The 57,671-nt window shown below is 63.8% G+C and carries 39 protein-coding genes (2 of these 39 cut by a window edge); 20 read left to right on the top strand and 19 right to left on the bottom strand.

The genetic code is table 11. The annotated features are described in order from the left end of the window. From J2Y68_RS06300 to J2Y68_RS06265, 8 genes are all read right to left on the bottom strand, one after another. A protein-coding gene (locus J2Y68_RS06300) for a transglutaminase-like domain-containing protein (RefSeq protein ID WP_309991126.1) crosses the window boundary here: on the bottom strand, nt 1-606 show its beginning. It extends 1,884 nt beyond the left edge of the window; the window shows 606 of its 2,490 coding nt (coding positions 1-606); its start codon is at nt 604-606; its stop codon lies off the left edge, out of view. Beyond that, a complete protein-coding gene (locus J2Y68_RS06295; RefSeq protein ID WP_309991123.1) occupies nt 603-1,997 on the bottom strand; it encodes a DUF58 domain-containing protein in 1,395 nt (464 codons plus the stop codon). Before J2Y68_RS06295 ends, J2Y68_RS06300 begins: the two co-directional genes overlap by 4 nt. A gap of 88 nt (nt 1,998-2,085) precedes the next feature. Further along, nucleotides 2,086-3,057 (bottom strand): AAA family ATPase, encoded by a 972-nt coding sequence (locus tag J2Y68_RS06290; protein WP_309991120.1) that lies wholly within the window; start codon nt 3,055-3,057, stop codon nt 2,086-2,088. A 55-nt stretch (nt 3,058-3,112) separates the two neighbouring features. Continuing rightward, a complete protein-coding gene (locus tag J2Y68_RS06285) occupies nt 3,113-9,202 on the bottom strand; it encodes an Ig-like domain-containing protein (protein WP_309991117.1) in 6,090 nt (2,029 codons plus the stop codon). 489 nt (nt 9,203-9,691) lie between these two features. Beyond that, nucleotides 9,692-10,864: an adenylate/guanylate cyclase domain-containing protein gene (locus J2Y68_RS06280; protein ID WP_211711152.1), complete on the bottom strand. Its 1,173-nt coding sequence runs from the start codon at nt 10,862-10,864 to the stop codon at nt 9,692-9,694. Continuing rightward, complete coding sequence (locus J2Y68_RS06275) at nt 10,854-11,447, bottom strand: PH domain-containing protein (protein ID WP_309991115.1); 594 nt, start codon at nt 11,445-11,447, stop codon at nt 10,854-10,856. Before J2Y68_RS06275 ends, J2Y68_RS06280 begins: the two co-directional genes overlap by 11 nt. Beyond that, complete coding sequence (locus tag J2Y68_RS06270; RefSeq protein WP_309991113.1) at nt 11,440-12,363, bottom strand: biotin--[acetyl-CoA-carboxylase] ligase; 924 nt, start codon at nt 12,361-12,363, stop codon at nt 11,440-11,442. Before J2Y68_RS06270 ends, J2Y68_RS06275 begins: the two co-directional genes overlap by 8 nt. 67 nt (nt 12,364-12,430) lie before the next feature. Further along, nucleotides 12,431-13,309 (bottom strand): SDR family oxidoreductase, encoded by an 879-nt coding sequence (locus J2Y68_RS06265; RefSeq protein WP_309991111.1) that lies wholly within the window; start codon nt 13,307-13,309, stop codon nt 12,431-12,433. 211 nt (nt 13,310-13,520) lie between these two features. Between J2Y68_RS06265 and J2Y68_RS06260 the strand changes: the two genes are divergently transcribed. The 3 genes from J2Y68_RS06260 (at nt 13,521) to J2Y68_RS06250 (ending at nt 17,095) form a co-directional block, all read left to right on the top strand. Next, on the top strand, nt 13,521-15,104 hold the full coding sequence (locus J2Y68_RS06260; RefSeq protein ID WP_309991109.1) for an acyl-CoA carboxylase subunit beta: 1,584 nt from the start codon (nt 13,521-13,523) through the stop codon (nt 15,102-15,104). Then, the gene (locus J2Y68_RS06255) at nt 15,101-15,346 is read left to right on the top strand and encodes an acyl-CoA carboxylase subunit epsilon (RefSeq protein WP_257368562.1); all 246 of its coding nucleotides are present in this window, start codon (nt 15,101-15,103) and stop codon (nt 15,344-15,346) included. The genes J2Y68_RS06260 and J2Y68_RS06255 overlap by 4 nt, the downstream gene beginning before the upstream one ends. A 66-nt stretch (nt 15,347-15,412) precedes the next feature. Continuing rightward, entirely contained in the window at nt 15,413-17,095 is a 1,683-nt protein-coding gene (locus J2Y68_RS06250) for a DUF885 domain-containing protein (protein ID WP_309991108.1), read from the top strand. Between the two features lie 396 nt (nt 17,096-17,491). Here J2Y68_RS06250 and J2Y68_RS06245 read toward each other — a convergent pair whose 3' ends face one another. The 5 genes from J2Y68_RS06245 to J2Y68_RS06230 all read right to left on the bottom strand — a co-directional run bounded on the left by J2Y68_RS06245 (nt 17,492) and on the right by J2Y68_RS06230 (nt 26,397). Beyond that, nucleotides 17,492-17,800 carry a DUF6966 domain-containing protein gene (locus J2Y68_RS06245; RefSeq protein WP_309991106.1) on the bottom strand — a complete coding sequence of 103 codons (309 nt, stop codon included), beginning with the start codon at nt 17,798-17,800 and terminating at the stop codon, nt 17,492-17,494. A 1,353-nt stretch (nt 17,801-19,153) separates the two neighbouring features. Then, entirely contained in the window at nt 19,154-19,744 is a 591-nt protein-coding gene (locus J2Y68_RS22025) for an RNA 2'-phosphotransferase (protein ID WP_397334652.1), read from the bottom strand. Nucleotides 19,745-19,872: 128 nt separating this feature from the next. Further along, nucleotides 19,873-20,208 carry a hypothetical protein gene (locus tag J2Y68_RS06240; protein ID WP_309991104.1) on the bottom strand — a complete coding sequence of 112 codons (336 nt, stop codon included), beginning with the start codon at nt 20,206-20,208 and terminating at the stop codon, nt 19,873-19,875. A 21-nt stretch (nt 20,209-20,229) separates the two neighbouring features. After that, on the bottom strand, nt 20,230-25,947 hold the full coding sequence (locus J2Y68_RS06235) for a DUF6531 domain-containing protein (protein WP_309991101.1): 5,718 nt from the start codon (nt 25,945-25,947) through the stop codon (nt 20,230-20,232). A 168-nt stretch (nt 25,948-26,115) separates the two neighbouring features. Continuing rightward, a complete protein-coding gene (locus tag J2Y68_RS06230) occupies nt 26,116-26,397 on the bottom strand; it encodes a hypothetical protein (protein ID WP_026547649.1) in 282 nt (93 codons plus the stop codon). A gap of 255 nt (nt 26,398-26,652) precedes the next feature. Here J2Y68_RS06230 and J2Y68_RS06225 point away from each other — a divergent pair, with 255 nt between their 5' ends. From J2Y68_RS06225 to J2Y68_RS06200, 6 genes are all read left to right on the top strand, one after another. Beyond that, the gene (locus J2Y68_RS06225) at nt 26,653-28,086 is read left to right on the top strand and encodes a dicarboxylate/amino acid:cation symporter (protein ID WP_257368564.1); all 1,434 of its coding nucleotides are present in this window, start codon (nt 26,653-26,655) and stop codon (nt 28,084-28,086) included. Between the two features lie 93 nt (nt 28,087-28,179). Then, complete coding sequence (locus J2Y68_RS06220; protein WP_309991095.1) at nt 28,180-28,659, top strand: YbjQ family protein; 480 nt, start codon at nt 28,180-28,182, stop codon at nt 28,657-28,659. Nucleotides 28,660-28,812: 153 nt separating this feature from the next. Next, complete coding sequence (locus tag J2Y68_RS06215) at nt 28,813-29,541, top strand: TetR family transcriptional regulator (RefSeq protein ID WP_309991092.1); 729 nt, start codon at nt 28,813-28,815, stop codon at nt 29,539-29,541. A 1-nt stretch (nt 29,542) separates the two neighbouring features. Beyond that, the gene (locus J2Y68_RS06210; RefSeq protein ID WP_309991089.1) at nt 29,543-32,068 is read left to right on the top strand and encodes an MMPL family transporter; all 2,526 of its coding nucleotides are present in this window, start codon (nt 29,543-29,545) and stop codon (nt 32,066-32,068) included. Between the two features lie 151 nt (nt 32,069-32,219). Beyond that, a complete protein-coding gene (locus J2Y68_RS06205; protein ID WP_309991086.1) occupies nt 32,220-32,891 on the top strand; it encodes a Maf family protein in 672 nt (223 codons plus the stop codon). A 118-nt stretch (nt 32,892-33,009) separates the two neighbouring features. Beyond that, a complete protein-coding gene (locus tag J2Y68_RS06200; RefSeq protein WP_309991083.1) occupies nt 33,010-34,824 on the top strand; it encodes an acetyl/propionyl/methylcrotonyl-CoA carboxylase subunit alpha in 1,815 nt (604 codons plus the stop codon). Between the two features lie 67 nt (nt 34,825-34,891). Here J2Y68_RS06200 and J2Y68_RS06195 read toward each other — a convergent pair whose 3' ends face one another. Then, nucleotides 34,892-36,301 carry an MFS transporter gene (locus J2Y68_RS06195; RefSeq protein ID WP_309991081.1) on the bottom strand — a complete coding sequence of 470 codons (1,410 nt, stop codon included), beginning with the start codon at nt 36,299-36,301 and terminating at the stop codon, nt 34,892-34,894. Between the two features lie 296 nt (nt 36,302-36,597). Between J2Y68_RS06195 and J2Y68_RS06190 the strand changes: the two genes are divergently transcribed. Genes J2Y68_RS06190 through J2Y68_RS06175 form a run of 4 tightly spaced genes read left to right on the top strand, consistent with a single transcriptional unit; the run spans nt 36,598 to nt 42,518 of the window. Next, nucleotides 36,598-38,010 (top strand): MFS transporter, encoded by a 1,413-nt coding sequence (locus J2Y68_RS06190; RefSeq protein ID WP_284986173.1) that lies wholly within the window; start codon nt 36,598-36,600, stop codon nt 38,008-38,010. Further along, the gene (locus J2Y68_RS06185; protein ID WP_309991077.1) at nt 38,011-40,218 is read left to right on the top strand and encodes a molybdopterin oxidoreductase family protein; all 2,208 of its coding nucleotides are present in this window, start codon (nt 38,011-38,013) and stop codon (nt 40,216-40,218) included. Then, nucleotides 40,215-41,777 (top strand): FAD-dependent oxidoreductase, encoded by a 1,563-nt coding sequence (locus J2Y68_RS06180; protein WP_309991075.1) that lies wholly within the window; start codon nt 40,215-40,217, stop codon nt 41,775-41,777. The genes J2Y68_RS06185 and J2Y68_RS06180 overlap by 4 nt, the downstream gene beginning before the upstream one ends. A 9-nt stretch (nt 41,778-41,786) precedes the next feature. Continuing rightward, nucleotides 41,787-42,518, top strand: a complete 732-nt coding sequence (locus tag J2Y68_RS06175; protein ID WP_309991071.1) for an MBL fold metallo-hydrolase — start codon at nt 41,787-41,789, stop codon at nt 42,516-42,518. 9 nt (nt 42,519-42,527) lie between these two features. Here J2Y68_RS06175 and J2Y68_RS06170 read toward each other — a convergent pair whose 3' ends face one another. Next, the gene (locus tag J2Y68_RS06170; RefSeq protein ID WP_142939798.1) at nt 42,528-43,937 is read right to left on the bottom strand and encodes an NAD(P)H-quinone dehydrogenase; all 1,410 of its coding nucleotides are present in this window, start codon (nt 43,935-43,937) and stop codon (nt 42,528-42,530) included. A 122-nt stretch (nt 43,938-44,059) separates the two neighbouring features. On the opposite strand from J2Y68_RS06170, the gene J2Y68_RS06165 reads away from it, so the two are divergent. The 4 genes from J2Y68_RS06165 to J2Y68_RS06150 all read left to right on the top strand — a co-directional run bounded on the left by J2Y68_RS06165 (nt 44,060) and on the right by J2Y68_RS06150 (nt 50,497). Then, nucleotides 44,060-44,860 (top strand): purine-nucleoside phosphorylase, encoded by an 801-nt coding sequence (locus J2Y68_RS06165; protein WP_261609007.1) that lies wholly within the window; start codon nt 44,060-44,062, stop codon nt 44,858-44,860. 475 nt (nt 44,861-45,335) lie between these two features. Beyond that, nucleotides 45,336-46,937: a glycoside hydrolase family 68 protein gene (locus J2Y68_RS06160; RefSeq protein WP_309991066.1), complete on the top strand. Its 1,602-nt coding sequence runs from the start codon at nt 45,336-45,338 to the stop codon at nt 46,935-46,937. A gap of 85 nt (nt 46,938-47,022) precedes the next feature. Further along, nucleotides 47,023-48,651 carry a glycoside hydrolase family 32 protein gene (locus tag J2Y68_RS06155; protein WP_309991064.1) on the top strand — a complete coding sequence of 543 codons (1,629 nt, stop codon included), beginning with the start codon at nt 47,023-47,025 and terminating at the stop codon, nt 48,649-48,651. A 100-nt stretch (nt 48,652-48,751) separates the two neighbouring features. Next, nucleotides 48,752-50,497, top strand: coding sequence for a phospho-sugar mutase (locus tag J2Y68_RS06150; RefSeq protein ID WP_309991062.1), 1,746 nt, complete (start codon nt 48,752-48,754; stop codon nt 50,495-50,497). 5 nt (nt 50,498-50,502) lie between these two features. On the opposite strand, the gene nirD is transcribed toward J2Y68_RS06150, so the two are convergent. Beyond that, nucleotides 50,503-50,877, bottom strand: coding sequence for a nitrite reductase small subunit NirD (nirD, locus tag J2Y68_RS06145; RefSeq protein WP_309991060.1), 375 nt, complete (start codon nt 50,875-50,877; stop codon nt 50,503-50,505). Nucleotides 50,878-51,159: 282 nt separating this feature from the next. On the opposite strand from nirD, the gene nirB reads away from it, so the two are divergent. From nirB to J2Y68_RS06130, 3 genes are read left to right on the top strand one after another with little or no spacing between them, the layout of a single operon-like run. Beyond that, entirely contained in the window at nt 51,160-53,790 is a 2,631-nt protein-coding gene (gene nirB / locus J2Y68_RS06140; RefSeq protein ID WP_309991058.1) for a nitrite reductase large subunit NirB, read from the top strand. Between the two features lie 9 nt (nt 53,791-53,799). Next, on the top strand, nt 53,800-54,834 hold the full coding sequence (cobA, locus tag J2Y68_RS06135) for a uroporphyrinogen-III C-methyltransferase (protein WP_309991055.1): 1,035 nt from the start codon (nt 53,800-53,802) through the stop codon (nt 54,832-54,834). A 12-nt stretch (nt 54,835-54,846) separates the two neighbouring features. Then, nucleotides 54,847-56,004 carry a uroporphyrinogen-III synthase gene (locus J2Y68_RS06130; protein ID WP_309991052.1) on the top strand — a complete coding sequence of 386 codons (1,158 nt, stop codon included), beginning with the start codon at nt 54,847-54,849 and terminating at the stop codon, nt 56,002-56,004. Nucleotides 56,005-56,177: 173 nt separating this feature from the next. Here the strand turns inward: J2Y68_RS06130 and J2Y68_RS06125 are convergent, their stop codons facing one another. The 3 genes from J2Y68_RS06125 to J2Y68_RS06115 form a co-directional block, all read right to left on the bottom strand. Continuing rightward, nucleotides 56,178-57,026 (bottom strand): cation diffusion facilitator family transporter, encoded by an 849-nt coding sequence (locus tag J2Y68_RS06125; RefSeq protein ID WP_309991049.1) that lies wholly within the window; start codon nt 57,024-57,026, stop codon nt 56,178-56,180. Beyond that, nucleotides 57,023-57,349, bottom strand: a complete 327-nt coding sequence (locus tag J2Y68_RS06120) for an ArsR/SmtB family transcription factor (RefSeq protein ID WP_309991046.1) — start codon at nt 57,347-57,349, stop codon at nt 57,023-57,025. Before J2Y68_RS06120 ends, J2Y68_RS06125 begins: the two co-directional genes overlap by 4 nt. Before the next feature lie 207 nt (nt 57,350-57,556). Further along, nucleotides 57,557-57,671, bottom strand: the end of a protein-coding gene (locus tag J2Y68_RS06115) for a dihydrofolate reductase family protein (RefSeq protein ID WP_309991043.1). It continues 491 nt past the right edge of the window; the window shows 115 of its 606 coding nt (coding positions 492-606); its start codon lies beyond the right edge, outside the window; the stop codon is at nt 57,557-57,559.

Below are 57,671 nucleotides of genomic sequence, written 5' to 3'. Positions count from 1 at the left end.
GAACCCGGCGTTGGTGCTGAACGCGATACCGGTGACGAACAGCACCAGCACCGGAAGCAGCGGCCAGTACGGGCTTTTCAGCCGCCATGTCAGAAGCCCCGCGGCCAGCGCAGTGAGCAGCGAGCTCAGGAATGGCACAATAAGCATGCCGTTCGCCGTCCCCACAGGAACTCCGACCGTCAACATGTCCTTCCACGCAAAGACAACACCCAGGAGCAATGTCCGAAGCGAGTCGAGGCTTGGCAGGAAACCCAGCACGGCAGAATCTGGAACTGCCAGCGCGGTGCCGAACAGCAGATACGTGCCAAGGGCCATGGCGGTAGTGATGAGCATCCCCAGGCGCAGGTGCGCGTTCAGCACAGCAATACCCAGCCCCAGAAGCACGCCACCCAGGCCCGCGAGGAGATAGCTGGGGTCTCCCCCAAAGCTCAGGCTGAAGCCGAGAACGCCAAGCAGCAGCAATACGGTCAACGCGCCGAAGTCGACGGCGAAGTGCCACAGTGGGCGGCCGTCACCAAACAACAGCGACCCTCCACCGATGTTCCTGGTCCGTCCGGCGGATCTGGCCGCCCGGGGCCGGATGCGAACGTTGGGCGCGGAGCTCATGCTGCCGCCTTTCGAAGGACAATGGCCAGATCGTCCAAGTCGCCAACCGTAAGGACAGTCAAGTCCGCAATGTTGGCCCTCGACGGCGCAGCCCCGGGCTGAACCCGCACGGCCAGGCTGCGGACCCCGGGCGGAACAGACGCCGCTGAGGTACGGAGCTGGGTCGCTGTGACGTGGCTGCCCACCACAAAGAACACCACCGAGGCATTCGGGACAGTATCTGCGAGGTTCCGGGCGAGGTCGACGGCGGTCTTTCGCATGGGTGCCCCAACAATCCTGGTGGTGTCGTCCAACAGGTTACGGCCGGTTTCACAGCGGAGCGGCCCCTTCTGGGTCAGGACGTCCAGGTCCCGCTGTTCGCGGATGGCCTGACGGCCGATGGACGCTGCAACAGAAATGGCCATCTCGAACTCGGCTTCAGAATCGTATTCGTCGGTGTTGATCGACAACGCAATAGCGAGGTGGGCGCGGCGGGTTTCTTCGAACTGGCGCACCATGAGCTTGTTGGTACGGGCGGTGGTCTTCCAGTGGATGTGCCGTCGATCGTCCCCGGGGACGTAATCCCGGAGGGCATGGAAGGAAACATCGGCGCTGGAGAGCTCCGTGGTGGGCATCCCTTCAAGGTCGCGAATGAACCCGGCAGCAGAACTACCCAGCGACACTGTCCGCGGGTGCACGAACAAGTCCACGGGCTCGGTCCAAAGCACCCTGCGGCGCAGGAGGTGAAGCGGATCGGCCCGAACCGATCGGACCGGCCCCACCACGATCACAGCGCGACGAGCGGTGGGGATGGTGAAGAGGTCCTCATGAACCTGGGCCGGCTTCATGCGTGGCAAGTGGAAGACGGCAGTATTGGCGCCAACGGGCAACTCCAGCGCTGCGGGCAGGAGGGGCCGGGTGGAAACGTTGGAAACCGCGATGCTCCCTACGGCGTCGTCCCCAACTGCTACGCGGGTGCGGGCAAGGTCCAGGACCACGCCGTATGCGGAGCGGCCAACAATGAACGCAATCGCGAGGACAAACAGGAGGAAAGCGACCAACGCCGCGGACTTGGCCTCCTGCCACCCCCACGCCGCTCCGGCCCACCACAGGCCAATGGCAGCAGCCAGGACAACCCAGCCCAGGAGGCTGACCACGGAAAGGACAGGCCACGCATAGGACAGCCAGGCTTTGCGGACTGTCCGCCACGCCGGCTGCAGGACCTCGACGGCTGTCCCGGCTGCCTCTGCCCACAACGAGGCGGGATGGAGTTTACTGGCCTTGCCGGTATTTCCTCCCCGGCCGGGAGTTTTATCGGCAGGTCTGCGGAGGCCGCGGATGGTGCCGCCAAGCGACGAGGCAGCGCGCTTGAGCGAATCAGCAGCCCTGCCAAGGGGTGTGCTGGAGGACATGTGTGGACCTTTGTTCGTGCCGGAGTTGTTCGTGCCGCAGTTGTTCGTGCCGCAGTGCAGGTGCTGGTGTGCAGGTGCTGGAGTACGGCTAGGCCGTGGCGCGCTGCTGTGGGGCAGCGACATCGGCGAGGACGCGGTTGAGCACGACTTCAGGTGTGGCGCCGGAGAACTCTGCTTCCGGATCCATCACCAACCGGTGCGTCCACACCACCGGCGCGAGTTCCTTAATGTCATCCGGCAACACGAAGTTTCGGCCCTGCCCGGCTGCCCACACTTTCGCGGCCCGGACCATGGCCAAGGCGCCTCGGACGGAAACGCCAAGGCGGGTCTCGGAGGCGTTGCGGGTTTCCTCGCAAAGGCGGGAAATGTACTCGAGCACAGCCGTGTCCACGTGGGTGGTGGCCCCGAGGTCCGCCATGTCAGCCACAGCCTGGGTGGTGATAAGCGGGGTGAGCTCCTTTGAACGGTCCTTCAGGTTGGCCCCGCCCAACAGCCGGACCGTGGACGCGTGGTCCGGGTAGCCGATGGACGTCTTGATCAGGAAGCGGTCAAGCTGGGCCTCGGGCAGCCGGTAGGTGCCTGCCTGCTCGATCGGGTTCTGGGTTGCCAGGACCATGAACGGGCGGCCGGCGTCGTAGGTGGTGCCGTCCACGGTCACCCGTGACTCCTCCATGACTTCGAGCAACGCGGACTGCGTCTTCGGCGAGGCACGGTTAATCTCATCAGCCAGGACGATGTTGTTGAACACCGGGCCCTTGTGAAACTCGAATTTCTGGGTCTTCTGGTCATAGATGGTCACACCAGTCACGTCCGACGGCAGGAGGTCCGGGGTGAACTGAATGCGGTTGTGCGAACCCTGGACCGTCGCGGCAAGTGCCCGGGCCAGCGACGTTTTACCGGTGCCTGGAGCGTCCTCGAACAGGACGTGCCCTTCGGCCAGCATCGCCGTGAAGGTCAGCCGGATGACGTGTTCCTTGCCCAGTACGGCCTGGCCCACGTTGGCAACGAGCTTCTCGAACGTCTCTGCAAACCACGCGGCTTGCTCGTTTGTCATGGTCATCGGTTGATCCTGTTCGTTGTGAAGGGTGATGTTGTTGCTCAGGGCTGACGGTTCGTCAGCAGGGTGGGGGTACGCCGTTGCGGACGTCCACCGTGGTCGACTTGACGAACCAGCCGTCCTTCGGTGAGCCCTTGAGCTTGTACCAAGGAGTGCCGTTGTTGTAGATGTTCTGCCTGCAGGTGACTTCGATCCAACCCCACGAGCGTTCCACCCAGCCAACTCCACACGTGGGACCGCTCGGGTTGTAGGTGTCGGGCAGGCCAGGCTTCCCGGGACATGTGCTGTTGTGGGCCAGGATCTCGGACGGCGCGGGAGGCGGCGGCGGTGGGGTCGGGTCTGCGCCACTGGTGGCGCTCACGTTACCGCTCGCTGGGCCTGCCAAGACAGTGACAGCCCTGACCTTCAGCTGCCGGGTCTTGTCCCAACCGCCACCGGGTGCGTCATAGCTGTTTGCTTTCCCCACTCCGGTCCACCCACCGTTGTCGAGGCTGATCTCATAGTGGTCCAGTGGTCGGCCGTTCATGTTCGGGTTGTTCCACGTCCAGTGGACCTGACCGTCGCCCTTGGCGGACTTGCCGCCGCTGACGTTCGGGGCGTTGGGCGGACCGTACGGGTTGCCGGAGCCGATATTCTTGGCGTCGCCGGCCATGCCGTTCTTGACCGACGTTGCGATGATGTTGACCGCAACGTTGGTCCCGTTGGGTTGGCCTCCGATGTCACCGCCACCGCGTCCGATGGGACCGGAACCGTTGGCTGTCTGCCATCGGTAGGTGATTTCGTTGTCCTGCGAACCGTTCCGCTCGGCGGCGGTAAGCGGCGTGAACGCCACCCGAAGCTGACCACTGGTTCCTGTCGCAGTGACCGAGCCGCTTCCAACGGTTCCCGGCTTGCCTGCGGCCCGGATGCCGGCCGACTGCTGGCTAACCCCACTGACACCCGCCTTGTTCGTGGCCGAAACAGTGAAGGTGTAGTCAGCCTCGGCATTGGCTACGGTGACGTTTTGCGACGTCGCGGCCACAGACTGGGTGCCGACGACGGCGCCACCACGGTAAGTGGTCAACGTATAGGCAGAGATGGCGTCACCGTTGTTGTTGGGTGCCTTCCAGCTGACCTGCAACTGGCTCTGAGTTCCAACGGACCCGGCACCGGAAACGGTCGGCGCCGCAGGTGTGGCCGGAATGCCCGCAGGAGTTTCCGCGGCGGAATAGGGGCTCCACTCCGAAGGCTCCTTGGCATCATTCCGGGCAAGCACCCGCACCTTGTACGCCACGCCGTTGGTCAGGCCCGACCATACATGGCTCGAACCGGTGAGGTTTTGGATCTGCGGGTTCTGACCGGCCGGAGCCGGTGAGATTTCCAGATCGTAGGACTTCACGGGTGAACCCTTGCTGGCCGGCGGAACCCACGCCACGGAGAGCTGCTTGTCGCCGAACTTCAGGGTGGGCGCAACAGGTGTGTCCGGCTTGACGTCGGGGCGGACCTCAGCCGATACCGGTGAACGTTCGGACTCTTTGATGGCATTGGTGGCTGTCACGGCAAAGTGGTACTTCACGTTGTTGGTCAGGCCCGTCAGGGTGCACGTGTTGGCCGGGCAGTCCTGCTTGAACCCGCCCTCGCCGTACACGGTGTACTTGGTAATGGGCGATCCCCGATCGGCGGGTGCGTTCCAGGTGAGCAGGGCCGTTTGATCCCCGATGCTTTGGGCCAGCGGAGTGGTGGGGGCCTCGGGCTTGTCCTTAACCGTGAGGCGCACACGTGCCGTGGCGTAGCGGGACAACTCACCCGTCTTGTCTGAAACGGTGTAGGCAACAACCATGGTGCCGGTGAATCCACCACCGGGCGTCACCGTGACGCTGTCTCCCGCAGGCTCAGCCGAACCTTGGCCGGTCTCCACCACGGCCGAAACGATCTTCAGTGCCGTGTCCGGGAACGGATTCGAATCGTTCGCAAGGACGTTGACGGTCACCGGTTTCCCGGACTGTGCATCCGGTTCCACGTCATCATTGGCTACCGGTTTGGGCCTGTTGGACGCGCTCAACGACAACTTGTAGGTAGCCAGCGCTTCCAGACCGCGGGGATCCTTTGCCTTGACCTGGACAGTGCCGCCCTGTCCGATCTGCACCGAATCGTCGGCAGAAACCTTCAGCGAGTTGCCGTCCACGTTGACCCTGAAGCCATTCGGGGCCGCGCCCACCAGCTCATATTTCATGTTTTGGACGTCGTCAGCATCCGGGTCGGAGGTGAGCTTGCCCAAGTCCAGGCTCGCGGAGTCGCCCTTCGGTACCTCCAGGTCACTTCCCAAAAGCACCGGCGGGTTGTTCTTGTTGGGATCCGGCAGCACCTTGGTGCGGATGCTCAGCGTCGACTTCAGTCCGTTGGGGTCGTCGGGACCAGTACCATCGGTGACTTCGAAGCTGATCGAACCGGGACCAACGTACTCCGCGCCGGCGGTGTATTTGATGGACGTTCCGTTGTTCGCCACAGGATCGCTGCCGTCGGCGCCGATCAGCTTGATGCGGTCCACCTGGGTGAGGCGTGGCGAACGTCCCTCGCGGACCTTCACCCAATCGGCAAGGTCCACAGTCACGGACTGGCCCGAGACGAGTTCTACCACATCGTCCTTGGCCAACGTGGGAACCTGCTGGCCGATGCCAGGTACCCATATGATGGCGGTGGACTTTTGGCCGTCGACGTCTTCCACGGTGTACGGAACCAATTGCGGCTGTTCGGTGAGGTCAACCACTACGTTGCCATCGGATCCTGGCCGGGCCGTTTCCAGGCCGGTAGAGATCTTCAGGTTCTCGCCTACGCCGTCGGGGTCCTCGTCGTTCTTCAGGACCGGTACGTCCACGGCCGTCTTTCCGAGGGTCTGCGCAGACGTTACACGATCATCCCGTGCGATCGGTGCCTGCAGCGGGATGTCGTTCTTGACGATCACACGGATGGTGGCGTTACCCACGGCATCTCGATCATCAGCCACCGAGTAGCGCACGTTGATGGTGCCCTCGACGGCCGGGGCTGTCACCAGGACACGGCCACTGGTCTTGCTGACTTGGGCATCCACGCCCTGGTCAGCTTCAATACTGTCCGTCAGGATACGGATGATGTCGCCATCGGGGTCGGTGTCATTGGCGGTGGCGTCCACGGCGATCTGCCGGCCTGGACGGACCTTGACCTCGTCATCCACCGGTGCCGGTTTCTGGTTGTTTTCCCCACGGGGTGCAACGCCTACCGTCACCGTTCCGGTGTTGACTGCGCCTTGCCGGTCGATCACTTTGTATCGGAACGTATCGGTGCCGGCGCCGTCACCGGCGGCAACGAAGTCGATAAAGCTGCTGCCCGCCGTAGCCGTTCCCATAGTGGGCGTGCTGTCGATACCGGTGAGCTGGACTGAATCGCCGTCGGGGTCTATGCCGTCCAATGGCACCGGAATCCGGACACTGCCACCAGCCACCACCCGGGCCGTCAGGTTTTGCGGCTGTGGGCGCGAGTTCTGTGTGTCCTCCAACGGCAGGATGTGGATGGTGACGGCGGCGGCGCTCTTTTGCCCTTGCGGGTCCACCGCGTTGTAGATTGTCCGCACCGTCTTGGGGGTTGGTCCTGCGATGAAACGGAGGGTCTTCTCGGAAATGAACGCCTTGCCGTCTTCCTCCGGTATCCCCTGGGCCAACACGGGGTCCACGGACAGCTCTTCACCCTGTGGGTGGGTGTCGTTGTCCAGGACAGGAATGGTCACGACGTCGTTGACGCGGACGTTGACCTCGTCAGGTTTCGGTTGCGGAGCCTCGACGACGGCGGGAGCCGGCACCGGGACGACGCCCACCGTACCTGTGGCTGAGGCGCGACCGTTGGACATGGTGTAGCTGAAAACGAAGGGTTCCTTTGCGCCCAGGACGTCCGTGACACGCAGGACGCTGTGGTCAATGACGCTCACAGAAGCGGACGACCCATCCGGGACGGTCACAGACTGCAGGACCAGCACGCCTCCGGAAGGATCGGAGTCGTTGGCCAAGGGGTCCACCAGAACGCTTCCTCCGACGGGCAACAGCGCGACGTCGTGGACGGCCACCGGGGCGCCGGCGTCCTTGCCGGACTCCACGTCCACACGGATCAGGCCTTGGCTGCTCTGGGGGCCATTGCTGGCAATGTACGTCAAGTAGACCGGGCCCGGGGTGTTGCTCCGGAAGGTGAACGTCCCGCCGTCGGTCACTGGCCCAAGTTCAGCCTGTCCAGCGGCCTCGACATGCGCCACCCGCAAGGCACCACCGTTGGGATCAACATCGTTTTTCAAGGGAGCGATCACCAGGTCCTGGCCCACCACCGCAGTGACGTGGTCAGCGTTGACCACCGGGGCGAGGGCACCTGGGGGCTGCACGTTGACCACCACGCGGCCGGTGGTGGTGGCACGCCCGTCCCAGACGGTGATGGATACGTTTTTCTTACCCGGAGCGGCCCCGGAATCCTGGTAGGTGAGGAGGCCGTCGCGGCGCACCTTTACCTGGTCCTGGTCGTTATCCGACTTTGCGTCCAGGAGGACCAGGTCGTCCCCGTCCGGGTCCATCCAGTCAGTCAGGATGTTCTGGCTCACCGATTTGCCTTGTTCCACCAGCATGGTGGTGGGCTCTCCACGTTTGAAGAAGGGCGGCTTGTTCTCGTCCGGCCCCACCACATGAAGTGTCACCTGGCCGCCGGCTGACAGGCCCCTGCCATCGGAGGCGTTGTAGTCGAAGACTTCCGTTCCCGGTTTCGCTTCGGCCGGGACCTTGATTTGGAAGGCCGAGCCACCGTAGATGTTCTCCAGCGCGCCCGCCTTCGGGCCGTTGGCCCCCACAGCAGCGGTGAGGACATCGCCGTCGGGGTCTGAATCGTTGTCCAGGACGCTCAAGATAGATGTCCTGCCCGGGCGGACACCGAACTCATCGGGCTTGGTCTCCGGCGGGCGGTTCGGCTTGGTGCGGTCCGGGAGGACGTTGATGGTGTTGTTGTCCGCCGACTCCTGGTCCTGGTCATCAGACTGGTTCTTGGGAGGGACAACGTCATCCCAGTTGTTGACGAGCTGCATGTTCTGGTTGACCAGCCACACGCTGCCCGAATTCACGTCGTTGAGGACCACGAGATCGCGGTTGACGCGGAACACGTAGCTCGGCGAGGCACTTGCCTTGGGAACATTGTTTTTCTTGTCATCGGCGTCATTATCGCAATCGCGTACGTACTTGTTGGCTCCCGCCCAAGCTGCGTGAACGCACTTACTGACCTGAACCGGCGCTGCCGGAACGCCTTCGCCGTCGGCGTTGACGGTAGCAGCAGTCCCTCCGTCCAGCGGTTGCTTCAAAAGGGCCTTGCGCGTAGCGATGGCCACGTAACTGCTGCCTTCGCTGCTCTGCTGCAGCTTCGCCTCGCGGGCGTCCTGCAGTTGGAGCTTGCGGCCGCCCGGGAGGAAGAGATTCCCCGAATTGGCGTCCAGGAGCACAGGCTTGTCCCCCACAACGGCGATCTGCAGGTCACCGGCACCCTTGAGCCCGTCCACGCTGGTGACCTCGGAGTTGATGCGCTCCCCGTTGGCGTCAACCGTAGTCACGGTGACCTCGCCCTTGCCTGGATCTGCGGTGTAGATGCGGTTGTCAGCCCCGACGGCGGATACCAGGCCCTGGTTTCCGGTCAGGACCGGCTCAGTGCCCTCTTCATCGAAGCCGTTTACTGTGGACGGCGACAACGCCCACACCTTGCCGCGGGCGGGGTCCGTCACAGAGAGAACCGTTGAGCCGTAGCTGACTTGGGAGGATGACGGCAGTTGTTTGTCGCCGCCAAGCTTGAGGTTTGCGGCCGACACCTGGTTGATGGTGGAACCGGATTCGTCGTCCACAAAGACGTTTCCGTCGTGCTGCAGGACATCGAACGTCGTGGTGGCCGGAGTGACGGCACCGTCGAGGACGCGGGAAGGATAGTTCAGCCGACCCACGGCATTCTTGGTCTTGCTCACCACCCAGACGCCGCCGTCGTTCAAGTCCACTTCAGTGGTTTTGAACCCCGGATACAACACAGCGCCGGCCACCAGGACTGCGCCCGCAGCAGTGCCCGCAATGCCCGAAATAAGCTTCCTGTTTTGACGCTTTTTCAGCCCCAGCTTGGCGAAGAAAGTTGTCACAGCCCCAAAATTCCCTTTGTGTACAGCCGCCCACACACAGCGACTTCCAGGCCAACCGGCATGTGCCGGCAGCCGTGCATTCCGCAGTACCCCCATACGGCGGCGGAATTTTCAGTCCCTAAGACTATCCCACGCACCCCACGGCCAACGGAGGAGACCCGAGACCCGGCTATCCATTGGCTTTGACAGCCTACGGCCTCGGCATGCCGTTGCGCGATGGGGACAACTGCCCGGTCTTCCGCCATCATCACGGTCAGCAGAATCAACGCACAGCCTACCGGGTTAATCCATCGAATAGCCAAGCTGTGACTTGAAACGCACCTTCCGAACCGCTAGACACCCACCCCTCTCTCACATTCCACCCCCTTAACCCCGAACGCTCTCTCACTTTCGTCAAGGAAGTGAGAGAGCGTCCGGCGGAATGTGGCGGGATGTGAGAGAGCGTTCGGGTCTGCAGGTCGGAAGGCCGCGGGGGCTTACCGTCAGGCCCTAGTCCAGGACCAGGCCCTTACCCCGGCCGCGGGCCAGCATCACGGGATGGATTTCGCCGAAGCCGCGGACATTCTCTGACTTTTGGGGAACAAGGACAAAGCGGTCGTCCTGTCCCAGGGCCGCGGCCGTCATGGCGTCCACCAAAACCGTTCCGGGCTGGGCCAGGGTGGTGAGCCGGGCTGCAAGGTTCACGGTGGGGCCGTAGATATCGCCGAGCCTGGACAAGATGCGGCCCCACACCATGGAGACGCGGCACTGCGGAAGGATTTCGTCTTCCGTGAACGCCTGCGCCAACGCAAGGGAAATTTCGGCACCGGCTGCGGGTGTTTCAGCGATGTACAGGACTTCGTCGCCGACGGTTTTGACCAGCCGACCGCCGCCCACGGAAATGATTTCGGCGCACTTGTTCTCGAAACGCTGCACCAACTGAGCCAAGGTCTTCTCGTTCATGCGGCGCGAAAGGCTGGTGTAGGAGACGAGGTCCGCGAACCCTACCGCGCGGGCCAGGGGCAACGGTGAATCGTCTTCATCGCCCTCACGGCCTTCCTCGCTGGCCTGCAGGCCAGCTTCCGCGCGAACGGCCAGCCGCTGAACCCCGGCGTTAAGCTGACGGCGGTAGGAGTAGACGAGGATTTCTTCCAGCGAATCAACAAGGGCGGGAAGCTGGGCCACCAGTTGCTTTCGGGCGACGGCGTCGGGAATCCCCTGCTCCGACACCATGTCCTCCACCAGGGCTTCGATTTGCCAGACCACCATACGGTCAGTCATCTGCCCGATGGACCGGGTTACGGAAATCGCGGCCTCTTCAGTCAGGAGGCCCGCCCGCACCAGGTCCAGGATGCTCGACAACGCAGCTTGGTCCCGCTCAGTGAAGGCGACGTCCTCATCGCCAAAGTTCGGGAAGCCGAGCGCGCGCCAAATCTTGCGTGCGGACAGGATGGACACGCCGGCACCGGCGGCAACTTCACGACGTCGGAGCTTGCGTTCGCCGCCCAGCAGCTTTGACTCGAGTGCCTTAATGGCGAGGCGCTCGGCGGACATCACGCCAGTGGGCGGACCGGTGGTCACCGGGGCGGGTCGCGCCTCCGTATCCTCGTCCACGGAAGGCTCGGGTACGGCGTCGAACTCCTGGTCCAGGTCCTCGCCGGACTGCTGATCCTCAACGCTCATCTCTTCCACCTTCTCTCAGCTCCCACGGCAACTCGTCAAAATCCCTCAGCACTTCACCCTCAAAAACCTCACCCTTCGGGAGCTCATCCATCGCGTCAAGAATGAAGCCCCTGAATTTCCCAACCAGGGGGACGTCGTTCAGCACGGCCACTCCTGAGTGCCCGGTATCCAAGGATATATTCCCGGAGTGCAGTGCCCGTTGGACCAATGTCTGGTGAACCCCCACGTTGCGTACGGCCATGAGGGAAACCTGCCAGTCATTGCGTCGAAACATGCCGTACTTGGCAAGTATCCTGCGGCTCGTCAGGATGTATCTGACAGAACGCCAGTGGAGCACACGTTTGAAGCTGTAGGCAAGCAGCAACCACGCGGCAAGAACCATCGCGGCGCCCATGAGCCACGGCGTCCATTCCACTGTAATGAAGGGCGCCAGGCGCTGCGCATTGCCTTTAACCACCCACGCGCAGGCGTAAGCGGCAACAGCGGGGACGACAATGAAAGCCAGCACAGGAAGGAACAGAGAGCGGCCCTGCTGCCGAGTCACGGCAATGACCTGCTCCCCCGGAAGTAACTCTTTACGCATAACCGCTTTCTGTGGCGCGCAAATGCACCACATCCCCGGCTGTAATAACGTGCTCCCTGCCGCCGTGGTCCACCACCAGCAACGAACCGTGCTCATCGAGGCGGGACGCATGCCCTACCAGTTCATTGTCACCCGGCAAGTGGGCCCGGACTTCGCGGCCCAATGTCACCATGGCGGATTCAACGCGCTTATGCAGGGACTGTCCCCCGGCCAGGCCGGCAGCGGGATCACCTTCGGCGTTGCAGAAGCTGCGGTACAACCGCGCAAAACGCGATAGGTAGCTCTTCAGCAGCGCGGTGCGGTCCGTCGTCGTGGCCCCTTCCAGGGCGAGTGACGTGGCCGTGGGCACCGGCAGCTCGTCTTCGGCCAAGGACACATTGAGTCCAACACCCAGGATCACCGCGGGGACTGTCCCGTCCCCCAAGGGCGTCATCTGGGCCAATATCCCTGCGATCTTGCGTCCGTTTACCAGGACATCATTGGGCCATTTGATGTCCGCGGTCACACCGGCCGTTTCCTGCAGGGCTTCGCGCAACGCAACGGCAGCCAGAAGCGAAATCCACGAATAGCTTTGCGTAGGAACCGGCATGCCGTCGGCGGTGACGGGACGCAGCACCATGGACACCGACACCGCGGAGCGTTCCGGCGATTCCCAATGTCTGTCCAGTCGTCCACGGGCAGCAGTCTGGTGTTCTGCCGTCAGGACGGCGAGGTCGGCCCACTTCTTTGGCTCAACAGTGACGGCCCGCAACAGGTCCTGGTTGGTGGAGCCGGTGGACTCCACAATGTTCAGTTGGGAGATGCCCGTTGCCGACAAGAAGTCCGGCTCAAGCAGCGCCTGGCGATCCAACCCGGGCCGGTCACTGGCGGCGGGGGCGACGCGCGGTTCGCTGCTGTCTGGCTGTTCGACATCCATAGCTGAATCCTATCCAGTTGCAGCGGCCCGGGATGCTGCCTGGCACCAAAAGCGTCTGGGAATCCGCCTAGAGAAATATGTCCGGCACCAGTCGGTCTTCGGGCGCGCCGAGGCTGTACGGCGTAAAGTCCGACACGCCGGCGGCACGCAGCACCTGTTCGTCCGTGAAGAAATTACCCGTGGCGCCCGAACCTGTGAGTACGGCGTGAGCGGCGTCGGCCATGATCTCCGGACCCCGCGCCGCCTGCACGATTTGCTGGCCGCCGGGCATGTTCCGGATCGCGGCTGTGTCAATGAGGGTGCAAGGCCAGAGCGAGTTGACCGAAACGCCGTCGTTCTTCAACTCTTCGGCGAGACCGAGGGTGGTGAGGCTCATCCCGTACTTCGCCATCGTGTAGGCCAAGTGCATCCCTGCCCACTTGGGGTCCAGGTTGAGGGGCGGGGACAACGTGAGGATGTGGCCGTGCGCGGACTCCCTCAATGCCGGCAACGCCAGTTTGGAGAGCAGGAATGTGCCACGGACGTTGATGTCCTGCATGAGGTCGTAGCGCTTCATGTCTACGGCGTCGGTTTTGGACAGGTCGATTGCCGAGGCGTTGTTAACAACGACGTCGATCCCTCCGAAACGCTCGACGGCGGCGGCGACCGCTGCGGCAACATCGTCATCGTTGCGGACGTCCCCGACCAGCGGCAGCGCCTGCCCACCCGCGGCGACCAGTTGTTCCGCGGCGGTGAATACTGTCCCTTCAAGTTTGGGGTGCGGGTCGCCCGTCTTTGCCATGAGCACAATGTTGGCGCCATCGCGGGCTGCACGGGTGGCAATGGCCAGTCCGATGCCGCGGCTTCCACCGGACATCAGGATGGTCTTGCCCTTAAGCGATCCGGTAGCCACGTAGGGAGTCTCTGCCTGCGGGAGGGCGCGGGAAGCGTCATTGCTTGAAGTCATGGGGACACTCTAACCCAAGTATGTTACTCGCGGGTAACATAGTGTTGCCTTTGGCTTGGACGCGGAAAATTGTAGGGTTTCTACAGCGGTTCGCGGCAAAGGCGTCACTAGACTGGCCTGCGGGGCCTGTTCTTTGTACGGAAGCTACTTAAGCTTTGCGCCAACACCGAACTGCGCCAGCGAAAATCAGCTACAGAGCCGGAGACACTTGATGAGCCACGATCTGACAACGACAGCGGGAAAGATTGCCGACTTCCGCGACCGCCAGGCACGTGCCGAGCAACCCTCCGGCCCGGAAGCGGTTGAGAAGCAGCACGCACGCGGCAAGAACACCGCCCGCGAACGCATCGACCTCCTGCTTGACCCTGAATCGTTCGTCGAGTTCGACGCCCTCGCAGTGCACCGCTCCACCGCGTTTGGCATGGAAAAGAAGAAGCCCCTGGGTGACGGCGTTGTCTCCGGCTACGGCACCGTGGACGGCCGCCTCGTCGCCATTTACAGCCAGGACTTCAGTGTTTACGGCGGCTCGCTGAGCCAGGTCAACGGCGAGAAGATCGTCAAGGTCCAGGAATTTGCCCTCCGCAACGGCTGCCCGGTTGTGGGCATCAACGACGGCGGCGGCGCGCGTATCCAGGAAGGCGTCGCCTCGCTGGCCATGTTTGCGGACATCTTCCGCAACAACGTCCACGCTTCCGGCGTGGTCCCCCAGATTTCCCTCATCATGGGCCCGTGCGCCGGCGGCGCCGCGTACTCCCCCGCGCTGACCGACTATGTGGTCATGGTGGACAAAACATCCCACATGTTCATCACCGGACCCGACGTCATCAAGACCGTCACGGGTGAGGACGTAGACATGGAAACCCTCGGCGGCGCGCGGCAGCACAACGCCACCACCGGCACCTCCACTTATCTTGCTTCCGACGAAGCAGACGCCATTGAGTTCGTCCGCGAACTCCTTGACTTCCTGCCGTCCAACAACCTGTCCGAGGCCCCCGTTGTGGAGCACGACCAGGAACTGGAAGTCGACGACGACGACCTCGCCCTGGATGGGTTGATCCCCGACTCCGCCAACCAGCCTTATGACATGCGCAAGGTCATCGAGCAGATCGTGGATGACGCCCACTTCCTGGAGATGCAGTCCCTCTACGCCCCCAACGTGATGATCGGTTACGGCCGCGTTGAGGGACACACCGTGGGCATCGTGGCCAACCAGCCCATGCAGTTCGCGGGAACCCTGGACATATCCGCCTCGGAAAAGGCTGCCCGCTTTGTCCGCCACTGCGATGCATTCAACATCCCCATCATCACCCTGGTGGACGTCCCCGGCTTCCTGCCCGGCAAGGACCAGGAGTTCCAGGGCATCATCCGCCGCGGCGCCAAGCTCCTTTACGCCTACGCCGAGGCAACTGTCCCCAAGCTCACCGTCATCACCCGCAAGGCTTACGGGGGCGCGTACATCGTGATGGGCTCCAAGAAGCTCGGCGCAGACCTGAATCTCGCCTGGCCCACCGCCCAGATCGGCGTCATGGGAGCCCAGGGTGCGGTGAACATCCTGTACCGCCGCGATCTCGCTGCGGTGGCCGAAGCCGGCGGTGATGTCGAGGCCAAGCGGGCCGAGATCATCCAGGGCTACGAGGAAGAACTCCTCAACCCCTACCAGGCCGCTGAACTGGGTTACGTTGATGCCGTGATCGCTCCCTCGGATACCCGCGTGCAGATCATTCGCGGCCTGCGCGCCCTTCGCGACAAGCGTGCCAGCCTGCCCACCAAGAAGCACGGAAACATCCCGCTGTGAGCACGCCGAAGCACCGCGCCGATACGGCTCCCGATCAAGAACCGGCCACCCCGCTGTTCTCGGTGGTCAAGGGCGAACCGACGGCCGAAGAGCTCGCGGCGATTGCCGCCGTCGTGGTTTCCCTTGGGACACCGCAGGAAGCGGCCCCAACCAAGCCGAACGTCCGTCACTGGGTCCGTCGCCAACAACTGCGCCTGGATCCCAGCCCGGGTCCGGGTGCATGGAAGCGCAGCCGCGGCTAATTTTCCCGCTCGTAGAAAAGTTCAACAACCCTTTCACGTAAGCGGCGTCGCGGATAGGCTCTGTGGGTGACTACTGCAAACACCCCCGTACGCCCGAAGTCCGCCATCGATGCCGTCGCTGACGCGTACACAGAAAAGCTGATCGAACTCAATCCCAGCTTCGCCACCACACTTGGACTGCCGGGACACGAAACCGAATACCAGGACTATTCGCCCGCCGGTGCCGAGGCTCATGCGGAGGCCACACGGTTGGCATTGGACGCCCTGGCCGGCCTTGAGCCTTCGGATGACGTGGACGCCGTCACCCTGGATGCCATGCGCGAGCGGCTCGGACTGGAGCTGGAGATCCACGAGTCGGGTTGGGACGCCGCCGACCTCAACAACATCGCCTCACCGGCCCAGGACATTCGTGCGATCTTCGACCTCATGCCCACGGACACGGTGGAACAGTGGGAGCACATCGCCGGCCGTGCAGCGAATGTTCCCGGGGCGATTGAGGGGTACATCGTTTCCCTCCGGACCGCCGCTGACGCCGGAAAAGTAGCCGCCGCCCGCCAAGTCCGGATTGTCATCGAGCAGACCGGCCGATACGCAGCCGAGGACGGATTCTTCGCCAAGATGGCTTCATCGGCCGCCCTTAATGGCCAGCCGCTGCCCGCCGATGTTCAGGACAGGCTCGACGCGGGGACTGCAGCCGCGCGTTCTGCGTACAGCGCCCTGGGCGATTTTCTTCGGGACGAGCTCCTCCCCCTTGCACCGGAGAAGGACGCGGTCGGGCGCGAACGCTACGCGCTGGCCTCGCGTTCATTCGTTGGCGCACAAATCGATCTGGAAGAGACGTACTCCTGGGGCGTTCAGGAGCTCGAGAGGCTTATCGGCGAGCAGGAAAAGGTCGCGGCGCAGATCAAGCCCGGCGCATCCATTGAAGAAGCCAAGGCCATCCTCAACAGCGACCCCGCGCGCCAGATCAAGGGCACCGACGCACTCAAAGCGTGGATGCAGGAACTCTCCGACCGTGCCGTGTCCGAGCTCGCCGACGTCCACTTCGATATTCCCGACGTCATGAAAACCCTCGAGTGCATGATCGCCCCTACCGACGAGGGTGGCATCTACTACACCGGCCCCTCCGACGACTTCTCCCGGCCCGGACGTATGTGGTGGTCAGTGCCGGCAGGCGAAGACACCTTCACCACGTGGTCCGAAACCACCACCGTTTTCCACGAAGGGGTGCCCGGCCACCACCTCCAGGTCGCCACGGCAACTTACCGCCGTGAGCTCCTGAACAACTGGCGGCGGAACGTCTGCTGGGTCTCCGGCCACGGCGAAGGCTGGGCGCTCTACGCCGAGCAGCTCATGCTGGAACTTGGCTACCTCAAAGACCCGGGTGACCACATGGGCATGCTCGATGGCCAGCGGATGCGGGCAGCCCGCGTGGTGTTCGATATCGGTGTGCACTTGGAACTGCCCGTCCCTGAACGCTGGGGCACCGGCACCTGGACACCCGAAAAAGGCTTCGACTTCCTCAAAGCCAACCTCGATATCAGCGAAGGCCAGCTTCAGTTCGAATTTACCCGCTACCTGGGCTGGCCGGGACAAGCTCCGTCGTACAAGGTGGGGCAGCGCCTGTGGGAACAGATCCGTGCCGAGCTGGAGGGGCGCGACGGCTTTGACCTGAAGTCCTTCCACAGCAAGGCACTGAACATCGGCTCAGTTGGTTTGGACGTGCTGCGGCGGGCGTTGCTGGGCTGATCTGCTTGAGACCCCCCGGCCAGAGGCCGGGGGGTCTGGGTGTGCCGCAACGGTGGTTCAGTCAAACTCTATGGATCAGGTTTGAGCCAGGGAAACCCTCATCGAGGTGTTTCATTCGCTGCGCCTTGCTCAAACTCAATCAAGTCTTCGCACCATAGCCCGCATCAATGTCCCAGCAAGCAATATCGTCGGAATCCACCCGCCGTACGAACGGAACGAGTATACGAGAGGGATACCGCTCTCTTAATCCCACCGCTCGCTGTGTCAGTAAATGATCATGAAGTATTCGCCAAGGTTCGAGATTGGTGAGATTTAGCTCAACAAGATTTCTGTAGAAGCTGGGATTTTCAAAATTACTCGATAAATAGTGATGCGAAAGAATAGCGTCCACTAAAGTCACCCAGAACGACCAGTAGCGACGACATCAATCGCCACCGCACGGAGTCCACGCAGCAACTTCGTAAGTTGGTTGTTGACTTCGCCCTCGGCTTTGCCATCAACCATGATCACGAGGTCGTTCAAACTGCCCATGCCGCGGAAAGTGCTCAGAATGTCCCTCGCAATATCTTTCCGGACGTCGGGAGAATTCTCCGCTGCACGGAGTTCCCACAGCATCCCCTCGAAGAATCGGGCTTCGGGCTCATAGGAGAATTGGCGCATAAGTGCTGCCAGTTCTTCGGTGACCGGCTCCAATCGTGACGTCATTTGAGGCTCCAAGAATCAGGAACAGTCACGTCCTCGAGAGTCCACGGCTGCTCAATCATTATCCGACGCCCTCAGACAAGTCGGTCGTTCCGCAGGTCTTTGCAGTTACCGACTTGGGCACCCGCCGTCAAAACCATCTGTCCCGTAAGCCGCTGCCCTTAGACGAAGCCCAAGTTTACGGGAACCCAGCCGCGACGATTAGCGCGGTCGGATACTCAACCCAATCTCCGTGTCTGCCCTCTCGATACAGTCGGTCCGCAGTTCGCTGGCACTCCTGCAAGTCGTTCCATGGCCCGCGCGGATCCACTCCAACAACCCCTGCCAATTCCTTTGCTGACACAACGCTTGGGCGTCCGAGGTCTTTCATCACCTCATACATATGATCCCCCCGGACGAATAGCCCCTTGCGATCTGGGACAGCTACCAAACGCAGATATGTGTTTCCATCGATGTTCATCATCGTCCCTACCGCAGATCCCACAGTGGTTGCAGATCCTGACTATAGCCAGGGTATCCAGCTACCTGTGCCTGCTCCATGTCGTAGTAATTGCTGGCGGGCAAAGCGCCCGGACATTTCAGGGCAGGGCTCGACGCCCCAAAGCACAACTTGCGCTACACCGCGTATCCGCCCCTGCCCGTGGGGTCCGTGATAACCACCCTGCGGCCGGGAAGGTCGCGTTCGACGTCGCCGATCAGGGCACCGTCCACCGACGTGGACGCTTCCCGCCCCGCAGCGTCCTAGCTCCAGTAGTCGTGTGCCCGCCAGTGTCCGTCTGGGAGAGCTGCCACCCGCCGGGTCATACGTGGCGGTAGTGACACGCCTAAAACACCGCAGAGGTGTACAAGCCGCGACAACCCCGTCAGAAAGTGCAGATCGCTAAACCGTAAACTGCCCACCGGGATGAAACCGCTCACCTCATTCGGCCCTTTGGACTGAATAGACACTGGGAGTTATGCGGAAGAACTGATACAGGTCCCACATCGCGTGCTCTGTCGCTCCGACCTGTAACAAGAACCGTCGACCCGGCGTAATTTCTGCCGCCACGGCATCCCGGTTCGACTCCGAGATACCCTTGGTCATCGTCAGGGTCCCGCAATCAGAGGTAAGGATCTGCACCCGCGACCACGTCCCGCCCCCTGAAGCGAGGCCACCTTTCGCGCCCGTGACCGTACATTCAATCGCAACATGGTGAGTCTCGTCATACGCAAGAGTAACTATAGGAACAACCAAGAGCCCTACAGTTACCAACAGGAGTCCGCATCCAAGGGCCAACAGAAACAAGCGATCCTTCCGCAATTGCTTCCCCGACTTCCCAGACGCATGTCTGGAAATGTCCCACTCAGGCGTTGCGGTCATGTCCCCTTCTTTAGGTACATATCGTATTCATTGGCGATTAGCCCTACTGCGGCAGCTGGTATCGGGTCAGCCAACCAAATTGCTGAATCGGCCCTATAGAAGACGACCCCAAGCGATTGGGCAACGTCTGTGGCAATCGTGAGGACAACGGGATGCTTGTCCTTCCTCTTACCAACGGCTGTGGCCTGTTCGACTGTTTCTGCCAGATGAACATATTGCCGTTGCATAGGTAAGATTCCTGACGCTTCTATCAGAGGAACACTGGCGGGAGCCGTCCCATGGAAAAGCACCGGCGGCGGCTGACTCGGCTTGTGCGATGCGGCCACGGGAACAGAGTGGCCATGCAGTGCTCTTATCCGGCCATCTACCATCTGGTGACGCTTCTTCTCTGCGGTTTCCAGCACCTCATTAAGTGTCTTCTCGTCTACAGATTCCCATCTATGTCCTAGCCCACGCATAGCACCAAGTAGCTCGCTTACCGACACCCACCCTTCCCTATCCAGCACCAAGGAATACTCCCCCGGTGCATGACGGAGCGCATGGGACAATACTCGGCTGATTTCTGAAGGGCTTGGTCGACAGTTCATCTTTCCTCACGGGTCCACAATTGCAGTAACTATGTCCGCCGGCCCTCGGTTGGATCCTACCGATCATAGGGTCGGGTTTGGTTGGCTCACCTGTTACACGGGCAGGCTATCTATTGTGAATTGGCAGTTCAATCGAATTCAATAAAGTCCCGTATTGCCGCGATCAACCATTCCTCCATTGAAGCGTATTCCGTTGCCGAGTGACGTACAGCCGCCCCAGTAGCGTCCCTCAACACGTCGTAGTCATCGACAACTACGACGTGTTGGCCCGTCCAGCAGGCCACATCATCATTGTCGGTCCTCCGTGCTATGGGAACCAGGCTCCATCCCGGAAAAACCCTCTCAAGGTGCTGCATACGCTGCACCTGCTCTGCCCCGCGTAAAAGTTCCCACGGTTCCAGATCGACCATCCCACACTCAATCATCCGATCATAGAGAGCAGGCAGCACAACATTCTTCGTCAATGGTTTTCCTCCCAATTGTCATCAATCCCCGGCCCACCCTATGAACGGTGACCCGTGCGGGTAGGTTCTACGGAAAGCCGCGCCTTGTTTTCCAATCCTGTTTTCAATGGCTTCACCCCAGGTCTCTGCGAGTTGACCTTTGTTCGGCCCCCGCGCGGCCGTGAAACGTTCCCTTACAGCCGGGTCCTCGATGATGTCCGTATAGTGATGCACATTAGCTAGCACCGGATTGTCCGTGTAGCCGGCGGCAAGTACCCGCCTGTTGTCAAGGGTTGTATAGAGACCATCATTCATCACTACAACGTCTGCAGGGTCAAAGCCAGACCAGCCGCGGGCAGCCATGGTGTCGATGCGCGACTGCAGGTCGGTGACACTTCGTTGACTGAAACGTACTTCGGACGCATTGAGCACCGTAGGGCTAGGCAAAAGATCGCCGAGCCGGGTCGTTGCCGAAGCCGGTAGGTCGACTCTGCTGGCGGCTCCGCCGATGGGGAGTGCACCTGTTCCACCGCCGAGGGCCGTTGCGCCCAGGAGGCCCGTTGGGGTGTGGGGTCCTGGTCCGGTGAGGTAGCCCCCAGCTCCGCTGATCGCCCCTTCGACGCCGTTCTCGACGGCCATCCGGGCCACGGGGTTGTTAACGAGTTTGCCCGCCATCATCCCGACTCCGCCGCCGATCATGCCGAGGCCGCCGGAGATAGCTGCTTGGCCCCAGTTGACTTCGCCGGTGGTTGCTTTTTGGATGACGACGTCGGCGCCGAAGCTCATCAATCCCATGCCCGCGACTTGGCCGCCGGGGACGAACATCAACACGGCCCCGCCCACCACAGCAGCGCCGCCGACGACGTATTCCCAGTTGTTGCCGAGCCAGTCTCCTGCTGCGGCGAGGGCGCCGCGGGAGGAGCCGTCGTAGGCTTTCAGGTCGGCGTCGGTCAGGGGTCGCAGGCCGGTGGGGTCGGTGGTGTTGAGGGGGTTGTTCCCGGCGTAGGAGTAGGGGTTGCCGTCCCAGCCCGCGCCGAGGACAGGGGCGAGAGGGTCGGTGGAAAGGAAGCCCCGGGTAGCCGGGTCGTAGGCCCTGGCACCAAGCCATTCCAGTCCCGCGATGTCGACACCGCCGCCTGCGGTCAGGGCGATCCCGGCGGGCAACACACCACCCACACCCACCCCGGCACCAGCTCCTGCACCGTTTGTTGTGGTGGCGCCCGGGGCGGGGGTGGTGGGGGTGCCGAGGACGGCCCAGGGGTCGTGTTGGTCGGTGGGGCGGGCGGCACGCCAGCCCGGCGCGGTCCACGCGTCGCCGGTGCCGGAGACTCCGCCGGGCAGGGACAGCACCTGGGTCGTCTCTATACCGGCGAGGGTCGGGACGGGTGCGGCGGTGTCCCACCACAACAACGTCCCGTCCACGGTGGCGAGTTCACCGAGCGCGTCCACGTGGAGCCGGTGCCGGGACACCTCTGCCCCGTCCCGATCCTTCTCGATGGTCCCGGTGAGGTACCCGGTGGGGCCCCAGGCGTATTCGGTCCAGGACCCGTCCGCCCCGATCACCCGGACCCGGCGTCCCAACCCGTCATACACATACTCGGTCCGGGCACCATCAGGTTCCGTGAGAGTAAGAAGCTGCCCTGCGGCGTCATAGGCGAAGGTGCGCGCCCCGGCCGGGGTGGTTTCGCGGAGCAGCCGCCCACCGGCGTCGTACTCCCACCCCAACACCGAAGGCGAGGCCTCCGAGTCAGTCACGGTGCTGGTGGTGGTGGCGGAGGTCAGTTGCCCGGCGGTGTCGTACCCGTACCGGGTCACTGCCCCGTTCCGGGTCAGGGCGGTGATCCGCCCGCTCCCGGGCTCGCGGCCGATCAGGGTCACATCCGCTGTGCCCGGGTCATCGGTGTGGGTGCGGGTGTGCTCTGCAAGGGCCCCGTCCCGGTACGACCATTCCTGGGTGTATTGGCCGGCGGTCGCGGAGGTGATCCGTCCGGAGGGGTCGTGGGTGAAGGCGGCGTCCCCGAGCGACGGGTTGGAGACCTTCACAACCCGGCCTGCGGGGTCGCGGGTGTAACGGGTGGTGCCGGCCGCGGTGGTGAATCCGGTGCGGTTCCCGTCGGCGTCGTACTCCCACAACAGTGTCCGGTTCCCGTTGGACTTTCGGGTGAGGAGGCCGCGCCGGTCAAAGCACAACTCGTGCTCCACCGCGTACCCGGCCCCGGCTGTGTGGTCGGTGATGACCGCCCTGCGGCCGGGAAGGTCACGTTCGATAGCGGCGATCAGTGCACCGTCCACCGACGTCGACGCTTCCCGGCCGGCGGTGTCGTAGGTCCAGGTGGTGGTGTGCCCGTCCGGGTCCGTCTGGGACAACTGCCGGCCCGCCGGATCATACGTCGCGGTCGTAACCCGCCCGAGCGGGTCCGTGACACTATCGACCTGGTCCGTGGCCGTATACGTCCGGGTGGTCACCCCACCCACAGGGTCGGTGATGCGGGTGAGGCGGCCGCGGGTGTCGTACTCGAACCGGGTCCGACCCCCCACCCCGTTGATGGTCCCGGTCAGTTCCCCGGCAAGGTTGTATTCAAAGCGGCGGGTCCCGTACCAGGAATCCTGGGCGAAGCTCAGCCGCCCGACCTTGTCGTACCCGTACCGGGCCGTCCCCTCCCCCGGAGAGTGCTTCGCGGTCAACCTGCCGCACGCGTCGTAGGCGAACGTTTCGACCTCCCCGCCCGGCAGTCTCCTCGCGATGAGGCGCTGATCGGGGTCGTAGGACAGTTCCGTGACCGCCCCGACCGGGTCAATGGACTTCCATGGGCGGCCGCAGTGGTCGTACTCGAACCGGGTCACCGCCCCCGTGGGTGAGGTGATCGAGGTGATCCTCCCCGCCGGGTCACGGCCCAGGACCGTCAACCCGCCCTCACCATCGACCAACTCGACCGGGTTCCCCGCCGCGTCATACGAGACCAGCTCCGCGGAACCGTCCACGGACTCCCTCTTCGTGGGGCGGCCGTACTCATCAAAACTGTACGTGTTCGTAGCGAAGGCGTCGGTCAGGGTCGCGGTGCCGTTGGTCCGGTCGGTGACCGCCCCTGTCCGGACACCGGTCGGATCCACGACGGCGGTGAGGTCCCCGACCGTGTCGTACTCCCGCACCCAATCATGCCCGCCCGGGTCCGTGATCCCGGTGAGCCGGGAGAGGTTGTCGTGGGTGAAGCCCCACTTCGCCCCGTCCGGCAGCACCGCGGCGGTGAGGTTCCCGAGCTCATCAACCACCCGCTCGATACTGCGCCCGAGCGGGTCCGTGGTGCGGGCCAGTTCCCCGTTGGGGGCGTACTCGAACACCGTCCTTCCCCCATCAGGGGCAACCATCGCGGTGATCCGGCCCGCGGTGTCGTGCTCAAAAGCCCACACCGCCCCGTCCGGATCCACCCGGCGCACCAACACCCCGGCAGCGTCATAGGCGAACCGGGTCACGGCCCCCGACGGGGTGAACGCCGTGACCGGCCTGCCCGCCTGGTCCCGCACGATCCTCGCGGTCTCCCCGGCAGCGTTGCGGGTTCCGATGAGGTCCCCGAACGTGTCGTACTCAAAACCAATGCTGACCCCGACCGGGTCCGTCACCTGAGTCAGGAGCCCGTCCCGCCACTGCAGCTCGGTCCGGCCGCCCAGCGGGTCCACCACCACCGACGGGTCCCGGGACAGCTCATCAGCATACTCATACGTCACGGTCGCACCGGTAGCGGCCACCAAAGTGGTGATCCGGTCCCGCTCGTCCCACCCATAGCTCAGGTCCGCGCCTTCCGGGGTCACCGTGCGGATCTTCCGGCCCCGCGCGTCATAGCCATGGACCGTGACCGCACCATCACGCTCGGTCAACGACACCAGATTCCCATGCCCGTCATAAGACATCGACTGGCGCCGGTCCTCAGCATCCAACACCCCCACAAGGCGGCCCTTGGAATCCGCAACCCACGAATTCGACCGGGACCCGTCCTCATCGGAGACCACCGTGACCCGGCCCGGTAAATACGCGAACCTCGTCCGCCGCCCATGCGCCGTGACCTGCAAAACCACACGTCCGTGCTCGTCATACGTGTTTTCGGCCTCGACCACCCCCGCAGCCGAGACCACCGAACCGATGAGGCCCTGCTCGTTCCACCGATACGTGCGGGTGCCGGTCTCCGTACCCACCGTGACCAGGCGGCCCTCGGCGTCGTACCCGTACTGCACCCGGCGCCCGTCCGAGGAACGCACCACACCAACCACACCGTCGACGTAGTCGATCTCCACGAACCGGCCCCGCGCATGCACCAACCGGACAACCACACCCGCCCCACCGTCAACCGCTTCACTGCCTGCAGCCGCACGGGCCTCCGTGCTTTCAGACGCCACAGCCTCTGACGGAATCTGCGCTCCAGGCACCCCGTCACTGCGGTGGGCGGAGATGGTCCGGCCGGGCCCGTTCCCGGTCCCGAGCCACACCCCGCCGGTCGTGTAAGCCCACCAGGTGCCCTGGTTATCGGTCACGACCAACACCTCGGACACACCCGCAGGGATGGAGGTCAGCTCCGCCAGGCGCGGCGCGCCGGCCGGTTCCCGGGTGAGCCAGTAGTTCTCCCCGACCGCGCGGGCCCAGCCGGTCCCCTCGCGGGGGAAGTCCACCGCCCGGCCGTCGGCCATCACCCACCGGCACCGTTCATCGGAGAAGGCCAGTTGCTGGTCCAGGACCGAGGCCCAACCCGGGCCAAACACCCCAACATCCTCCAGGCCGGAGCCGAGGGAGTTATACATCCGGGTCACCGCCAGGTCAGCTCCCGCCCCAGCGAACCCCAAATCGGTTTCGGGTTCAATGAAGTTGCCCGTGGCCGTGTTCACCGGATCGTTCGCATACCCGCTCGTGGGCATCGCCCCCGCCGCGGTGGGCGGGTCAATGACCAACCCGGTCCGGGTCCCGGACACCCCCGCCGCGGCCAACGCCTCACCCACCGCCGCGTCCGACAGGGTCGACACCGCACCCTCACTACCGGCGGCAGCGAACGCGTCCGCGACCACCACCGCCCACGCCGCGTCCGCCTCATTCAACCGCAAATACTCCCGGAACGCCGTCACCACACCAGCGGCGTCGATCCGGCCCCAGGAACACTGCCCCGCGAACGAAGACAACTCCCCCTCCAACGAACCCGGCACCGACACGATCCCCTCATCCAGGCCACGGGACCCTGCCGCGAAGCTCCGCAACGACTCCGGACGGGCCGAAGACGTCCCGCCCCCGTACCCGCCACCCGGGCCCGGGGTTTCCCGCGACCCCGACGACGCAGACGCCGACGGGAACGACGGCGCGTTCCCCGGCTCCATATTCGGCCGGGCCTCCTCACCCCAAATGTTGTCCCAGCCCTCTTCGAACCAGTTCCGGTTGTTATGCCGCCGCACCCACTCGTTGTTCTCCCGACGCCGGGCATCCTCCTCCCGCGCCGCCTCGATCATGGTCCCCACATACCCGGCCACCGTCCGCAACGCCGACGCCAGGGACTCCGCATCCCGGGCCGCCGTGGCCGCGTTCGCGGCGAACACCTCCGAAAAATGCCCCCGGAAATCCTCCCCCGCCGCGGACACCAACGGCGTCCGCGACCCCGAATGCTCCAGAACCCGCGACGCTGCGGACTCAAAAGCACCCTTCACCGACTCCGCAACCCCATACACAAACCGGCCACCATGACCAACACCGGAATCCGGCAACAACGGCATCTCAACGAACTCGGTCACAACCACAGCCCCCCCCACAGAACAAGAACGCGAACAAAACCAACAACCCACACAAACCCGGCACCACACGAGCAGACACCAACAGACAGCGCAACGGCCGGGCAACCACACCACGCATCAACGTGGCACGATCACCCGGCCCTCACACCCGAATCAAGAAACGGGGAATCAGGCCCCGCCACCAGCAGAGAAAATATCCTGCGAAATCTTCTGCAATTGACCCCGCAACTGCTCCAACTCCTCCTTGGCCTTGTCCAACGCAGCCTTCGTCTCCGGCCACGTCGAACCACGGAACTCAGCAGCCAACGGCCCATCCCACACATTCGGATCCGACAAAACACGACCCTGCGCATCCAACGCAGAAATCTGATCCGTAAACCCACCAGTAATAATCGACTGCACCTGACCAATAGCAGCCTTGGCCTGCTCAGTAGACAACACACGCGACATAGAACTTCCCTCCCAATAAGAACAATCGCTTCACAACCAAACCCAAGGCCCGGTAACAGACGCCACCAAACTACCAACCCCAACCAATAAATCCAACAAACTGATAAAAACTTGTGGATAGGTTGGCGTCCCTATCCGCAGTGAGGACTGCCAGCTGAGGCCAACGTCACAGGAGCGGTAGGAATAACTTTTACGCACGTAACATTTCTCAACGTCCGTTCGCTATGTTATTGGCCAGACACCTAACGTGTTCCGGTGAGCACCTCAACCAACACTTCCCCAGCAGCTGGCAAGCCCGGCTTCCGGCTCCCCAAGTGGGCCGGTTCCTTCGGCGTCCAGATCATCGCAGCCCTCATTGTGGGCCTCGTCCTTGGCCTCATCGCCAAGTACACAGGCAGCACCAAGACAGCCCCCAACGGCCTTGGCGCAACCCTCCAGACGATCGGGTCCAGCTACGTCTCGTTGCTGCAGACCGCCGTCGTTCCTTTGATCTTCACCGCTGTGGTGAGCTCGATCGCCAACCTGCGGCAGGTCTCCAACGCTGCCCGTCTGGCCTGGAACACTCTGCTCTGGTTCGCCATCACGTCGCTGGTTTCGGTATTGATCGGCATCGGCCTGGGCGTGCTCCTGCAGCCCGGGGCAGCCACTGGCATTACCCAGAAAGCTGAATACGCTGGCAAGACCGGCGACTGGTGGGCCTTCCTGATCGGCCTTTTCCCCAAGAACTTCCTCGGCCTCGGCGCCAGCTCTACCGTGACCGAAAGCGCCAACGCTGCCACAACGGTCAGCACTTCCGTCAGCTTCAACGTGCTCCAGATCCTTGTGGTCGCCATCGCCGTCGGCATCGCCGCACTCAAGGTAGGCAAGCAGGCTGAGGCATTCCTGACCTTCAACGCTTCCGCACTGGCCGTTATCCAGAAGGTCCTCTGGTGGATCATCCGGATCGCCCCGCTGGGCACCGTGGGCCTGATCGGCAACGCTGTGGCCATCTACGGCTGGGACACCATCGGTTCGCTGGGCAAGTTCACGGCCGCCATCTACATCGGCCTGGCACTGGTGCTCTTTGTGCTGTACCCGATCCTGGTCCGCGTCCACGGATTGTCAGTCAAGCAGTACTTCTCCGGTGTTTGGCCCGCGGTCCAACTGGCGTTCGTCTCCCGCTCCTCGATCGGCACGCTGCCGCTCACGCAGCGCGTCACTGAACGGAACCTGGGCGTCCCCTCCGGCTACGCTTCCTTCGCCGTGCCGCTGGGCGCCACCACCAAGATGGACGGCTGCGCAGCAATTTACCCGGCTATCGCAGCGATCTTTGTGGCGCAGTTCTTCGGCATCAACCTGGACTTCAGCCAGTACCTGTTGATCGTGCTGGTCTCCGTCCTCGGTTCCGCTGCAACGGCCGGCACCACCGGCGCAGTGGTCATGCTCACCCTGACCCTGTCCACGCTGGGACTGCCGCTTGCCGGCGTCGGCCTCCTGCTGGCGATCGATCCCATCCTGGACATGGGCCGTACCGCCGTCAACGTTGCGGGCCAGGCTTTGATCCCCGCCATCGTGGCAAAGCGCCAGGGCATCCTGGACGAGTCGCTCTACAACGCACCCCGCAACGGTGCAGCGTTTGCGGACGAGTACGCTGCCGACAAAGCCGCTGCTGAAGCGGATGAACGGGAACTCGCGGGAACGAAAGCCTAATTCCAGCCCGTGTTAGAACGGCGTAGATCCCCTGGGGAGTTCTCCCCGGGGGATCTCCCTGTTAAAGGGCCCAAAGCTGGATAGGCTCTGAGCATGCTGATCGTCACATCAAATGAAATTCCGGGCCACCGGATCGACGCCGTGTTCGGCGAAGTCATGGGCCTCACTGTCCGTTCACGGGACATCGGTTCGCAGATGCTTGCCGGATTCCGCTCCCTCGGCGGCGGAGAGCTGCCCGAAATGACCAAGGCACTCTACGAAAGCCGCCAGGAAGTCATGGCCCGAATGGTCAACGAAGCGCAGCAACGTGGCGCCAATGCCATCGTCGCCATGCGGTTCGACACCTCCGAAATGGGCACCAACTGGACCGAAGTCTGCGCTTACGGCACCGCCGTCTACGTGCTGCCCCTCGGCGAAGGCGAGCCCGGGGCCACGGGGCAGTCGATCTACCTGACCAATACCGCCGCCCAGCAGCAGTCCGCTCCCCCCGCGCACCCCCAGCAACCTGCGCAGCCCCAGCAACCCGCCCAACCCACGCAACCCGCCCAGCCCACGCCTCCGCAGCAGTTCTGATTCGGAGACTATCCAAAGCCCTTACTGAGTCCCGCTCTCGTTCGTCCAACCCGCCCTCTATGGGCGGGCGAGGCGAACAAGAGCGGGACTCTTCCGTTCCGCTCCAAGAGAGTCAAATTGCGCAGAGTGCAAAGTTGCACTTAGTGTAATTACGTGACCACAACGAGTACCCAGGAGCCGTCCCCGGAGCCGCTCCTTTCCGAGCCGAGCGCGCCCTCCCGGCGCGAGCTCAACAAGGCGGCCACCCGCAGCTCCATCGCGTCCGCCGCCCTGGACCTGTTGCGCAGCAACGGCTCCGGCAATTTCACCGTCGAGGACATCGCCGCCAGCGCAGGGGTTTCCCGGCGAACCTTCTTCAACTATTTCCCCAGCCTCGAAGCGGCCCTGGCATCAGTAGCCGACGGCTTCATGGACCATGCCCTGGAACAGTTCCGCCTGCGTCCCGCAGAGGAATCCATCCTCGAATCCGCGCAGGCCGCCCTCATGGCCCTCGCAGACCCGATGTCCGTGGCACCCATGGCCGAGCTGTTCAGCCTCACCCAAGACAACCGCTCGTTGGCCCGCTCCGAGCTTGAAGCCTGGGAACACTGCACCGGGCAAATCATTGACGCTGCCCGCAGTCGTTTAGGAGAAGGCATCAGCGAGCTGTATTTGCATGCGTTGGCCGGGTCGGTGATCTCCTGCGGCAAGGCGGCCATGACCGTGTGGTTCGTCGAGCGCGGACCCGACCTCTCCGCGGAATCCCTCGCCGTCCTACGGCAGCACCTCATCGATGCGATGGGCCTCCTCGGCGCCGGCTTCGCGCCGCCGTCGGACGCTTCAGCGCCGCAATCGCCGGCATCAGCCGCACCCTCTGTTCCAACCACCAAAGATCGGTTCTGACATGGCTTCGTTTCTCTACCGGCTCGGCAAATTCTCGTACCGGCGCCGCTGGCTGGTGATCTCCATCTGGCTGGCCGTCATGGTGGCAGTGGGCGGTTCAGCCGCAGCTTTCCACGGCACCATGTCCAACAACTTCACCATCCCCGGCACCGAAACCCAGCGGATGGCGGACAAGCTCAAGGAAGCCCTTCCGGATTCGTCGGGCGGCTCCGCCAGCGTAGTTTTCGACGCCGGCGACGCCGGTTTCGACCAGGCCAAGAAGGATGCCGTCGCGGCCGCCCTCGACAAACTGCAGGACATGCCCGACATCCAAGGGACGGTGAACCCGTTCACCACGCAAGAACAGCTGGATTCCGCGGCCAGCCAGATCGCCGACGGTGAAGCCAAGGCGGCGGCAGGCCAGGCCCAGCTGGATGCCTCCCGCGCGCAGCTGGAAGCCGGCGAGGCGCAGCTCGCCGGGGTGGAACAGCAGCTCGCTGCTTCAGGCCTGACACCCGCCCAGATTGAGGCGCAGTTGGCGCCGCAGCGCGCCGAATTTGCTGCGAACAGGGAAAAACTCGACGCCGGAGCCAAGGAAGCTGCCGACGGCGCCACCACCTTGGCCCTCTCGAAGCGGCAGGCTGCTGCCTCGGAGGGGCTCCGGTTCGTCTCCAGCGACAACAAAGCAGCAATCGCCCAGGTCCAGTTCAAGACCTCCATCAACGCAGTGGATCCAGCCGTCCGCAAACAAGTACAGGACATCGTTCACGAGGTCTCCTCCGCAGGCGTCACGGCTTACGCCAGCAAGGAAATCACTGAGGACGTCTCCCAGATCTTTGGCATTGCCGAAATCGTGGGCGTGGCCGTTGCCGCGTTGGTTCTGATCCTTATGCTCGGCACCCTGGTCGCGGCCGGCCTTCCGCTGGTGATGGCTTTGATCGGTGTCGCGGTAGGCGTCGGTGGCACGTTCGCGCTCACCAGCGTGATCGACATGAGCTCCATCTCCCCGATGCTCGCCCTGATGCTGGGCCTTGCGGTGGGTATCGACTACTCACTGTTCATCGTCAACCGCCACCGCGGCCAACTGTTGGCAGGCATGGACGGCGAAGAGTCCGCGGCCCTCGCCACGGGCACCTCCGGCAACGCTGTGTTGTTCGCGGGCCTCACCGTCATCATCGCGCTGGCTGCACTGGTGGTCCCCGGACTTCCCTTCCTCGCAGTCATGGGTGTCGCCGCCGCGGCGACAGTGGCGGTCGCCGTCGTCGTCGCTTTGACCCTGACGCCCGCCATCCTGGCGCTGATCGGCCGCCGGCTCATCTCCAAGCGCGCCTGGGCCAAGGCCGCCAAGCACAATGCCGAACCGGGCCACGAAGCGGCCGACCGCGCCCTCGAAGAGAAGCGCAGCAGCGGTGGCTGGGGCGGCCTTGTTACCCGGCACCCGTGGTTCGCGCTCGTGGCCAGCGTCGTGCTTCTTGGCGCCCTGGCACTACCGGCTTCCCAGTTGCGGCTTGCACTGCCCGACGGCGGGTCCGAACCTGTCGATTCACAGGCGTTCAAGGCCTATGACCTCACCCGCAGCAGCTTCGGCGAAGGCATGACGGGCCCGATCATCGTGGTCGCCGAGTTCCCTGAAGGGCTGAGCGAAAACGACGCCAAGAACAAGCAGTACGATGTCGCCGATAAGCTGCGGGGCGTGGACAACGTGATCGCCGCAGTGCCCGTGGCCCTGAGCGATGACCTCCGAACGGCCGTTTACCAGGTCATCCCGAAGGAAGGCCCCGCCAGCGCCAGCACCGTCCAGGTGGTTTCCGATGTCCGCGCCAAGGGCACGGACATCCGTGAACAGAACGATGTGACCATCGGACTGACCGGCCAGACTGCAGGCAACATCGATGTGTCCGCCAAGCTTGGTGCCGCTTTGCCGCCTTATCTGGCGATCGTTGTGGGCCTCTCGCTGATCCTGCTCCTGCTGGTGTTCCGCTCCATCGTTGTTCCACTGTTGGCTACCGGTGGCTTCCTGCTCTCGCTGGCTGCTGCCTTCGGTGCCGTAGTGGCCGTGTACCAGTGGGGCTGGTTGGGTGGGATCTTCGACGTCGCCAACCCCGGCGCCGTCCTGAGCTTCCTCCCCATCATTTTGATCGGTGTGCTGTTCGGTTTGGCCATGGACTACCAGGTGTTCATCACGTCCGGCATGCGCGAATCGTTCATGCACGGCGAGTCCGCCAAGCACGCAGTACGCTCCGGGTTCAGCCACGCAGCGGCAGTGGTCACCGCCGCAGCCATCATCATGGTCAGCGTGTTCTCCGGCTTCATCTTCAGCCACCTCACCATGGTCCGGCCGCTGGGCTTCGCAATGGCGTTCGGTGTGCTCATCGATGCGTTCGTGGTCCGCATGACCATCGTTCCCGCTGTGATGTATCTTTTGGGCGAGAAGGCCTGGTGGCTGCCCAAGTGGCTCCAGCGGATCCTCCCGGACGTGGACGTCGAAGGCGCCAAGCTCACCCGCAGCGACCGCCCCAAGGCCGGATCCGAGGAACTGGTCCACTAACGCTCTCTCACATCACCGTATAAATACCCCGACGCTCTCTCACTTGCTTCACGCAAGTGAGAGAGCGTCGGGGGTTAAGGGGTGGGACGTGAAGGAGGGTCGGCGGGAAGCAGGCGGAAGGTGAGAGAGCGTTGGTACTAGGCTGGGGACCGTGACCCGATTGATCCTCGCCTCCCAGTCCCCCGCCCGCACCAAGCTGCTCACTGAGGCGGGCATCCAGCATGACGTCCTCGTGTCGGACGTCGATGAGGACGCGGTCCAGGCGAAGTACGGTGTGACAGACGCGCATGACACCGCACTCTTGTTGGCCCGCGCGAAAGCGGAAGCCGTTGCAGCCCTCCCCGAAGCTGAAGGCGCGCTGGTGATCGGGTGCGACTCTGTCTTCGAATTCGACGGCGAGTCCCACGGCAAGCCCTACACCCCGGAGGTTGCCCGGGAGCGGATGCTGCGGATGAGCGGTTCACAGGGAGTACTTCACACAGGGCACTGGCTGGTTGACTGCCGGGATACCGCAGCGGACGCGGACCAGGATGAAGCCGTCGACGAGGCTCCGGACGGCACGGGCGCCACCGTGGGCGCGGTCTCCAGCGCGGAAGTGCACTTCGCGCGGATGTCCGAAAACGAGATCGACGCCTACATCGCCACCGGCGAGCCTCTGCACTGCGCCGGCTCGTTCACCATCGACGGCTTGGGCGGGGCCTTCATCCGCAAGGTCGACGGCGACCCGCACGCCGTCGTCGGGCTTTCCATCTCCACCCTCCGCGACCTGCTGGTCCACGCAAGCGTGGGCATCACGGAGCTTTGGAACCCGACCAACCAGTAGAAGCAGTTTGTAGCAACCCTACAAAGGAACACCGCCTCACACACGGAATCCCCCATCAATATGGGCGGAACCCTCACAATCACGCTAGGCTCCCTGAAGGACAGAAGGAGTCAACAACTTGTCAGCTAACCCGGCGCAGCCCATTTCCAGCCCTCTTACCAAGGTCTTGATTGCCAACCGCGGCGAAATCGCGGTCCGCATCATCCGAGCCGCCCGGGACGAAGGCATTGCCTCCGTGGCGGTCTACGCCGACCCTGACCGGGACGCCCTCCACGTCCGCCTTGCGGACGAAGCCTATGCCTTGGGCGGCAACACCGCCGCTGAGTCGTACCTGGTGATGGACAAGATCATTGAGGTTGCCAAGCAGGCTGGCGCCGACGGCATCCACCCGGGTTACGGCTTCCTGGCCGAGAACGCCGAGTTTGCCGCGAAGGTCATCGACGCCGGCATCACCTGGATCGGCCCCTCCCCCGAGGCAATCTCGGCTTTGGGCGACAAAGTCCAAGCCCGCCACATCGCCGAAAAGGTGGGGGCTCCGTTGGTCCCCGGTACGGCTGACCCCGTGGAGTCCGCAGAGGAAATCCTGAAGTTTGCCGAGGAGTTCGGGCTTCCCGTTGCCATCAAGGCTGCCTTTGGCGGTGGCGGACGTGGCATCAAGGTGGCCCGCACCATGGACGAAATCCCTGAACTGTATGAGTCTGCCGTCCGCGAAGCCACCGCTGCTTTCGGCCGTGGCGAATGCTTCATCGAGCGCTTCCTCGATGCACCGCGCCACGTTGAGACGCAGTGCCTGGCCGACGCTTTCGGCAACGTAGTTGTTGTCTCCACCCGCGACTGCTCCCTTCAGCGCCGCAACCAGAAGCTCGTCGAGGAAGCCCCGGCACCCTACCTGAGCGAAGAGCAGGTCAAGCGCCTCTACGAATCCTCCAAGGCCATCCTCAAGGAAGCCAACTACCTTGGCGCCGGCACCTGCGAGTTCCTGGTGGGCCAGGACGGCACCATCTCCTTCCTCGAGGTGAACACCCGGCTCCAGGTGGAGCACTGCGTCTCCGAAGAAGTCACGGGCATCGACCTGGTCCGCGAGCAGTTCCGCATCGCCCGCGGTGAAGCCCTCGGCTACGAGGACCCCGAGGTCCGTGGCCACTCCTTCGAGTTCCGCATCACCGGCGAAGACCCGGGCCGCAACTTCATGCCCGCCCCGGGCACCATCACCACCCTGAAGAACCCGACCGGACCCGGCGTCCGGATCGATTCCGGCGTGGATCAGGGCGACGTCATCAGTGGCAATTTCGACTCCATGCTCTCCAAGCTGATCGTCACCGGCGCTACCCGCGAGCAGGCCCTGCAGCGTTCACGCCGCGCTTTGGAAGAGATGGTTGTGGAGGGTATCCCCACAGTTATTCCTTTCGACCTGGCAGTGGTCACCGACCCCGATTTCGCCCCGGCTGAGGGTCCGTTCAAGGTTCACACCCGCTGGATTGAAACTGAGTTCGTCAACAGCATCCCAGCATGGTCGGCCAGCTCTGCCGGCGTAGAAAACGACGACGCCGGTGAGCGCCAGCGCGTCATTGTCGAGGTTGGAGGCAAGCGCCTTGAAGTCGTCCTGCCATCCGGTCTGGGCGGCGGAGTGGCTGCTGTTTCCAGCGGCTCCGGCTCCAAGTCCGGGAAGTCCAAGAAGCGCTCCCGTTCCGCTGGTGCGACGGCCGCTGCGGCTGGCGGCGACGCCCTGACGTCGCCCATGCAGGGCACCATCGTCAAGGTGGCAGCCGCTGAAGGCGACGTCGTGGCGGAGGGCGATCTGATCGTCGTCCTTGAAGCCATGAAGATGGAGCAGCCCCTCACGGCACACAAGGCTGGCACCGTTCGCGGCTTGTCCGCTACGGCAGGCGAGACCGTCGCCGCTGGGGCCGTTATCGCCACCATCGAGGACTAGGAACACGTCAATAAACGACGGCGGCTCCGCACCGGAAAGGTGCGGAGCCGCCGTCGTTAAGGGCTGCTTAGGCTACGTTGTTTTCGTAGTCGGTGTCCTTGGTTTCACGGGTCAACCACAGGGCAATGAACGTAACCACGGCCGCGGCAGCCATGTAGGCACCCACCAACCACGTGCTTCCGTTCGCTGCCGACCAGAGTGCGATGGCCACGAACGATGCCGGGGCTGCGCCGATCATGGACGACAGGTTGTAGGCGACCGCGGAACCCGTGTAGCGGACGTTTGCCGGGAACAGTTCGGGCAGGATGGCGGCCATGGGACCGAAGGTCAGGCCCATGAGCGTGAAGCCGACAATGAGGCCAACCATGGCGGCAGCCTGGCCGGGGCCGAACATGGTGAACCAGAGCGCACCGAAGACAAAGATGCCGGCGGTGACGCCCAGCAGGAACTTCCGGCGGCCCCACCTCTCAGCCAGAGGCCCGGAAACCACCGTGAAGATACCGAAGAAGACCACGCCGATGATCAGCATCCACAGGAAGTCGGACCGGGTAATGCCCAAGCCGGGAACGAACGCTGCGATTTGGTCGGCCGTCATGGGCTTGCCGGCCTTTTCAGCCGCTGCCTGGGCACCTGCCAGAGTTGGCTTGGTGCCGTAGGACAGAGTGAACGTAGTCATGATGTAGAAGAGCACGTAGGTGGCAAACATGATGAACGTGCCGGCCACCACGGGCCGCCAGTGGCTCTTGAGCGTGGCTGCGAGGGGCAGCTTCTGGACCTTCTCCTGCTGGATGACCTTGGTGAAGGACACGCTTTCCACCAGTTTCAGGCGGACGTAGAGGCCCACGATGACCAGCACTGCACTGAGGATGAACGGAACCCGCCAGCCCCATGCGAGGAATTCTTCGGCGCTCAGGGCCACGTTCATCCAAATGAAGATGACGTTGGCAATGATGAAGCCGATCGGGGCACCAAGTTGCGGGAACGTCCCGTAGATGGCGCGCTTGCCTTCCGGGGCGTTTTCGGTGGCGAGCAAGGCCGCACCGGACCATTCCCCTCCCAGAGCGAGACCCTGGAAGAAGCGGAGCACCACCAGGAGGATGGGCGCCAGGATAGCCCAACCCGGCATCGAGGCCGTGGGCAGGAGTCCGATCAGGAACGTGGCAATACCCATGGTCAGCAACGAAGCGACCAGGGTGCCCTTGCGGCCGATCTTGTCACCGAAGTGTCCGAAGACCACGGCGCCGATCGGACGGGCGAAGAAGGCGACGCCGAAGATGGCAAACGCACTGAGCAACGCGTTGATGTCAGTGGCGTCCGGGAAGAAGAGCTTCGGGAAGACGAGTACCGACGCGGTGGCATAGGCGTAGAAGTCGTAGAACTCGATCGTCGTGCCGATCAGGCTGGCGAAGATCACTTTGCCCCGCGAGTTCACCGGCTGAGTGGACTCGCCTTCCTTGGATGGTGCGGTGGAAGACATGTAGTTGCAGCTTTCGTTCACGCCGGCCGATGCCCCAGGAGACGACCCCGGCGATGGATTATTCGAGAGTTCAATAATAGTTCCCGCTGTCCATTGACTGGACAACCAAGTCCAACATGCGGACAGCCGCAGAAATCCCACGATGTGGTCTGCGCCACAATACCTCACCACGGCCTCACGCGCCGGTGACCCCGCCGATAGGGAAATGTCACAGGGCGTTTACAAACAGCGTCCGTCCGTGAAATGCGCCAAACCTACCTTGGAAGAACAACGTCCCCCACCAAGGAGGCACTCCCGTGACTGTTGATAGCACCGCAGATGCACTGGTTCCCGTCCAGTCCACTGCTGCCGCCACCCCCACCCTTGAACACCGCCCCGGCCGCTGGATCGCCAACTGGGATGCCGAGGACAAGGGCCAGTGGGAAGCCGAAGGCCGGTCCATCGCCAAGCGAAACCTCTACTGGTCCATCTTCGCCGAATTCCTCGGATTCGTTGTCTGGCAGCTGTGGTCCATCGTGGTCGTCCAGCTCCCAGCTGCCGGTTTCGCGTTCGACTCCAACCAGATCTTCTGGCTCATCTCCATTCCCAGCCTCGTAGGCGCAACACTCCGAATCCCCTACACCTTCATGGTTCCGAAGTTCGGTGGCCGGAACTGGACCATCGTCTCGGCACTCCTGCTCCTGATCCCCACCACGGGATTGGCGATCTGCGTCTCCAACCCGGAAACGCCGTTCGGTGTCATGCTTCTCATCGCCGCCCTTGCAGGCTTCGGTGGCGGCAACTTCGCCAGCTCCATGGCCAACATCACCTTCTTCTACCCGGCCCGCGAAAAGGGTTGGGCGCTGGGCCTGAACGCCGCCGGCGGAAACCTGGGTGCCGCCGTCGCGCAGCTTGTTGTTCCGATCGCCATCACGCTCCTGGCGGCGGGAACCGTCAACCTTCCCATGGCCGGCATCATCTGGATTCCGCTGATCCTCATCGCCGCCTTCGGCGCCTGGAAGTACATGAACAACCTCACCAGCGCCAAAGGCGATGTGGCCGGCTCGCTGGCCGCCCTCAAGGAACCGCATCTGTGGGTCATGGCGTTCCTGTATATCGGTACCTTCGGTTCCTTCATCGGCTTTGCGGGCGTCTTCCCCAAACTGATCAAGGACTACTTCCCGGACTTCTCCTCCATCCACGTCGGCGCAGTTGCGCTCTCACTTGCCTTCCTCGGCCCGCTTGTCGGCTCCCTGGCCCGCCCCTACGGCGGACGCATGGCCGACCGGATGGGCGGGGCGCGAATGACCATTGCCTCCTTTGCTTCCATGGCCGTCATCACCCTCACCATGATCTGGACGTTGCCGCTGAAGAACTTCTGGCTCTTCCTCACCCTGTTCCTGCTCCTCTTCCTGGCGAGCGGCTTTGGTAACGGCGCAACGTACCGCATGATCCCGGTCATCTTCGCCACCTCCAGCAGGGCTGCACGGAGCGGGGCCAGTAGCGCGGCCACCGCCCGGCTTGCAGCATCCTCACTGGGCCTGATCTCTGCAATCGGCGCCTATGGCGGCTTCGTGATCCCGCAGGTGCTCAACGCCTCCAACACCACCGCAGGTTCCTACACCCCGGCGTTCTACGGATTCGTGGGAGCGTACGTCCTGATGCTCACCGTCTGCTGGGTCTGCTACATCCGCCCGGCCCGGAAGCGCAACACGATCGGACACATCTAGATGCCCAACGGCGCCGATACCCACTGCCCCTACTGCGCGCTCCAGTGCGCCATGACGCTGACCCCGACCGCGACGGACTCCGCCGCGCCGGGGCCGGCGCCCGCACCCACCGCAGAACCGGCCCAGCCAGCCGCGCCCCTGGAGGTCTCCGGGCGCGACTTCCCCACCAACCGGGGCGGGCTGTGCCGCAAAGGCTGGACATCGGCGTCGTTGTTGCATCACAACGGCCGGGTCACCGAACCGCTCCTCAAGGGATCGGACGGCGTCCACCAACCGATCTCCTGGGACCAAGCGCTCATGCTCATCGCAGCGGCCGTCAAGGACACCCAAAAGCAACACGGAAACGATGCGGTGGGCGTCTTCGGGGGCGGCGGCCTCACCAACGAGAAGGCGTACCTGCTGGGCAAGTTCGCGCGCCTGGCGCTGAGGACTTCCCGCATCGACTACAACGGCCGGTTCTGCATGTCCTCGGCTGCTGCGGCAGGCAACCGTGCGTTCGGTGTGGACCGCGGCCTCCCCTTCCCGGTAACGGACCTGGACACCGCGTCCGTCATCCTCATGCTCGGTTCCAACGTTGCCGAGACCATGCCACCTTTCGTCCCGCACCTGCAGGGCGCCCGCGACGCCGGCGGCCTGATCGTGGTGGATCCGCGCCGCTCGGCTACTGCTGCGTTGACGTCCGACGGCGGCGGCCTCCACCTGCAGCCGACGCCCGGTACCGATTTGGCCCTCCTTTTGGGCATCTCCCATGTGGTGGTGCACGAGGGCCTGGTGGATGCGGAGTTCATTGCTGCCAAGACCACGGGTTACGCGGCGGTGGTGCGCAGCCTGAACGCCTTCTGGCCCGAACGCGTCCAGACCATCACCGGCGTTCCCGCGAACCTCATCCGCGAGACCGCCCGGCGGCTGGTTCACGGTGCCCGTACCGGCGGCAGTTACATCCTGAGTGGTCGCGGCGTGGAACAGCACGTGGACGGCACGGACACGGCCACCGCTGCGATCAACCTCAGCCTCCTGCTCGGGCTGCCCGGTTCGGCGCGCAGCGGCTACGGCACACTCACCGGGCAGGGCAACGGCCAGGGCGGCCGGGAACACGGACAGAAGTCCGACCAGCTGCCCGGTTACCGCAAGATCACCGATCCCGCCGCCCGCGCCCACATCGCCCAGGTGTGGGGAATTGATGAGTCGCTGATCCCCGGACCGGGACTACCCGCCGTCGAACTCCTGAAGTCGCTCGGGAAGCCCGACGGCGTCCGTTGCCTTTTCGTGCACGGCGCCAACGTCGTGGTGTCAGCGCCTGATACCAACGCCGTGACCGCCGGGCTGCGGGCTCTCGACTTTCTGGTTGTCTGTGATTTCTTCATGTCAGAGACGGCCGCCGAAGCGGATCTGGTCCTGCCTGTCACGCAGTGGGCCGAGGAGGAGGGCACGCTGACCAACCTGGAGGGTCGGGTGATCCGCCGTCGCAAGGCGCTCAATCCTCCCCCGGGTGTGCGGAGCGAGTTGTGGCTCATGGCCCGGCTGGCTGAAATCCTGGAAGCCCCTTCCACGTTCAGCGACGACCCAGAGACGGTGTTCGAGGAACTTCGTCTGGCTTCCGCTGGCGGCTTGGCCGATTACTCGGGCATCGACTACGCCATGCTGGACCGCGGGGAGGCTGCCTACTGGCCCTTCCCCGTTGGCAGCGCCGGCACTCCGAGGCTTTTCGGCGATGGCTTCGCCCACGCTGATGGCAGGGCAGTCATGGTGCCCGTGACGCCGTCCAGACGGGCTGATCGTTCTTTTGCCGACGAGTCGCTGGCCCTGGCTACCGGCCGGCTGCTGGAGCACTACCAGTCCGGGTCCCAGACCCGACGGGTCGAGGCGTTGATGGCCTCGCAGCCGCAGGCACGGCTTCTGATCCATCCCGGAACCGCGGCTTCGCGTGGGATTGCGGACGGCGAGTACGCCACCGTCACGAACGAGCGCGGCGAGGTCCTTTGCCGCGCCGAGCTCAGCAACTCTGTCCGGCCTGACACCGTTTTCCTGCCGTTCCACTTCCCCGGCCAGGAGAACGCCAACCGCCTCACGGAGGCGGCCACGGATCCCATCTCCGGCATGCCGGAGTTCAAGACCAGCCGGGTGTGGGTTAAGAAGGCAGCGGCAACCCCGGTGGCAGCAACCGCCGTCGGGGTTCGAATGCTGGTAAACGTCAAGGAGGCTTTATGAGCGAGCGGATTGTCGTAGTAGGTTTCGGTCCCGTTGCCGCGCGGCTCGTGGACGAAATCCTCCCCGCTGTACGTTCGGGCCTGGTCCAGCTGATGGTGGTTGGACAGGAGCCGGAAGCTGCCTACAACCGCGTGATGGTTGCTGAACTGGGCGTGGGTCGGACCACTGCCGAGGCCCTCGCCATGGCTGACGCAGCAGAATTGATTGCCGACGGCGTCGACGTCAGGTTGGGCGTGAAGGTCAAAAGGATCGACCGGGCACGCCAGCACGTAGTGCTTTCCGATGGCAGCTCCGAGCATTATGACCGATTGGTGTTCGCCACTGGTTCCCGTCCCGTGATTCCCAACCTCACCGGCCTCAACCCCGACCCTGCCGGACCTGTGCTTCCGGCGGGAGTGACGGCGTTGCGCGATCTAAGGGACGCCGCCGTCCTCCGTGCTGCCGTGGCAGGTGGCAAGCGCGTGGTGGTACTGGGCGGTGGTGTCCTGGGCTTGGAGACGGCGCTGGCTGCCGCCGAAGAAGGCGCCCTGGCTACAGTCGTCCACAACGGCCCCTTCCCTTTGGGCCGCAGCATCGACCGCGGCAGCGGCTCCGTGCTCACCAACAGCTTGCGTTTGGGCGGAGTCAGGATGGCGGGCAACGCCCGCTCCACCGGTGTAGAGACTGCCGGGCCGGGTGGTTCCTTCTCTGCCCTGCTTCTTGACGATGGATCGGCCATTGACGGGGACTTGCTGGTGCTCTCCTGTGGTGTCCGCCCCCGGATAGAACTGGCCGAGGGTTGCGGCCTGCCGGTGGGCTCCGGAATCCTGGTGGACCACCACCTCCGGACCTTTCACGAGCCCCACATGTTCGCGATCGGTGACTGTGCGGAAGTGCGCTGCCCGGACGCTGCATGCCTCGATTGCCGGAGCGCCCCTGGTCCGTCCGGCCTGATTGGTCCGGGCTGGCGGCAGGCCGAATGGTTGGCCGAGTACCTCGTGGTACTGGCCCGCGACGGACAGGACGCAGCGGATGCCCTGGAAGCGCTCCCCCCGGAAAAGCCCGGTGTGGTGGTCCTGAAGGCGCGCGGCATCAACCTTGCCGTGGCGGGCGACAACCAGGCGGATCCCTGGGATGAAGAGCTATTGGAAGCCGGTGCTGCTTCCGGGCGCCCGCGGCGGCAGGTCTCGCAGTGGGCCGATCCCGAGCACGGCCGCTACGTAAAGATGACCACCCGGGGCGGTGTGCTGGAGGGCTTGGTGTCTGTGGGCATGCCCCGTACTGCTGCCGAACTGGTGGTCTTGTTTGAGCGCTCTTCCGAACTCCCCGCGGACCGGTCCTTGCTGCTGCGCCTGGATGGCCCGGACCAGCTGAACAGCGGCGCCACCAGCACCGACCCGCAACGGACCGTTTGCCGTTGCGCCGGGGTCAGCGCGGCCAGCATTGAAGATTCCATACTTGAGGGCTGCGACACGCTTGGCGAGGTTTCAAAGGCCACCCGCGCCGGAACAGGCTGCGGAGGCTGCCACGATGACATCAAAGGCATCATCGAGAAACACTTCCAGGCCGCCGCGGCCTAGAATTCCGGGGTGAAGATCTCTGAACCAGCTCCCGGAGTGCACTTCGTGGAAGGGCCCGCGTCCAATTGGCTCATTGTCCGTGACGATTCAGGCTTCCTGCTGATCGACGGCGGGTACCCGGCGGACCGCGATCTGGTGCTGGAGTCTGTCCGGCACCTGGGGCTGGACCCAGCCGATGCCAAGGCCATGCTCATCACGCACGGGCATGTGGACCACACGGGTTCGGCCGCGTATTTTTCGCAGACCTTCGGCACGCCTATCCTCTGTTCTCCCGAGGAGTTGGCGCACGTCCAGGGCCGGGAGAAGCACCAAGTCACGTTTGGGCAGGTGCTGGCGAGGGCCTGGCGTCCCCGCGTCTTCCGCTGGATGGTGCATGTCATCAACGCCAAAGCCCTCCAAGCGGAAGCTGCCACACGGGCGGAGGCCTGGACCGAGGAGAAGCTCCAAGGCCTGCCGGGACGCCCAACCGCGATCCTGCTCCCCGGGCACACCCCAGGCAACGCAGCTCTGCTGCTGCCCGGTGCCGGGGCGATCGCCGTGGGTGACTCTCTGGTCAGCGGACATCCGATCAGCCTGAAGTCCGGGCCGCAGATGCTGCACAGGATGTACCACTGGGACGCCCCGGCCGCGCTCGAAGCAACCCGCCGGTTGAGGAGCGTCCGGGCCAACGTGGTCCTGCCAGGCCACGGACCCGCGTTGCACATGTCTTTGGCTCAAGCTGTGCAGGCACTCAGCCAATAGGCGTTGGCGCTACATGTGAACGTGCAGGCGCCGCGCAGCTTCCGAGATGGATCCCGTCAGGGACGGGTACACCGTGAAAGCGCTGGCCACGTCATCGACGTGCAGCTTCTGGGTGACGGCAACCGAGATCGGGAAGATGAGCTCGGAGGCATTCGGGCCAACCACCACGCCACCGATCACTGTGCCGGATCCCTTGCGGGCGATGATCTTGACGAAGCCATCCTTGGTGTTGCGCATCTTGGCGCGGGCGTTGCTGAGCAGGGACAGCATCACAACATCGCCCTGGTATTTGCCCGACGCGAGGTCGGCCTCGGAAACGCCCACGGATGCGATTTCCGGGGAGGTGAAGATGTTGGACGCAACCTGGTTGAGCTTGAGGGGCTTCACGCCGTCACCCATGAAGTGGGCGATCGCAATCCGGCCCTGCATGGCTGCCACGGATGCGAGGGCGAACACACCGGTGCAGTCGCCGGCCGCGTAGATGTTGGGGGCAGTGGTGCGGGAAACGCCGTCCACCTTGATGTGGCCGGATTCCGTGAGTGTCACGCCCGCTTCTTCAAGGCCGATTCCAGCGGTGTTGGGAATGGACCCAACACACACCAGGCAGTGCGTACCTGTCACGATCGATCCGTCACCCAAGGTGACCTTCACGCCGTCGTCGGTCCGCTCCACCGCGTTCGCGCGGGACTTCGACAAAACACGTACGCCGCGGCGCTCAAAGACACCTTCCAGCAGCTTGGCCGCGTCAGTATCCTCGCCGGGAAGGACCTGGTCGCGGCTGGAGATGAGGGTGACCTTGGAGCCCAGGCCGTTGTAGGCGGAGGCGAACTCGGCGCCGGTCACACCGGAACCAACCACGATCAGTTCCTCGGGAAGTTCGTCCAGGTTGTAGATCTGGGCCCAGTTGAGGATGCGTTCGCCGTCGGGCTTGGCCGTGGGGAGTTCGCGCGGGTGGGCGCCGACAGCCAACAGGATTGCGTCGGCGTCAATGGTGCGGGTGCCGTCGATGGTCAGGACCTCGATGGTGTTGTTGTCCAGCAGCTTGCCGGAACCAATGACGATCTCCACGCCCAGGCGCTCAAGTCCTGCACGGATGTCCTCAGACTGTCCATGGGCCAGATTCAGCACGCGGTCGTTGATGTGTTTGAGGTCGGCGCGGGGTTTGGAGGCCGTACCGTCGCCGTCGAACTTCACTCCCAGCTCGTCCGCCTCACCGACGCGGGTCATGAGGTCAGCGGTGGCAATAAGGGTTTTGGACGGCACGACGTCGGTCAGCACGGCTGAGCCGCCGAGGCCTGCCCGCTCAACGATGGTGACGTGGGCGCCGAGTGAAGCGGCCACCATGGCAGCTTCATATCCGCCGGGACCACCTCCCAGGATCGCGATACGGGGGGCACTGAAGTCAACTTGGGTGGTCACAGTCCTCAATTCTCTCTCATTGGCACGCCGGCTGCCACTCAGCCCACCCTCACCCGGCCCTCGGTGCCTACCAAAGTCCGGTGGCCGCAAGGTAGCTTGTACCAGTGAGTAACACTGAGCTGATGAACACAGACCCCTTCGAAGCCGCCCAGGCCGCTGCAGACTTCATTGCCGCGGAAACCGGCATTGAGTCCCACGACGTAGCACTGGTGCTGGGATCCGGCTGGGCGGAGGCCGCCGATCTGATTGGCGAAACTACCGCCACCCTTAACGCCTCGGAGGTTCCCGGCTTCCACAAACCCGCGGTGGTGGGCCACGTCGGAACCATCCGCTCCGTCCTGACCAAAGAGGGCAAGCGGGCTTTGGTGCTCGGCGCAAGGACGCACTACTACGAAGGCAGGGGCGTCCGATCCGTAGTGCATGGCGTCCGCACTGCAGCGGCTGCCGGGTGCAAGACACTGGTCCTCACCAACGGCTGCGGCGGTCTCAATGAGGACTGGACGCCGGGCACGCCCGTGCTCATCAGCGACCACATCAACCTGACTGCCACCTCACCGCTTGAGGGCGCTACGTTCGTTGACCTCACCGATCTTTACTCCTCGCGTATCCGGGATCTTGCCCGCGAAGTGGATCCGTCCCTGCAGGAGGGTGTGTACGCGCAGTTCACCGGCCCGCACTACGAAACGCCGGCAGAGGTCCAGTACGCCAAGCGCATCGGCGCGGACCTCGTTGGCATGTCTACCGCGTTGGAAGCGATCGCAGGCCGCCATGCAGGCATGGAAGTCTTCGGCATTTCGCTGGTCACCAACCTCGCAGCGGGCATCAGCCCGGTTCCCTTGAGCCACGCGGAAGTCCTGGAAGCCGGCCAGGCTGCGGGCAAGCGGATCTCCAAGCTGCTGGCTGAGATTATCGCGAAGCTCTAAGGTTTTCGCCGCAATCAATGCGTGGTCACCGTCCGGTGGCCACGCATTGCTGCTTTAAGCAGGCACTTCATGGTGCGCGCTAACAACTCTTCCGGCATGTAAACGCACAGTAAATTCTCAGAATAAATAAGATTTATGCCGAAACATTTGACCCGCTTCCCGCGAATATGCCACGCGCGCATGTTGACAATGTAAGCGCTTGCGCATCTACCGGCGGGTAGCTTTTTGGGCGGCCGAAACGTCCTTTGATTTGCCACCTAACACGTGTCTAGCGTGGGAGCGTTCCGGTAAGTCGACGTGCCGGAGCGCGCCGCGGCGAGTCCCCCAACCGGGCCTCACCGCACTCCCGAAACGATGGCGTCCCTCGATGACGCCTCCCGCGGATCGACGGACGCCGGAGCAGGGAACCCCTCACCAGGAGACCAGGGCATGCGCCCCACTCCACGAAGTCCAACACTCCGCGAGAAGAGCAAGCATGAACACGCACTCAACCCCTCAACGGCCACGCCGGCGTCTGCGACGGGCAGTAGCCGTCGCAGCCGCAGCCAGCGTGGCAGGCAGCATCCTGCTGCTCACGCCGGCTGCGCAGGCCAACCTGCCAGCCGACCCGCCGTCCAGCACCATGCCGGCGCCAACGCCCGGCTTCCCCCTGCCGAGCCTGCACACCCAGCAGGCCTATGACCCCGCCGCGAACTTCACCTCCAAGTGGACGCGCGCGGATGCCAAACAGATCATGGCCCAGAGCAACCCCAACGTTGCGCCCGGACAGAACTCCATGAGCCCCAACGTCACCATGCCGGAAATCCCCGAGGACTTCCCCGCCATGAACGACGACGTCTGGGTCTGGGACACCTGGTCCCTGACAGACGAGAACGCCAACCAGGTCAGCTACAAGGGATGGGACGTGATCTTCTCCCTCGTGGCCGACCGCCACGCAGGCTACGGCTTCGACCAGCGTCACTGGAACGCCCGGATCGGCTACTTCTTCCGCAAGACCAACGCCGACCCCGCCAAGGACAAGTGGAACTACGGCGGCCATCTGTTCCTGGACAACACCTCCATCGGCAACACGGAATGGTCCGGCTCCACGCGCCTCATGCAAGGCAACAAGATCAATGTGTTCTATACGGCCACCACGTTCTACGACGTCGCCGAGCGCAACGCAGGAGGTGGCGGTATCGCCCCGGATGCGGCAATCGCAAAGGCCCTGGGCACCATCCACGCGGATAAGAACGGCGTGACCTTCGATGGTTTCCAGCACACCAAGCTGCTGGAACCGGACGGAAAGCTATACCAGAACAAGGCCCAGAACCCGGGCTTCGCCTTCCGTGATCCCTACACGTTCGCGGACCCCGCACACCCCGGCAAGACCTTCATGGTGTTCGAAGGCAACACCGGTGGCACCCGCGGCTCCTACAAGTGCAAGCAGGAAGACCTGGGCTACCGTCCGGGCGATCCGCACGCTGAGACGGTGGACCAGGTCAACAGCACCACGGGCGCCTGGTACCAGACCGCCAACGTGGGTCTGGCCGTGGCAGACAACAAGGACCTCACAAAGTGGAGCTTCCTCCCGCCGGTCCTGTCCGCCAACTGCGTCAACGACCAGACCGAGCGCCCGCAGATCTACATCCAAAACGAGAATGGCAAGAACAAGTACTACCTGTTCACCATCAGCCACCAGTTCACCTATGCCGACGGTATGCGCGGCCCCGACGGCGTCTACGGCTTCGTAGGCGACGGCGTTCGTTCGGACTACCAGCCGGTCAACAACAGCGGCCTGGCTTTGGGCTCCCCCACGGACCTGAACATGCCGGCCAACGCGCCGGAAGGTCCGGATCCTCGCCAGAACGGGCGCCAGTTCCAGGCCTACTCCCACTACGTCCAACCGGGCGGCCTCGTCCAGTCGTTCATCGACAACGTCGATGGCGTCCGCGGCGGTTCGCTCTCACCCACCGTGAAGATGAACTTCAAGGGCGGCGTGACCCAGGTTGACCGCAGCTTCGGCCAGAACGGCCTCGGCCCGTTCGGTTACCTGCCCACCAACGTCCGTGTTGGTGGCGAGGGCCTCTACAAATAACACCCCAGGCCGTCAGGCCACGGCGGGGGTGCCGGCTCCAGACGTGTTGGCACCCCCGCCACCCCAACCTCCCAGGATTCTTCCCATGACTCTTCCCAACCCCCACCTGTCCCGCCGCCACCTGCTGGCCGCGAGCGCCGCCGTCGTGGTTGGTTTTTCAGCCGCTGCCTGCACCCCGGATGAAAGCCCGACGCCGGCCCCCACCCTCGCGGCCAACGCACCCACCGCTTCGGATCCCTGGCGGCCGGCCGCCCACCTGACGGCAGCGAGGAACTGGCTCAACGACCCCAACGGGCTGGTCTTCCACGATGGGACATACCACGCCTTCTACCAGTACAACCCGCGCGGAAACTCATGGGGAAACATGTCATGGGGCCACTCAACCAGCACCGACCTGGTGCACTGGGAACAGCAGCCCGTAGCCATGGAAGCCAGCCCGGAGGAAGAGATCTTCTCTGGCTGCATCGTGATGGACACCAACAACGCATCCGGCCTCGGATCAGCCGGAAACCCGCCCATGGTTGCCCTCTACACCAGCGCCTACGGCAAGAACGGCGCGCTCCCCCAAGGCGCCCAGGCCCAGTCGGTGGCATTCAGCCTGGATAAGGGCACCACATGGGAGAAGTACCAGGGCAACCCCGTGCTCAACCTCGCGCCCACCAACAACAACTTCCGCGATCCCAAAATCACCTGGTACGAGCCCGGCCGATACTGGGTGATGTCCACGGTTGTGGCCGACGCCCAGGTAGTCAAACTCTTCAAATCCACTGATCTGCTCCACTGGGACTTCCTGAGTGATTTCTCCGGAGCCGGCGCGCAGGGAGGGCTGTGGGAAGTACCCGAGCTGATCCAGATGGGCGTTGAGGGTTCCACCGATAAGAAGTGGGTCATGCTGCTAAGCATCAATCCCGGTGGCATCGCCGGCGGATCGGGCATGCAGTACTTCGTGGGGGACTTCGACGGAACCCGGTTTGTTGCCGAGGACGCGGCGGCACCGGATGCACCACTCGCCGAATCTCAGTGGCTGGATCGCGGCGCCGACTACTACGCGGCGAACTCCATCTCCGGTGCACCCGGTGGCAAGCCTGTGCTCCTCGGCTGGATGGGCAACTGGGACTACGCCCAGCACGTTCCCACCACTCCCTGGCGCGGATCCATGGCCATCCCGCGCGAGCTCACACTGGTCCGCGGCGAGCACCGCCTCGAGCTGCGGTCGGCCATTGCCACGGTTGCACGGGAGGCTCTTGAGCGCGCTGGCAGTGCGGTGCAAGTCAAAAACCTCACCGTCGGCTCCGGGCTACAGCACCTGGTCGACGATTTCACCGCGCGGGCGCAGCTGCTTGAGGTGGAGATGGAGCTGACGTCGGCCCGCGAGGCAGGCTTGAACCTCCGTGCCTCGGCCGACGGAAAGTCCGCACTGCGGATCACTTACACCAAGGACACGCGCACGGTGAAAGTAGACCGTTCGAACGCCGGAACCACCAACTTTTCCGAGAAGTTCAGCCCGTACCACCAGGCCACGTTGCCTTCCTCCAGTAACGACGCCAAGGTCCGCCTCCAGATACTCCTGGATTCCTCGTCCGTGGAAGTCTTCGCAGGGGACGGCGCCATCGTCATCTCAGATACCTTCTTTCCTGACTGGGATGCCACGGGAACTTCAGCGTTCAGCACAGACGGGGACACGCGGTTTACGGTGCAAACGCGTAAGTTTTAGCTCGCAAGTGGGCGCGATCCCACCCTTTACGACCCCCTGGGTGACGGGATCCCACCCCTCGTTGCGCCCTACTCCTCCATTTGAGGATAGTTTTGTCCCTATGACATCCAACGATGCCGCCTTTGAACAGCTGCTCACCGACGCCCGCCTGTGGGCCTCCCAAGACCCGGACCCGGCAACGTCGGCCGAGCTCACCGAGCTCGTCGAACTCGCCGGAGGCGGCGACGCGGGAGCAGTCCAGGAACTGGGCGACAGCTTCAACGGCACCCTGCAATTCGGCACTGCCGGCCTTCGCGCCGCCCTCGGTCCTGGTCCCAACCGGATGAACCGCGTGGTGGTGCGCCGGGCAGCGGCAGGCTTGGCCGCCTTCCTGACCGAAGCGGTGGAGGCGGCTTCGCCCGGAACGCGGCCCCGCGCCGTCGTCGGCTTCGATGCACGCTACAACTCGGACATCTTTGCCCAGGAAACGGCCGCAATTTTCACCGCGGCAGGCATCGATACATTCCTCATGCCGTCAGCACTTCCGACCCCGTTGCTCGCCTACGCGGTCAGGAACCTGGATTGTGACGGCGGCGTGATGGTCACCGCGAGCCATAACCCCCCGCAGGACAACGGTTACAAGGTCTACCTGGGACGGCACGCCGTGGCTGAAAGCGGCCGCGGCTCACAGATCGTAGCCCCATATGACGCCGAGATCGCCGAAAAGATCCACGCAGTGGGCGCACTGGAATCAATCGAACTGGCCGACGGCGGCTGGACGGTCCTGCCCACCTCCATCGCGTCCGACTACGAAGCCGCCATGGCTGGCCTGGTGGATCGGGAGCACTTCCCCGCCCGGGACCTCAAGATCGTCTTGACGCCCATGCACGGAGTCGGCGGCGAAACGGCCGTTTCCGTCCTGAAGGCAGCAGGATTCACCGATGTGACCCTCGTGGCCGAACAGGCTCAGCCGGACCCGGACTTCCCCACCGTCGCCTTCCCCAACCCGGAAGAACCCGGCGCCTTGGACCTGGCCCTCGCAGCAGCCGCGGAATCAGGGGCGGACATCGTTTTGGCCAACGATCCCGACGCCGATCGGGCAGCGGTTGCAGCCCTGGACCCGGACACTGGAGCGTGGCGGATGCTGCGCGGCGACGAGGTAGGCGCACTCCTGGGGGCACACGTCGTAGCGCGTTTGACGGCCAGTACCGGCGACGAGCCGCAGGCCGGAGTCTTCGCCAACTCGATCGTTTCCTCGCGGCTGCTCTCGCGTATTGCCGCAACGGCCGGGTACGCGCACGAGGAAACACTCACGGGCTTCAAATGGATTTCACGCGTTCCAGGACTCATCTACGGGTACGAGGAAGCGTTGGGCTACTGTGTGGCTCCGGAGTTGGTGCGCGACAAGGACGGCATCTCGGCGGCGGTGCTGATCGCTGAATTCGCCGCAGCTGCGAAAGCCGAAGGCAGGACGATCTTCGACACCCTGGACGATCTCTACCTGGTACATGGACTGCATGCCAGCGACCAGCTGAGCATCCGGGTGGCGGATTTGGGACTTCTCGATGCCATGATGAACCGCTTGCGGGTCAACCCGCCCGAAGCCTTCGGGGGCTCCGCCGTGGAGGTCTTCACTGATCTGGCCGAGGGAAGCGACGCGTTGCCTCCCACCGACGGGCTGCAGTACCTGACCCGCGACCTCACCCGCGTGATCATCCGGCCCAGTGGCACGGAACCGAAGCTGAAGTGCTACCTGGAAGTCATCCAGGCTGTGGAATCCGCAGCGGAACTTCCCGCTGCGCGCCAAGCAGCGCGGACATCCTTGGACGAGGTCCTCGGGGACGTCCGCGAAGCGCTGGGCTTGTAAAACTCCTAGACCTCAACCTCGATGAAGCCATCCACCAAACGGGTGCGGAAAGCGTCGAGGCGGAGGTCGGGGTTGGTGAAGCACTCACCGGTTTCGAGGTCGTAGACCTCTTTGTGCAGGGGCGAGGCGATGGTCGGCCGGCTACCCCTGGACCCGATGATCCCGCGTGCCATGACGTTCGCGAGGGTCGCCGGGTCCTGCTGGTTCACGGCGAAAACCTCGGTGGCCGAGGTGCGGAAGAGTGCAATCTGCCGACCGCCGATCAACGCGGCTTCGCCCCAGGCCAATTCGAGCTCGTCCACCGGGCAAACACGCTGCCACGTAGCTGCGGCGCGCAGGTCACGCTCAAGAATGTCGGTAACGTCCAGAATTACGGTCATGTCAGCCCCTCTCACTGTGTCCGGGTGCTGGCAGTTTCCGCCGTCACTCCCCCGGACAGGGCCGCGCTTGCGGCCACTCCTCCACGCTAAAACCCGGGTGTTTCATCAGGGGGCGCGGATTGTGTCCACCTCGTAAAAGAGACCTCACACCCCAGGAAATGTCCTCGTGATGCAGAAGTTAAGATCACGAAACAAACGGGAAACTGAAGCGAAACTGCCCGTCCCTAGGCTGGAACCACAAGTTGCGACAGATCCGTTGGCAACATCTGCGAAAGGCCCACAGTGACCGGACACACTTCAAGTACAGAGAACCCGCGCCGCATCGTCGTCGTCGGCGGTGGTCCCGCCGCCCACCGCTTTGCTGATGCCATGTTCAACCGCGGACTTGAAGGTTGGCAGGTTACGGTGCTGACCGAAGAGGCCCACCTCCCTTACGACCGCGTGGCATTGAGCAAGGCGCTCACCGAAACCGGCGTGGACCTCACCCTGGGCGACGCTTCCATGTGGGAGCACGAAGCAATCACCCTCAAGACCGGCGAGCGCGCCGTCAAGATCGACTCCGCGGCCAAGAGCGTCCTCACTGCTGCCGGTAACAAGTACGAATACGACCACCTGGTGGTCGCCACGGGTTCGGATGCAGCCCGGCTGCCGATCCCCGGCGCTGAGCATACCCACGTTTACCGGACGCTCGAAGACGTATGGGCAATCAACCAGGCCATAGCCGGGCTGACGGAGAAGCTGGGACGCAAAGTCAGCGCCGTCACCATCGGTGGTGGCCTGCTGGGGCTTGAATCCGCAGCCGGCACCGAACAACTGGGAGCTACCCCGGTTGTCATCAACGGCTCGCCCTGGCTCATGAACACCCAGCTGGACGAAGGCGCAGGACAGGCCCTTGGCCGGCTCATCGAAGCCAAGGGCTTCACGGTCCACGGTGGCGTCTTCCCCTCCGAGGTGGTTACGGACGACGACGGTAATGTCACCGGAGTCCTTATGGCCGACGGCCGCACCATCGCAGCCGACATCGTGATCGTCGCAATTGGCGTCAGGCCCCGCGATGATCTCTTCCGCGCTGCGGAGGGCGAAGAGCAGCTCTTCAGCCTGGGCCAGCGTGGCGGTGTGGTGATCAACGATTTCTGCGCCACCGAGGTGGAGGGCATTTGGGCCATCGGTGAAGTAGCCAACTTCAACGGCATGTGCCTGGGCCTCGTTGCTCCGGCCAACACCATGGCCGAAATTGTTGCCGACCGCCTGCACGGCGGGGAAGCAACGTTCCCCGGCTTCGACACCGCCACCAAGCTCAAGCTCTCCGGTGTGGACGTCGCCAGCTTCGGCGACGCGTTCGCGAGGACTGAGCACGCCCTCGAAATCGTTTATGCCGACCCGGCGCGGGGCGTGTACCAAAAGATCGTCACCACCGACGATGCCAAGACTCTCCTGGGCGGCATTTTCGTGGGCGACGCCTCCCCGTACATGAGCCTGCGCCCCCTCCTGGGCCGGGAACTCCCTGCAGAACCCGGCGCTTACCTGAGCGCGGCCGGCGGAGGAGAAGCCCCGGAGACCGAACTCCCGGACGACGCCATCCTCTGCTCGTGCAACAACGTGGCCGCCGGCGCCATCCGTGATGCCATTAATGGGTGCGGCGCATGCGAAGGCAACGCTCCCGTACAAGAACTCGGCGAGCTCAAGGGGTGCACCCGTGCCGGAACCCAGTGTGGGTCCTGCGTTCCCATGCTGAAGAAGCTCCTCGAAGGCGAACTGACCAAGTCCGGTATTGAGGTCTCCAAGGCCCTCTGCGAGCACATCAGCCTCTCCCGCCAGGAACTCTTCGACGCTATCCGGGTGCTGGAGCTGACGTCCTTCGAAGACATCATGGCCAAGTACGGCACCGGCGCAGGTTGCGATATCTGCAAGCCGACCATCGCCTCCATCCTTGCCAGCCAGCACTCCGCCTACGTCCTGGACGCCGGCCGCGGTGCCCTGCAGGACACCAACGACCGCGCCCTGGCCAACATGCAGAAGGACGGCACCTACTCGGTGGTTCCGCGCATCGCCGGCGGTGAGATCACTCCCAAGGGGCTGGGCGTCATTGCTGCGGTGGCTGAGAAGTACAACCTCTACACCAAGATCACCGGTGGCCAGCGCATCGACATGTTCGGTGCCCGCCTGGAGCAGCTGCCGGATATCTGGAAGGAATTGGTTGATGCGGGCTTCGAGTCCGGGCAGGCCTACGGCAAGAGCCTCCGCACGGTGAAGTCCTGTGTGGGGTCCACCTGGTGCCGCTTCGGTGTCCAGGATTCCGTGGCCATGGCGATCGCTTTGGAGCTGCGCTACCGCGGCCTTCGCAGCCCGCACAAACTGAAGATGGGCGTCTCCGGTTGTGCCCGCGAATGTGCGGAAGCGCGTGGCAAGGATGTCGGTGTGATCGCCACCGCCGACGGTTGGAACCTCTACGTGGGAGGTAACGGCGGCGCCACCCCGGCGCACGCCAAGCTCCTCGCCAAGGACCTGGACGACGAAACGCTGCTGAAGTACATTGACCGCTACTTGATGTACTACATCCGCACCGCCGACCGGCTGCAGCGCACTGCTCGGTGGCAGGAAGAGCTTGATGGCGACATCAAGCACGTCGAGGACGTTGTGGTGCACGATTCCCTGGGCATCGCCGACGAGCTCGAAGCGGCCATGGCCAAGCACATCGACACCTACGAAGACGAGTGGGCCGAGACGTTGAAGGATCCGGAGCGCCTCCGCCGGTTCCGTTCGTTCGTCAACGCCCCCGACCAGAAGGACGAGTCCATCTCCTTCGTTCCGGAGCGTGGCCAGATCCGTCCGGCTACGAACGAAGAAAAGGGCGGCGTGCTCATCGCTTCCACCATCCCGGTCCGCAGCGACACCGTCAGCGCAGAAAACTAGGGGTCCCCCATGCAGCTCACCATTGATCTCACCGGACGCGATGTCCTGGTTGCCGGCTCCGAAAAGTCTGCCCGCCAAGCAATCCGCCGCTACCAGGACGCCGGAGCCCACGTGTTCCGGCTGAGCACACCCGAAGACGTCCCAAGTGACGGCCAACTCCCGGAGCGCCCGTTCCTGGTGGCGGTGGTGGACGACGGCGAGGCTGGTTGGCTCGGGCTGGTGGAACGCTGCCGCGATGCCGGAATCCCGGTAGCGTTCGAGCCCGCACCGGGCGTCGAAGGCCACGTCACCCTGGTGGGCGGTGGTCCGGGCGCCCTTGACCTGCTCACGGTCGGTGCGGTGGAAGCCCTGCGCGACGCCGACGTAGTGTTCTACGACCGGTTGGCTCCCTACCAGGAGTTGGCTTCCCTTACTTCTGCCGAGCTGGTTGACGTGGGGAAGCAGCCCGGCCTCCATAAGGTCACGCAACGCGACATCGAGAAACTCATGGTTGAAGCTGCTCTGCTGGGCAAGAACGTAGTCAGGCTCAAGGGCGGCGATCCCTATGTATTCGGACGCGGCGGCGAAGAGGTGGCGGCCTGCGTTGCGGCCGGCGTGCCGGTGCGTGTCATCTCCGGAGTCACCAGCGCCATTTCCGTACCAGCCGCAGCCGGAATTCCTGTAACGCACCGCGAAGTAAGCCACATGTTCACGGTTGTCTCCGGCCACGCTCCCCTGACCGAGAAAGAACACACCCACCTTGCCGGCCTGGGCGGAACGATCGTGGTCCTCATGGGCATAGGCACCCTGCCCCAACTTGCCGCGGGCCTTCGCCGGGCGGGGATGAGTCCGGACATGCCGATGGCCGTGGTGGAACGCGGATACCGTCCCGGGCAGCGCACCACCATCGCCGAACTCGGTACGATCGAAACTGCAGCCACCGGTTGCAGCAACCCTGCCGTGCTGGTCATCGGAGAGGTGGTCAGGGTGGCTGAAACCAACCGGAACCACGCCGAAGCATCCGCCGAACTGAGCCGACTCGCGGCTTCGCTCCTTGAAGCCTGAAGGTAAAAACACATGACTGTTGCACGTGCCATCGAAGTCCAGGAAGCCACTGCAGCTCCGGAAGCAACCGAAGCCGCAGATGCTCCGCTGGACGGATTCCGTATAGGCGTTACCTCGCACCGCCGTTCCCGTGACCTCATCGAGGCACTGGAGCGTCGCGGTGCGAGCGTGTTGCACGCCCCTGCCTTGAAGATCGCCCCTGTGCAGGAAGACATGGTCCTCATCGAGGACACCCGGACCATCATCGCTGCCCGGCCGGATATCTGTATCGCCACCACCGCCTACGGTATGCGCCGTTGGTGCGAAGCCGCTGATTCCTTTGGCATTGGCGAGCAGCTCCTGGAAGCGCTGTCTGCCTGCCGCATGTTTGTCCGGGGGCCCAAAGCCCGCGGTGCCGTGCGCGCGGCAGGACTTGCCGACGTCGGAATCAGCAGCGATGAAACCACCGCAACGCTGGTGGACATGCTGTTGGCTGAGGGCGTGCGGGGAAAGACTGTGGCCGTGCAGTTGCACGGGTACACGGATGTCCGCCAGCTAGAACGGCTCCGCATGTCCGGTGCCACCGTCCTGACCGTGACCCCGTACCGCTGGGTCAAACCCGACGGCGAAGACAAACTGCCTCGCCTGATCGAAGCGGTGGTTGGCGGGAACCTGGACGTCCTCACGTTCACCAGCGCCCCGGCAGTGGACGCCATGTGGAGCACCGCGCATGAAATGGGCTTGTACCGGTCCCTCATCGAAGCCCTTAAGGGACCCGTGACGGTCGCGGCTGTTGGGCCCGTCACTGCGCAGCCACTTGTGGACGCCGGCCTCACACCCCTCATTCCTGACAGGTACCGTATGGGTGCGTTGATCCGCCTTGTGACGGAGCACCTGTCCCTGAACCATGTGCGGCGGTTGGAGACAACGAGCGCCACGATTGAGCTGCGGGGTCGCTGCTTGCGGATCAATGGTGAGGTGGTGGACTTGGCTCCTGCGCCCCTGCTGCTGCTGCGGGCGCTGCTCGGCGCTGGTGGAGCTGTCCTGTCCCGGGAAGCGCTCTCGGACTTGTTGGACCTGCGCGGATCCGTCCATGCTTTGGATATGACGGTCAGCAGGCTGCGCTCCTCCCTTCCCGACGGCAAGCTTGTGGAGACAGTCGTCAAGCGGGGCTACCGCTTGAGGGCATAGGTTTCCCGACACTGGCCAACCCCGAGGCGCCCACCGCCGACATCGGTCCTTGCTTCGCGAACTCTTACGTCCCGGGCGTCTTTCCCCTCGGCGGCGAGGACTTGAAGGAAGAGGTCCAGGGCCGGACCGCTGTTTGGGCAGCCCTGGATAGTGCGTAGTTCGTAGTTCACGGCTCAGTCGATCCTGGGGTTCAACGAGAGGCTGAGAGCCTTCGGTTCAGGCGTGGAACCACATCCTTCGCAGCAGCCGGGAGTCTTGCCTTCTTCAGCGTTCCCGTTCCTTGGTAATGCCGCGTCCGAATCAACTTCGCCGCTGTCGTGGCCCGTCCCTTCGCCCGTTTCCGCAACGGAGCAGCAATCGTCCGCTTCTGAGCCATGCGCGTCGCCGGTCGCACCGGGGAGGGTGCAGCACACGTCTCCGCGCCAGGCATTGATGCCCTCACGGACCGCGATCGCTGCGATAACCAGCGCGGCGCCGGCGTCGGCCCACCACCAGCCCAAGGTGCTGTTCAAGACCAGACCAACCAGCAACACCGCTGACAGGTAAGTGCAGAGCAGCGTCTGTTTGGAATCCGCCACCGCCGTTTTGGAGCCGAACTCACGGCCGGCACACCGCTGAGCCCAAGACAACACCGGCATGATCGCCAAACTCAACGCGGCGACAACAATGCCCGGTGTTGAATGCTGGGCTTCGCCGGCACCGGTCAGTGAGCGGACAGCGTCCACGGCCACGAACGCAGCCAGAGCGAAGAAGGAGATAGCGATGATCCGCAACGTCAGGTGCTCGCGTCGTTCAGGGTCCTTGGCAGAGAATTGCCAGGACAAGGCAAGAGCCGAGGTCACCTCGATCACCGAATCCATTCCGAAGCCGATCAAAGCGGAGGAGTCAGCGACCCCTCCCGCCCACAGTGCCACAACTGCCTCGATGATGTTATAGGTGATGGTCGCCGCGGCGAAGAGCCTGATCCTGCGGCTGAGGACCGCGCGGCGATCCGAAGTCGGTTCATTCAGGAGGGCGGTCATGCGAAGCACTCTCCGTCCGGGGCGCAGCAGGCAGGGTCCACTGCGAGGACCACACAGAGCAGGTCCTTGATCGCATGCCCAAGCCGGCCGTCAGCCAGCTCATAGCGTGTCCGCCGCCCGTCCGGCACGGCGACCACAAGGCCGCAGCCGCGCAAGCAGGTCAGGTGGTTGGACATACTCTGCCGGGACACCCCAATCGAATCCGCCAAATCGGACGGGTAAGACGGGGCGTCGGCCAGACGCAAAAGAACCTGGGCCCTGGTCGGATCAGAGACCGCGTAACCGAACCGGGCCAGCACCGGTGCATGCGTAAGGGTTTCCATGGATCCAGAGTACATTGATTGCTGTATTCAGTTAGTTCTGTACTCAGGGGCTTATTCCTGTGCATGGCCCGATTGAAACGTGGTTGAGGACCCGTTGCGAACACAACTGCCACAGTTGATGTCGGAGGCTGTCCGTTAGAAAGCTATGGCGCACGTTACTGTTACCCCCGGGCCATGGACATCCCGGGAATCGCTGGCCGCACTGCGCTATTCCTTGACGCCGCCCACACTGTAGGTGACGTGGGTGACCAGTCCGGTACCGCTGACGGACGTTGGTTCGAGCTCAAGGTTCCCCACGCCGTCGAGCAGCCGCTCCCCGCCA

It is taken from the genome of Paenarthrobacter nitroguajacolicus (assembly GCF_031455195.1).
Taxonomy (GTDB): Bacteria; Actinomycetota; Actinomycetes; order Actinomycetales; family Micrococcaceae; genus Arthrobacter; species Arthrobacter nitroguajacolicus_D.
Note: the sequence above shows the minus strand (reverse complement) of the source record. Positions and strands in the feature narration are given on the sequence as shown.

Coding starts and splice junctions, on each gene's coding strand:
- J2Y68_RS06295 (WP_309991123.1), bottom strand. CDS start 1,997: ATGTCCTCCAGCACACCCCTTGGCAGGGCTGCTGATTCGCTCAAGCGC.
- J2Y68_RS06290 (WP_309991120.1), bottom strand. CDS start 3,057: ATGACCATGACAAACGAGCAAGCCGCGTGGTTTGCAGAGACGTTCGAG.
- J2Y68_RS06280 (WP_211711152.1), bottom strand. CDS start 10,864: ATGAGCGTTGAGGATCAGCAGTCCGGCGAGGACCTGGACCAGGAGTTC.
- J2Y68_RS06275 (WP_309991115.1), bottom strand. CDS start 11,447: ATGCGTAAAGAGTTACTTCCGGGGGAGCAGGTCATTGCCGTGACTCGG.
- J2Y68_RS06270 (WP_309991113.1), bottom strand. CDS start 12,363: ATGGATGTCGAACAGCCAGACAGCAGCGAACCGCGCGTCGCCCCCGCC.
- J2Y68_RS06265 (WP_309991111.1), bottom strand. CDS start 13,309: ATGACTTCAAGCAATGACGCTTCCCGCGCCCTCCCGCAGGCAGAGACT.
- J2Y68_RS06260 (WP_309991109.1), top strand. CDS start 13,521: ATGAGCCACGATCTGACAACGACAGCGGGAAAGATTGCCGACTTCCGC.
- J2Y68_RS06245 (WP_309991106.1), bottom strand. CDS start 17,800: ATGACGTCACGATTGGAGCCGGTCACCGAAGAACTGGCAGCACTTATG.
- J2Y68_RS22025 (WP_397334652.1), bottom strand. CDS start 19,744: ATGAACTGTCGACCAAGCCCTTCAGAAATCAGCCGAGTATTGTCCCAT.
- J2Y68_RS06230 (WP_026547649.1), bottom strand. CDS start 26,397: ATGTCGCGTGTGTTGTCTACTGAGCAGGCCAAGGCTGCTATTGGTCAG.
- J2Y68_RS06220 (WP_309991095.1), top strand. CDS start 28,180: ATGCTGATCGTCACATCAAATGAAATTCCGGGCCACCGGATCGACGCC.
- J2Y68_RS06210 (WP_309991089.1), top strand. CDS start 29,543: ATGGCTTCGTTTCTCTACCGGCTCGGCAAATTCTCGTACCGGCGCCGC.
- J2Y68_RS06195 (WP_309991081.1), bottom strand. CDS start 36,301: ATGTCTTCCACCGCACCATCCAAGGAAGGCGAGTCCACTCAGCCGGTG.
- J2Y68_RS06185 (WP_309991077.1), top strand. CDS start 38,011: ATGCCCAACGGCGCCGATACCCACTGCCCCTACTGCGCGCTCCAGTGC.
- J2Y68_RS06180 (WP_309991075.1), top strand. CDS start 40,215: ATGAGCGAGCGGATTGTCGTAGTAGGTTTCGGTCCCGTTGCCGCGCGG.
- J2Y68_RS06165 (WP_261609007.1), top strand. CDS start 44,060: ATGAACACAGACCCCTTCGAAGCCGCCCAGGCCGCTGCAGACTTCATT.
- J2Y68_RS06160 (WP_309991066.1), top strand. CDS start 45,336: ATGAACACGCACTCAACCCCTCAACGGCCACGCCGGCGTCTGCGACGG.
- J2Y68_RS06155 (WP_309991064.1), top strand. CDS start 47,023: ATGACTCTTCCCAACCCCCACCTGTCCCGCCGCCACCTGCTGGCCGCG.
- J2Y68_RS06150 (WP_309991062.1), top strand. CDS start 48,752: ATGACATCCAACGATGCCGCCTTTGAACAGCTGCTCACCGACGCCCGC.
- nirD (WP_309991060.1), bottom strand. CDS start 50,877: ATGACCGTAATTCTGGACGTTACCGACATTCTTGAGCGTGACCTGCGC.
- cobA (WP_309991055.1), top strand. CDS start 53,800: ATGCAGCTCACCATTGATCTCACCGGACGCGATGTCCTGGTTGCCGGC.
- J2Y68_RS06130 (WP_309991052.1), top strand. CDS start 54,847: ATGACTGTTGCACGTGCCATCGAAGTCCAGGAAGCCACTGCAGCTCCG.
- J2Y68_RS06125 (WP_309991049.1), bottom strand. CDS start 57,026: ATGACCGCCCTCCTGAATGAACCGACTTCGGATCGCCGCGCGGTCCTC.
- J2Y68_RS06120 (WP_309991046.1), bottom strand. CDS start 57,349: ATGGAAACCCTTACGCATGCACCGGTGCTGGCCCGGTTCGGTTACGCG.